At 63.7% G+C, this 56,082-nt stretch carries 51 protein-coding genes, 1 other RNA gene and 2 pseudogenes (1 of these 54 only partly in view); 18 read left to right on the top strand and 36 right to left on the bottom strand.

Annotated elements, in window-relative coordinates; genetic code table 11:
- A protein-coding gene (locus tag ACFSOZ_RS37490) for an AzlC family ABC transporter permease (RefSeq protein WP_379106744.1) crosses the window boundary here: on the bottom strand, window positions 1-275 show its 5' end (the start). The gene continues 454 nt to the left of window position 1, outside the view; the window shows 275 of its 729 coding nt (coding positions 1-275); it begins with the start codon at window positions 273-275; its stop codon lies off the left edge, out of view.
- A gap of 62 nt (window positions 276-337) precedes the next feature.
- Between ACFSOZ_RS37490 and ACFSOZ_RS37485 the strand changes: the two genes are divergently transcribed.
- Window positions 338-814, top strand: coding sequence for a hypothetical protein (locus ACFSOZ_RS37485; RefSeq protein ID WP_379106742.1), 477 nt, complete (start codon window positions 338-340; stop codon window positions 812-814).
- Between the two features lie 15 nt (window positions 815-829).
- On the opposite strand, the gene ACFSOZ_RS37480 is transcribed toward ACFSOZ_RS37485, so the two are convergent.
- The 21 genes from ACFSOZ_RS37480 to mraZ form a co-directional block, all read right to left on the bottom strand.
- On the bottom strand, window positions 830-1,522 hold the full coding sequence (locus ACFSOZ_RS37480) for a DUF2461 domain-containing protein (protein WP_379106866.1): 693 nt from the start codon (window positions 1,520-1,522) through the stop codon (window positions 830-832).
- Window positions 1,522-3,726 carry an NAD-dependent DNA ligase LigA gene (ligA, locus tag ACFSOZ_RS37475; RefSeq protein WP_379106740.1) on the bottom strand — a complete coding sequence of 735 codons (2,205 nt, stop codon included), beginning with the start codon at window positions 3,724-3,726 and terminating at the stop codon, window positions 1,522-1,524. Before ligA ends, ACFSOZ_RS37480 begins: the two co-directional genes overlap by 1 nt.
- 112 nt (window positions 3,727-3,838) lie before the next feature.
- Window positions 3,839-5,512 carry a DNA repair protein RecN gene (gene recN, locus ACFSOZ_RS37470; RefSeq protein WP_379106738.1) on the bottom strand — a complete coding sequence of 558 codons (1,674 nt, stop codon included), beginning with the start codon at window positions 5,510-5,512 and terminating at the stop codon, window positions 3,839-3,841.
- A gap of 202 nt (window positions 5,513-5,714) precedes the next feature.
- Complete coding sequence (locus tag ACFSOZ_RS37465; RefSeq protein ID WP_379106864.1) at window positions 5,715-6,587, bottom strand: outer membrane protein assembly factor BamD; 873 nt, start codon at window positions 6,585-6,587, stop codon at window positions 5,715-5,717.
- 266 nt (window positions 6,588-6,853) lie between these two features.
- The gene (gene lpxC / locus ACFSOZ_RS37460) at window positions 6,854-7,804 is read right to left on the bottom strand and encodes a UDP-3-O-acyl-N-acetylglucosamine deacetylase (RefSeq protein WP_379106736.1); all 951 of its coding nucleotides are present in this window, start codon (window positions 7,802-7,804) and stop codon (window positions 6,854-6,856) included.
- Between the two features lie 281 nt (window positions 7,805-8,085).
- Window positions 8,086-9,765 carry a cell division protein FtsZ gene (gene ftsZ, locus ACFSOZ_RS37455; RefSeq protein WP_379106734.1) on the bottom strand — a complete coding sequence of 560 codons (1,680 nt, stop codon included), beginning with the start codon at window positions 9,763-9,765 and terminating at the stop codon, window positions 8,086-8,088.
- 66 nt (window positions 9,766-9,831) lie between these two features.
- Window positions 9,832-11,139: a cell division protein FtsA gene (ftsA, locus tag ACFSOZ_RS37450; protein WP_023757015.1), complete on the bottom strand. Its 1,308-nt coding sequence runs from the start codon at window positions 11,137-11,139 to the stop codon at window positions 9,832-9,834.
- Complete coding sequence (locus tag ACFSOZ_RS37445; RefSeq protein ID WP_379106733.1) at window positions 11,136-12,077, bottom strand: cell division protein FtsQ/DivIB; 942 nt, start codon at window positions 12,075-12,077, stop codon at window positions 11,136-11,138. The genes ftsA and ACFSOZ_RS37445 overlap by 4 nt, the downstream gene beginning before the upstream one ends.
- Complete coding sequence (locus ACFSOZ_RS37440; RefSeq protein WP_379106731.1) at window positions 12,065-12,991, bottom strand: D-alanine--D-alanine ligase; 927 nt, start codon at window positions 12,989-12,991, stop codon at window positions 12,065-12,067. The genes ACFSOZ_RS37445 and ACFSOZ_RS37440 overlap by 13 nt, the downstream gene beginning before the upstream one ends.
- 421 nt (window positions 12,992-13,412) lie before the next feature.
- Window positions 13,413-14,378 (bottom strand): UDP-N-acetylmuramate dehydrogenase, encoded by a 966-nt coding sequence (murB, locus tag ACFSOZ_RS37435; RefSeq protein WP_379106729.1) that lies wholly within the window; start codon window positions 14,376-14,378, stop codon window positions 13,413-13,415.
- Window positions 14,375-15,781: a UDP-N-acetylmuramate--L-alanine ligase gene (gene murC / locus ACFSOZ_RS37430; protein WP_379106727.1), complete on the bottom strand. Its 1,407-nt coding sequence runs from the start codon at window positions 15,779-15,781 to the stop codon at window positions 14,375-14,377. The genes murB and murC overlap by 4 nt, the downstream gene beginning before the upstream one ends.
- Window positions 15,778-16,905 (bottom strand): undecaprenyldiphospho-muramoylpentapeptide beta-N-acetylglucosaminyltransferase, encoded by a 1,128-nt coding sequence (gene murG, locus ACFSOZ_RS37425; protein WP_379106725.1) that lies wholly within the window; start codon window positions 16,903-16,905, stop codon window positions 15,778-15,780. The genes murC and murG overlap by 4 nt, the downstream gene beginning before the upstream one ends.
- A 1-nt stretch (window position 16,906) precedes the next feature.
- Entirely contained in the window at window positions 16,907-18,058 is a 1,152-nt protein-coding gene (ftsW, locus tag ACFSOZ_RS37420) for a putative lipid II flippase FtsW (protein ID WP_379106723.1), read from the bottom strand.
- The gene (gene murD, locus ACFSOZ_RS37415; RefSeq protein ID WP_379106721.1) at window positions 18,058-19,458 is read right to left on the bottom strand and encodes a UDP-N-acetylmuramoyl-L-alanine--D-glutamate ligase; all 1,401 of its coding nucleotides are present in this window, start codon (window positions 19,456-19,458) and stop codon (window positions 18,058-18,060) included. Before murD ends, ftsW begins: the two co-directional genes overlap by 1 nt.
- 8 nt (window positions 19,459-19,466) lie before the next feature.
- On the bottom strand, window positions 19,467-20,549 hold the full coding sequence (gene mraY / locus ACFSOZ_RS37410; RefSeq protein WP_013894667.1) for a phospho-N-acetylmuramoyl-pentapeptide-transferase: 1,083 nt from the start codon (window positions 20,547-20,549) through the stop codon (window positions 19,467-19,469).
- 19 nt (window positions 20,550-20,568) lie between these two features.
- A complete protein-coding gene (locus ACFSOZ_RS37405) occupies window positions 20,569-21,999 on the bottom strand; it encodes a UDP-N-acetylmuramoylalanyl-D-glutamyl-2,6-diaminopimelate--D-alanyl-D-alanine ligase (RefSeq protein WP_379106719.1) in 1,431 nt (476 codons plus the stop codon).
- Complete coding sequence (locus ACFSOZ_RS37400; RefSeq protein WP_379106717.1) at window positions 21,996-23,444, bottom strand: UDP-N-acetylmuramoyl-L-alanyl-D-glutamate--2,6-diaminopimelate ligase; 1,449 nt, start codon at window positions 23,442-23,444, stop codon at window positions 21,996-21,998. Before ACFSOZ_RS37400 ends, ACFSOZ_RS37405 begins: the two co-directional genes overlap by 4 nt.
- Before the next feature lie 54 nt (window positions 23,445-23,498).
- Window positions 23,499-25,208 (bottom strand): peptidoglycan D,D-transpeptidase FtsI family protein, encoded by a 1,710-nt coding sequence (locus tag ACFSOZ_RS37395; RefSeq protein ID WP_379106715.1) that lies wholly within the window; start codon window positions 25,206-25,208, stop codon window positions 23,499-23,501.
- Entirely contained in the window at window positions 25,205-25,600 is a 396-nt protein-coding gene (gene ftsL, locus ACFSOZ_RS37390; protein WP_379106713.1) for a cell division protein FtsL, read from the bottom strand. Before ftsL ends, ACFSOZ_RS37395 begins: the two co-directional genes overlap by 4 nt.
- 4 nt (window positions 25,601-25,604) lie before the next feature.
- Window positions 25,605-26,621 (bottom strand): 16S rRNA (cytosine(1402)-N(4))-methyltransferase RsmH, encoded by a 1,017-nt coding sequence (gene rsmH, locus ACFSOZ_RS37385; protein WP_379106711.1) that lies wholly within the window; start codon window positions 26,619-26,621, stop codon window positions 25,605-25,607.
- The gene (gene mraZ, locus ACFSOZ_RS37380) at window positions 26,618-27,076 is read right to left on the bottom strand and encodes a division/cell wall cluster transcriptional repressor MraZ (protein WP_379106708.1); all 459 of its coding nucleotides are present in this window, start codon (window positions 27,074-27,076) and stop codon (window positions 26,618-26,620) included. The genes rsmH and mraZ overlap by 4 nt, the downstream gene beginning before the upstream one ends.
- Window positions 27,077-27,482: 406 nt before the next feature.
- On the opposite strand from mraZ, the gene ACFSOZ_RS37375 reads away from it, so the two are divergent.
- On the top strand, window positions 27,483-28,598 hold the full coding sequence (locus ACFSOZ_RS37375; protein ID WP_379106706.1) for a cystathionine gamma-lyase: 1,116 nt from the start codon (window positions 27,483-27,485) through the stop codon (window positions 28,596-28,598).
- A 117-nt stretch (window positions 28,599-28,715) separates the two neighbouring features.
- On the opposite strand, the gene rnpB is transcribed toward ACFSOZ_RS37375, so the two are convergent.
- The 5 genes from rnpB to ACFSOZ_RS37350 form a co-directional block, all read right to left on the bottom strand.
- Window positions 28,716-29,114: RNase P RNA component class A (rnpB, locus tag ACFSOZ_RS37370), an RNA gene on the bottom strand.
- Window positions 29,115-29,192: 78 nt separating this feature from the next.
- Window positions 29,193-29,894 (bottom strand): lytic transglycosylase domain-containing protein, encoded by a 702-nt coding sequence (locus tag ACFSOZ_RS37365; protein ID WP_379106704.1) that lies wholly within the window; start codon window positions 29,892-29,894, stop codon window positions 29,193-29,195.
- A gap of 208 nt (window positions 29,895-30,102) precedes the next feature.
- A complete protein-coding gene (locus ACFSOZ_RS37360; RefSeq protein WP_379106701.1) occupies window positions 30,103-30,858 on the bottom strand; it encodes an N-acetylmuramoyl-L-alanine amidase in 756 nt (251 codons plus the stop codon).
- Entirely contained in the window at window positions 30,855-31,574 is a 720-nt protein-coding gene (locus ACFSOZ_RS37355) for a TerB family tellurite resistance protein (protein ID WP_379106699.1), read from the bottom strand. Before ACFSOZ_RS37355 ends, ACFSOZ_RS37360 begins: the two co-directional genes overlap by 4 nt.
- A gap of 144 nt (window positions 31,575-31,718) precedes the next feature.
- Window positions 31,719-31,979, bottom strand: coding sequence for a hypothetical protein (locus ACFSOZ_RS37350; protein WP_111543647.1), 261 nt, complete (start codon window positions 31,977-31,979; stop codon window positions 31,719-31,721).
- Between the two features lie 192 nt (window positions 31,980-32,171).
- On the opposite strand from ACFSOZ_RS37350, the gene ACFSOZ_RS37345 reads away from it, so the two are divergent.
- The 3 genes from ACFSOZ_RS37345 (at window position 32,172) to ACFSOZ_RS37335 (ending at window position 37,820) form a co-directional block, all read left to right on the top strand.
- Window positions 32,172-35,819 (top strand): hydantoinase B/oxoprolinase family protein, encoded by a 3,648-nt coding sequence (locus tag ACFSOZ_RS37345; protein WP_379106697.1) that lies wholly within the window; start codon window positions 32,172-32,174, stop codon window positions 35,817-35,819.
- A gap of 91 nt (window positions 35,820-35,910) precedes the next feature.
- Window positions 35,911-37,158, top strand: a complete 1,248-nt coding sequence (locus ACFSOZ_RS37340) for a BtaA family protein (protein WP_379106695.1) — start codon at window positions 35,911-35,913, stop codon at window positions 37,156-37,158.
- Complete coding sequence (locus ACFSOZ_RS37335) at window positions 37,155-37,820, top strand: SAM-dependent methyltransferase (RefSeq protein WP_379106693.1); 666 nt, start codon at window positions 37,155-37,157, stop codon at window positions 37,818-37,820. The genes ACFSOZ_RS37340 and ACFSOZ_RS37335 overlap by 4 nt, the downstream gene beginning before the upstream one ends.
- A 2-nt stretch (window positions 37,821-37,822) precedes the next feature.
- Here ACFSOZ_RS37335 and ACFSOZ_RS37330 read toward each other — a convergent pair whose 3' ends face one another.
- Window positions 37,823-39,202, bottom strand: a complete 1,380-nt coding sequence (locus ACFSOZ_RS37330; RefSeq protein WP_379106691.1) for a serine hydrolase domain-containing protein — start codon at window positions 39,200-39,202, stop codon at window positions 37,823-37,825.
- A 222-nt stretch (window positions 39,203-39,424) separates the two neighbouring features.
- On the opposite strand from ACFSOZ_RS37330, the gene ACFSOZ_RS37325 reads away from it, so the two are divergent.
- Window positions 39,425-40,225, top strand: coding sequence for a glycoside hydrolase family 25 protein (locus tag ACFSOZ_RS37325; protein ID WP_379106689.1), 801 nt, complete (start codon window positions 39,425-39,427; stop codon window positions 40,223-40,225).
- A gap of 182 nt (window positions 40,226-40,407) precedes the next feature.
- Entirely contained in the window at window positions 40,408-41,586 is a 1,179-nt protein-coding gene (locus tag ACFSOZ_RS37320) for a lytic murein transglycosylase (protein ID WP_379106687.1), read from the top strand.
- A 98-nt stretch (window positions 41,587-41,684) separates the two neighbouring features.
- On the opposite strand, the gene ACFSOZ_RS37315 is transcribed toward ACFSOZ_RS37320, so the two are convergent.
- The gene (locus ACFSOZ_RS37315; protein WP_379106685.1) at window positions 41,685-42,905 is read right to left on the bottom strand and encodes an alanine racemase; all 1,221 of its coding nucleotides are present in this window, start codon (window positions 42,903-42,905) and stop codon (window positions 41,685-41,687) included.
- 207 nt (window positions 42,906-43,112) lie between these two features.
- Here ACFSOZ_RS37315 and ACFSOZ_RS37310 point away from each other — a divergent pair, with 207 nt between their 5' ends.
- Complete coding sequence (locus tag ACFSOZ_RS37310) at window positions 43,113-44,030, top strand: DMT family transporter (protein ID WP_379106683.1); 918 nt, start codon at window positions 43,113-43,115, stop codon at window positions 44,028-44,030.
- Window positions 44,031-44,434: 404 nt separating this feature from the next.
- On the opposite strand, the gene metF is transcribed toward ACFSOZ_RS37310, so the two are convergent.
- Together metF and ACFSOZ_RS37300 are read right to left on the bottom strand one after the other, a co-directional pair.
- Window positions 44,435-45,352, bottom strand: a complete 918-nt coding sequence (gene metF / locus ACFSOZ_RS37305; RefSeq protein ID WP_378915394.1) for a methylenetetrahydrofolate reductase [NAD(P)H] — start codon at window positions 45,350-45,352, stop codon at window positions 44,435-44,437.
- Entirely contained in the window at window positions 45,352-46,359 is a 1,008-nt protein-coding gene (locus ACFSOZ_RS37300; RefSeq protein WP_379106681.1) for an ArsR/SmtB family transcription factor, read from the bottom strand. Before ACFSOZ_RS37300 ends, metF begins: the two co-directional genes overlap by 1 nt.
- 125 nt (window positions 46,360-46,484) lie before the next feature.
- On the opposite strand from ACFSOZ_RS37300, the gene tsaA reads away from it, so the two are divergent.
- Together tsaA and ACFSOZ_RS37290 are read left to right on the top strand one after the other, a co-directional pair.
- A complete protein-coding gene (gene tsaA, locus ACFSOZ_RS37295; RefSeq protein ID WP_379106679.1) occupies window positions 46,485-47,024 on the top strand; it encodes a tRNA (N6-threonylcarbamoyladenosine(37)-N6)-methyltransferase TrmO in 540 nt (179 codons plus the stop codon).
- Window positions 47,021-47,335 (top strand): DUF2293 domain-containing protein, encoded by a 315-nt coding sequence (locus ACFSOZ_RS37290; RefSeq protein WP_379106677.1) that lies wholly within the window; start codon window positions 47,021-47,023, stop codon window positions 47,333-47,335. The genes tsaA and ACFSOZ_RS37290 overlap by 4 nt, the downstream gene beginning before the upstream one ends.
- Before the next feature lie 14 nt (window positions 47,336-47,349).
- Here the strand turns inward: ACFSOZ_RS37290 and ACFSOZ_RS37285 are convergent, their stop codons facing one another.
- Window positions 47,350-47,853, bottom strand: a complete 504-nt coding sequence (locus ACFSOZ_RS37285; RefSeq protein ID WP_379106676.1) for a hypothetical protein — start codon at window positions 47,851-47,853, stop codon at window positions 47,350-47,352.
- Between the two features lie 154 nt (window positions 47,854-48,007).
- Between ACFSOZ_RS37285 and ACFSOZ_RS37280 the strand changes: the two genes are divergently transcribed.
- Complete coding sequence (locus ACFSOZ_RS37280; RefSeq protein WP_379106674.1) at window positions 48,008-48,970, top strand: D-amino acid aminotransferase; 963 nt, start codon at window positions 48,008-48,010, stop codon at window positions 48,968-48,970.
- 150 nt (window positions 48,971-49,120) lie between these two features.
- Window positions 49,121-49,960, top strand: coding sequence for an SDR family oxidoreductase (locus ACFSOZ_RS37275; RefSeq protein WP_379106671.1), 840 nt, complete (start codon window positions 49,121-49,123; stop codon window positions 49,958-49,960).
- Window positions 49,961-50,038: 78 nt separating this feature from the next.
- Here the strand turns inward: ACFSOZ_RS37275 and ACFSOZ_RS37270 are convergent, their stop codons facing one another.
- Window positions 50,039-50,656: an MOSC domain-containing protein gene (locus ACFSOZ_RS37270; protein ID WP_379106669.1), complete on the bottom strand. Its 618-nt coding sequence runs from the start codon at window positions 50,654-50,656 to the stop codon at window positions 50,039-50,041.
- A gap of 5 nt (window positions 50,657-50,661) precedes the next feature.
- Complete coding sequence (locus tag ACFSOZ_RS37265) at window positions 50,662-51,231, bottom strand: TetR/AcrR family transcriptional regulator (protein WP_379106667.1); 570 nt, start codon at window positions 51,229-51,231, stop codon at window positions 50,662-50,664.
- A gap of 195 nt (window positions 51,232-51,426) precedes the next feature.
- Here ACFSOZ_RS37265 and ACFSOZ_RS37260 point away from each other — a divergent pair, with 195 nt between their 5' ends.
- From ACFSOZ_RS37260 to ACFSOZ_RS37250, 3 genes are all read left to right on the top strand, one after another.
- Entirely contained in the window at window positions 51,427-51,849 is a 423-nt protein-coding gene (locus ACFSOZ_RS37260; protein ID WP_379106664.1) for a tautomerase family protein, read from the top strand.
- A 31-nt stretch (window positions 51,850-51,880) separates the two neighbouring features.
- A complete protein-coding gene (locus ACFSOZ_RS37255; RefSeq protein WP_379106862.1) occupies window positions 51,881-52,279 on the top strand; it encodes a VOC family protein in 399 nt (132 codons plus the stop codon).
- 119 nt (window positions 52,280-52,398) lie between these two features.
- Entirely contained in the window at window positions 52,399-52,965 is a 567-nt protein-coding gene (locus ACFSOZ_RS37250) for a methyltransferase family protein (protein WP_379106661.1), read from the top strand.
- 28 nt (window positions 52,966-52,993) lie between these two features.
- On the opposite strand, the pseudogene ACFSOZ_RS37245 reads toward ACFSOZ_RS37250, so the two are convergent.
- Window positions 52,994-53,331, bottom strand: a pseudogene (locus ACFSOZ_RS37245) (ferritin family protein); the annotation flags it as partial.
- Between the two features lie 232 nt (window positions 53,332-53,563).
- On the opposite strand from ACFSOZ_RS37245, the pseudogene ACFSOZ_RS37240 reads away from it, so the two are divergent.
- The 3 genes and pseudogenes from ACFSOZ_RS37240 to ACFSOZ_RS37230 all read left to right on the top strand — a co-directional run.
- A pseudogene (locus ACFSOZ_RS37240) lies at window positions 53,564-53,830 on the top strand (hypothetical protein); the annotation flags it as partial.
- A 503-nt stretch (window positions 53,831-54,333) separates the two neighbouring features.
- Complete coding sequence (locus ACFSOZ_RS37235) at window positions 54,334-54,753, top strand: pyridoxal-phosphate dependent enzyme (protein WP_379106659.1); 420 nt, start codon at window positions 54,334-54,336, stop codon at window positions 54,751-54,753.
- A gap of 122 nt (window positions 54,754-54,875) precedes the next feature.
- Window positions 54,876-55,202: a PALP domain-containing protein gene (locus tag ACFSOZ_RS37230; protein WP_379106870.1), complete on the top strand. Its 327-nt coding sequence runs from the start codon at window positions 54,876-54,878 to the stop codon at window positions 55,200-55,202.
- Window positions 55,203-55,870: 668 nt separating this feature from the next.
- On the opposite strand, the gene ACFSOZ_RS37225 is transcribed toward ACFSOZ_RS37230, so the two are convergent.
- Window positions 55,871-56,082: hypothetical protein (locus tag ACFSOZ_RS37225; protein WP_379106657.1), on the bottom strand; the 212-nt coding region annotated here is incomplete at its 5' end.

Here is a 56,082-nt window from a genome sequence, read left to right as displayed (position 1 = left end):
AGAACGTGGCGGAAATTGACGGCGAAGATTGACAGCACGATCAGCCACGGCGCCACATGCTGGCCGAACAGCTGAATGCCGACCATCTGGCTGGCGCCGCCGAACACCAGCGCGCTCATCAGGAAGGCTTCGAACACCGAGAAGCCATTGTCGACGGCGAGCGCGCCGAACAGCACCGCAAACGGCGCCGATGCCACCACGACCGGCATCGACAGCCGCACGCCTTGCCAGAAATCGCTTTTCGCGCTGCTTTCGGAAATTGCGTCCGTCGCCATTAGCCACTCCCTCCGGAACGGCGGATGTAGGTGGCGTGGCCTGTCTTGTCACACGAATTCGCTTGAGCCAAACGATCAGCGAAAATGATCGACAGCCCTGTTCAGGCTCGCAATGTCATTGCGTTGGTTCGCCTTTGGCTGACGATGGCGTTGCCACCTTTCCTGCTTGCGGACGCAGGAAGCAACCGGAGGACCACAAACGCCCAATCGCCAGGAAAGCGAGGCCAACACCAACGATTTCAACCAACGGAAATATGAAACTATGCATAGATTCGAATGGGTCTTTTGACAATTGCAATACATACGCAGAAAATAGAAAAATCTCTATCGAGTATATTATAGATGATAGGAAAAAATTCCGTATAGATAATTTTACGATTGGAAAGACTGATATCTCCACCACAATGAATATAGACAAAGAAAGCACATCAAAAGGCGCGATAGAGAAAACCAAAAAATTCCAGAAGATGATTAGCAGCGATATGAGCAAAGGCATCAAACCGACCCTCTTCGCGCATGAGAACAGGTGTTCCATCTAATCATACGCCATGGACCTAACTGGCCTCAGTGTTGCCCTGGATCGCCCGGCCCCAGTCGAGCAGCGGCTTGGCGTGCAAGGTGAAATCGACGAGTTCGTCGACCAGCTCTGGACCATGGATCCCAGCCGGATCGATCGCATGCCGGACGGCGAAATGCCGGTTGCGGATGGCTGCGACGAGATCGGCATCGTCGACATGCTCGAAGCCGCGCGGTGTCCGCTTCATGCCGCCTTCGGCATCCAGTTCGAGGCCGTTTTTCGCCAGCGCTTTCACCATGGCGCGAAATCTGTCAGGCCATACTTCGATGGCTCGGCGCATCGCCAGCAGCAGGGCTGGCTCGGGTTGCCACCAGGCGACGCCGGCAAAGCAACCCTCGAGCCCGATATGGACGTAGAACACGCCATGCTCCATCTTGGTGCCGTCGGGCGACAGGATCGCCGACAAATGCCGGTTGTAAGGCCGCTTGTCCTTGGCGAAACGCACGTCGCGATTGATGCGGAACAGCGATTTCTTGCGATCGCCGCGCAGCCCGAGCCCTGCCTCCGCGAAACGCCGAGTGAGCGTTTCGACCAGATCGCCAAAGGGGTCGCGCAACTCCTTTTCGAACAGGTCGCGGTTTTCCAGGAACCACTCCCGGCTCTGATGGAAATCCAGCGCCTTCAGGAACGGAATGGCCTTCTGCCCGAAACCCTTGAATGCACCTTCCATCACGCCTTGCCGATCCGCACCAGCCAGGCGTCCTCGTCGATCACCTCGACGCCGAGCTCGCTGGCGAGCTTGAGCTTGGAGCCGGCACCGAGTCCTGCGACAACCAGATCGGTCTTCGCGGAAACCGAGCCCGCGACCTTGGCGCCGAGACGTTCCGCCATTGCCTTGGCCTCGGGGCGCGTCATCTTTTCCAGCGTGCCTGTGAACACGATGGTCTTGCCGGCAACCGCGCTGTCGGCCGAGATGGTCACGACATACGGCTTCGGCCTGACCTGCACGAGCAGCGCGTCAAGCACGTCGTCGTTGCGCTCATTGCCGAAGAAATCGCGAAGTGCATCGATCACAGTGTCGCCAATGCCGTTGACCGATGGGAAAACCGTGTGCGGATCGGCCGCCGCTGCCGTTTCCTTGCCGACGCGAATCAACTCCTCGATGGTCGAGAAGGTCCGGGCAAGCACCGCCGCTGTCGTCTCGCCGATGTGGCGGATGCCGAGCGCGAAGATGAAACGGTCCAGTTCCGGTTCGCGGCGCGAGTCGATGGCAGAAAACAGCTTGTCGAGGCCTTCGTAATTGCGGTCCTCGACGCTGCGCACATTCTTGCGCGTCTTGCCCGATGCGGCCTCGCGCTGCCTGGCCTGCTCCTCGCGCCGCTCGGCCAGCGCCCTGGTGACCGCAGGGCGGCGATCCCTGAGCGTGAAGATATCCGCGGCTGTCTTGATCAATCCCGCATTGAAGAAGGTGTCTATGTTCTCGGCGCCGAGCCCTTCGATGTCCAAGGCACCGCGAGACACGAAGTGGCGCAATCCTTCCACCGCCTGCGCGGGGCAGATCAGTTCGCCGGTGCAGCGGCGGCGGGAATCTTCCTTGCCGGTCTTCTCGTTGATCTCGCGCGTCGCCGGCGAGCCGCAGATCGGACAAATATGCGGGAACTCGTATGGCACGGCATCGGGCGGACGCTTGTCGATGACGACGCTGACGATCTGCGGAATGACATCCCCTGCCCGCTGGATCACCACGGTGTCGCCGATGCGCACGTCGATGCCGTCGCGGATCGGCTGGCCCGTGCTATCCAGACCCTTGATGTAGTCCTCATTGTGCAGCGTGACGTTTTCGACCACGACGCCGCCAACCGTGACGGGTGCCAGGCGCGCAACCGGCGCCAGCGTGCCGGTGCGGCCAACCTGGATGTCGATCTTCTGCACGGTCGTCATCGCTTGTTCGGCGGGGAATTTGTGCGCAACCGCCCAGCGCGGCTCGCCGGTGACGAAACCCCATCTGCGCTGCAGTTCCAGCTGGTCGACCTTGTAGACGACGCCGTCAATGTCATAGCCCAGCGAGGAGCGCTGTTCCTCGATCCGATGATAATGCGCGATCAGGTCCTCGGCCGACTTCGCCCGCACCATCAGCGGACTGATCGCAAAACCCCAATCCTTGAACTTCTGCACGGAATCGTACTGGGTCGGAGCGGGTTCCTCCGATGTATAGCCCCAGGCATAGGCGAAGAATTTGAGGTTGCGGCTGGCGGTGACGGATGCATCCTTCTGGCGCAGCGACCCGGCCGCCGTGTTGCGCGGATTGACGTAGTCCTGGCCGCCAACCGCAGCCGAGCGTTGCTTCAGCGCCTCGAATTCCGCGTAGGTCATGTAGACCTCGCCGCGTATTTCGATGATTTCAGGCCAGCCCGAGCCTTTCAGCTTTGCGGGGATGTCGGCGATTGTCCTGAGATTGGCGGTGATGTCCTCGCCGACGGTGCCATCACCGCGCGTTGCGCCTTGCACGAACACACCACCCTCATAACGCAGCGAAGCCGACAAACCGTCGATCTTCGGTTCGGCTGTAAAGGCGATGTCGAGATCCTTGTCGCGATCGAAGAACCGCCGGCCGCGTTCGATGAAATCCGTGACGTCCTCGTCGGTATAGGCCTTGGCGAGGCTGAGCATCGGCACCGCGTGACGCACCTTGGCGAAGCCTTCAGCCGGCGCAGCACCAACCCTGCGCGACGGCGAATCCTCGCGCACCAGCGCCGGGAAGCGCTGTTCGATGGCAAGGTTGCGCCGTGTCAGCGCATCATATTGCGCGTCGGTGATTATCGGCGCGTCCTCGGTATGGTAGCGCCGGTCGTGCTCGGCGATCTCTTCCGCCAGGCGCATCAGCTCGGCTTCGGCCTCGCTTTCGCTGAGCGAATCGACAGGTTTTTCGGCCATGCTTTTCTTCCCCGAACGGTGGCGCGTCACAATAGATCAGGATTTTGGGAAAATCATTCCTGAACAGCAGGATGGAGCCATATCCTGACTCGGCCCATGACGCCGGTTGTTCTTATGCCGCCGTGGTGTTTTCGCGCAACAATCGTTCGGCTGCCGCGCGCGCCTCGTCGGTGATGGTGGCGCCGGCCAGCATGCGCGCGATCTCTTCCTGCCGCGCCGGCCGATCCATCTCGGCAATGCCGGTCGCGACCCGGTCGGTGCTGCCCGATTTGGAGATCAGGAAATGCGTCGCCGCGCGCGCCGCCACTTGCGGCGCATGCGTGACCGACAGCACCTGCACGCGCTTCGACAGCCGCGCCAGCCTCTGGCCGATGGCATCCGCCACGGCGCCGCCCACGCCGGTGTCGATTTCATCGAAAACCAGCGTCGGCGCCGAGCCACGGTCGGCCAGCGCCACCTTCAGCGCCAGGAGGAAGCGCGACAGCTCGCCACCGGAAGCAACCTTCATCATCGGCCCGGGCCGCGTGCCGGGATTGGTGCGCACCCAGAACTCGATCTGGTCGATGCCCTCTTCCATGCGGCTCTCGGCCTCGCTCTTCATCTCGACGATGAAGGCGGCGCGTTCGAGCTTCAGCGCAGGCAATTCGGCCATCACCGCCTTGGTCAGGCCGACCGCCGCCGCATGACGAAGCGAAGACAGCTGAGCGGCGGCAATGTCATAGGTCTCACGCGCCGCGGCGGCCTGCTTTTCCATCCCGTGCAGGCGCTCCTCGCCGGCATCGAGATCGGCGAGATCGGCCGACATCGTGTCGCGCAGCTGCGCCAGGTCGTCGACAGCGACGCTGTGCTTGCGCGAGGCGGCGCGCAGAGAAAACAGCCGTTCCTCCGCCTTCTCAAGCCGCTGCGGATCATATTCGGTGGCGCGAAGTGCGGCCTCGACACCCGACTGTGCCGCGTCGAGCGACAGCATCGCCTCGTCAAGCGATTTGACCACGTCGTCGAGCAGGCCCGGCGCTTCCGTCACCTTGCGTTGCAACCGTCTGAGCAGGCTCGCCAGTTGCGGCAGGGGCGAGGACGGGCCGGACAGCACATCCTGCGCATCATGGATTTCGGAAGCGATCTTCTCCGCCCGCATCATCGATGCGCGCAGCTCGGCGAGATCGGTCTCCTCGCCCGGCTGCGGATCGAGCTTCGTCAGCTCCGCGACCGCCGCACGCAGATAATCGGCCTCGCGCGCGGCCGCCGCCACCTTGGCGCGGTGACGCGAAAGTTCCTGCTCGCAGGCGCGCCAGTGCCGCCATGCCTCGCCCGTCGAGCGAACGGCGCCGAGATGGCCGCCGAAAGCGTCGAGCACCTCGCGATGGGCGCCGGGGTCGACCAGAGCGCGTTCGTCATGCTGGCCGTGGATTTCGACCAGCGCGCGGCCGACATCGCGCATCAGCGTGACGCTGGAGGGCTGATCGTTGACGAAGACGCGGGTGCGGCCGTCCGCCGTCTGCAGGCGGCGCAGGATGATGTCGCCGTCATCGTCGATGGCATTTTCGGCAAGCAGCGTGCGGGCCGGATGGTTGCGTGGCACGTCGAAGACGGCGATGACTTGGCCCTGCGCCGCGCCATGGCGCACCAGCGACGCATCGCCGCGCGCACCAAGCGCCAGCGACAGAGCATCGAGCAGGATGGATTTGCCGGCACCGGTTTCGCCGGTCAGCACGGACAGGCCGGGCTGGAAGTCGATATCCAGCTTCTCGATCAGGACGATATCGCGGATCGACAGTCTGGAAAGCATCAGAACCCGGACCTATTGCATGTCGCCCAAAAGTGAACCCGGTTTTGGGACAACGACATGCACGAAAACAAAAGACTTAAAGCGCGACGCGCTTTAAGGCGGCACGCGACCATCTGGAGTCGCAGCGCCGCACTATCTTTTTGTTTGAGCGCCGGATCAATCCGAAAAAGCGTTGCGCACGCTTCGGTCCAATGCTCCGGGGTCAGGCGCCGCCGGTGATCATCTTCCCGGCCTTGGATATCCACGACCCGGCATTCTCGCGCGGCGCAAGCCCATTGCTCTGCAGCAGCTTGTAGGAATCCTTGTACCACGGGCTGTCGGGATAGTTGGTGCCGAGCACGGCGGCGGCGGTCTGCGCCTCCGAGGTCAGGCCCATCGCATAATAGCTTTCGGTCAGGCGGGCCAAGGCTTCCTCGACATGGCGCGTGTTGGAATAGTTCTCCACCACGGTGCGGAAGCGCTTGACGGCGGCGATGTATTCGCGGCGCTCGAGATAGTAGCGGCCGATCTGCATTTCCTTGCCGGCCAACTGATCGTTGGCGAAGCGCATCTTTTCCTTGGCGTCGTCGACATATTCCGATGTCGGCCAGCGCGTCACCAGGTCCTGCATCGTCTGAAGGGTCTGGCGCGCTTCCTTCTGGTCCTGCGTCACGTCCTTGATCTGGCGGTAGTAGCTCAAGCCGATGATGTACTGCGCGTAGGCGGCGTCATCGGTCGACGGATAGAGCGTGAGATAGCGCTTGGCCGAGCCGATCGCCTCATCGTAATTGCCCTGGCGATAGTCGGCGAAAGCACCCATCACCATCGATTTGCGGGCCCACTCCGAATAAGGGTGCTGACGATCGACCGCATCGAACTTCTTGCTCGCCTCTTCCAGGCGTCCGGCATTCAGGTTGGCAAGGCCCTGATTGTATAGAACATCGGCCGGCTCGGTCTGGTCGACATAGGTCGACAGGTCGATATCTTTCTCCGACGACATGCAGGCCGACAGGAAGAGCGATGGAACAACCACCGAAAGCGCCAGGAAAACAGCCCGCTGCGGCGCTTTCAATTGACCAACTCGCTTGAAGAACATGATTGGATTGCGCCCTTTCGGCGTTATTTCAATGCGCGTTTGCATGCCGTTGTCCCAAAACTGGTCCCCACTTCCAGGCGACATGCACTAATCGACGGCAGCAGCCATAAACCATAACCGCCTTGCCCGGCAACGCTATCGCCGGCCAATCGCACATTTTTGTGGCGGTCGGACACGGCTCGAACATCCGTGCAATTTCACCAACAGGGTGGTGCATTCGTGCAACACTCGCTGCCTGCCTTGGAATCCGAAAAAAGTCAGGAGAATCAGATCATCCAAGGCGCGTAGAGCGGCGCGTTGACGGCGTTCATCTCGGCGGAGCGGCCACGCTCGCGGCGCGTCGTCTCGACGATCTCGAACGCCGTACGATCCGAAAGCAGGCGGCGCAGTGCAGCCGCATTCATCCTGTGGCCGCCGCGATAGGAGCGGAAGCAGCCGATGAAACGGGCACCGGCCAGCGCCAAGTCGCCCATGGCGTCCAGTGTCTTGTGGCGCACGAATTCGTTGGGATAGCGCAGGCCGCCCATGTTGATGACGCGGTTGTCGTCACCGATCACCAGCGAGTTCTCCAGCGAGGATCCGAGCGCGTAGCCGGCGGCCCACAGCCGCTCGACGTCCTTCATGAAGCCGAAGGTGCGGGCGCGCGCGATGTCGCGGCGGAAAATATCGGCGTTGAGGTCGGACGCGAACAGCTGGCGGCCGATCGCCGGGCTTTCGAAGTCGATCTCGATCTCGAAACGGGTGCCGTCATAAGGCTTGAACTCCGCCCACGAGGCGCCGTTCTCGATGCGGACCGGCTTCATGACCCTGATATAGCGCCGCTTGACCGGGAGCGTCTCTATGCCCGCCTGGTCGATGGCTTCGACGAATGGCATGGCGCTGCCATCGAAGATGGGAACCTCGGAACCGTCGATCTCGATGGCGACATTGTCGATACCGAGCCCGAACAGCGCAGCCATGATGTGCTCGACCGTGGCGATGTGCTCGCCAGCGGGATCACCAAGCATGGTGCAAAGATCAGTGGCGCCGACTTCGGAAACCAGGGCGCGGAACTCGCGGCCCTGCTCTGCGCCTTTGAAAAGCTGGAACACGATGCCGGTATCGGCATCCGCCGGCATGAAGCTGATGGAAACTTCCTTGCCGCTATGGACGCCGGTGCCGGTAAGCGACGCGCGCGTCTTCACTGTCGTCTGATAGTCGTGCAAGACAATCCCCATAAGCCCGTAATGCCTAGGTCCGCTTCTCCAGCCCGAGGGCGCGGCTCTTTGTTGAAATCGGCAGGCGGGGCGACTTCCCCCGAAATCCCGGCAAACCGACTATGGTAGGCAGCGAAGATAAGGTCGCGGGAGGGAGACTCCAAATCACGGTTTCTTACTCTTTGTAACCGCGAACCGGATCCTGTCCGGCTTTGTAAGTACTTGAAATCACATCATTTAAAACGTTAACAGGCAAGCAATTCCTTGCCTGCCTGTTAACAATCGTTAAAGCCCGTTTACGATCAGTTGGCCTGGCGGCGCAGGAACGCCGGAATCTCCAGCTGATCGTCGTCCTGAGTCGCCCTTACCTGCGGTGTCAGGCGGCCCTGCTCGTCGAGTTGACCACGGCGCGGCGCGTAGAGCTGCGCATCCTGGCTGGCAAGACGGCGCACTTCAGGAGCGGCCTGGCGCAGCTTGGGTTCGCGCGGCTGCGCCGGCTGCAGCCGTGCAGGCTCTTCCTCGCGACGGGTCAGGCCGTTGGTCAGGCGCTTCAGCAGGCCCATCGGTCCGCTGTTGTTCTCGTGGTCGACCGGGCGGCTCTTGGCATCCACCTCGGCCTTGACGACCGGCGGAAAGTCCTCGACGCGCGGCATCCGCTGCGGCGCCATGGCCGGCTGCGGGGCTTCGCGCTGCAGCATTTCGCGCGGCTGCGGAGCCGGCTGCATCTGCTGGACCACGGGCTGCGGCATCGGCTGTGCTGGCGGCGCCTGAAAGATCTTGCTCTGCGGGCGGAAATCGTCCGCGTGGGCGACCGGAACCGGACGAGCCTGTGCCATCGCCGCTGCATTTGCTTCGGCCAGCTGGATGGCTTCGGCGACCGGGTCGATGGCGCGCGGTTCATAGGCGGTCTGCTGCACCGGCGCCGGGCGGCTTTCCACCGCGGCAACGGCCGGACGGCTGGCCGGCTTCGGTGGCGCCGTGCGGATCGAGATCGGCGCGGCGGCGATTTCAGCCGCCGACTTGTCGATGCCGGTGGCAACCACCGAGACGCGGATGACGCCTTCGAGTTCCTCGTCGAAAGTGGCGCCCAGGATGATGTTGGCGTCCTGGTCGACTTCCTCGCGGATGCGGGTCGCCGCTTCGTCGACCTCGAACAGGGTCAGGTCGCGGCCGCCGGTGATCGAGATCAGCAGGCCTTTGGCACCCTTCATCGAGGTCTCGTCGAGCAGCGGATTGGCAATGGCAGCCTCGGCGGCGGCCATCGCGCGGCCCTCACCGGAAGCCTCGCCGGTGCCCATCATCGCCTTGCCCATCTCGCGCATGACCGAACGGACGTCGGCGAAGTCGAGATTGATCAAGCCTTCCTTGACCATCAGGTCGGTGATGCAGGCAACACCGGAATAGAGCACCTGGTCGGCCATGGCGAAGGCGTCGGCGAAGGTGGTCTTGTCATTGGCCAGCCGGAACAGGTTCTGGTTGGGGATGACGATCAGCGTATCGACGCATTTCTGCAGTTCCTCGATACCAAAATCCGCCGTCTTCATCCGGCGCTGGCCTTCGAAATGGAATGGCTTGGTGACGACGCCGACGGTGAGGATGCCCTTTTCGCGGGCGGCACGCGCCACGACCGGAGCCGCACCGGTGCCGGTGCCGCCGCCCATGCCGGCGGTGACGAAGCACATATGGGTGTTGGACAGATGATCGATGATCTCGTCGATGCATTCTTCCGCCGCCGCACGGCCGACTTCCGGCTGCGATCCGGCGCCCAGCCCCTCGGTGACATGCGCGCCGAGCTGGATCAGCCGGTCGGCCTTCGACATGGTCAGCGCCTGGGCGTCGGTGTTGGCCACCACGAACTCGACACCGCGCAAACCGGCGGTGATCATGTTGTTGACGGCATTGCCGCCGCCGCCGCCAACACCGAACACGGTGATGCGCGGCTTAAGCTCGGTGATGTCCGGCTTCTGCAGATTGATGGTCATTGTCTCCGTCCTTTGCCTTTCACGCCGCTTCGCCGCCGCGGCCGCCTATGGGGCTGTCCCCGTCAATTAGAAACTGTCTCTCAACCACTGACTCATGCGATGCAGTTTTCCACCCGTCCCAGTCATTCTCAGACCGGAAATTCCTTTCGCCGGATGGCTCTCGAAGCTCGCCATCTGCGGATAGATCAGAAGCCCCACCGCGGCCGAGAAGGCCGGCCCTTTCGCCGCTTCCGGCAGGCCAGCCACGCCGAGCGGGCGGCCAATGCGTACATTGCGCCCCAGGATGCGGCGCGCCGCTTCCGGCAGGCCGGCAAGCTGGCTGGCGCCGCCGGTCAAGACAACGCGCTTGCCCACCGCATTGCCGTAGCCGGACTTGTTCAGCCGGTCGCGCAGCAGTTCGAGCGTCTCGTCGATGCGGGCGCGCACGATGCGCGTCATCACCGAACGCGGGATTTGCAGCGGCACGTCGCCATCGTCGCCGATCGGCTGGATCGAGACCAGGTCGCGATCGTCGGCACTGCCCGGCAGCGCCGAGCCATGCATCACCTTCAGCCGCTCGGCGGCGTCGAGCGAGGTCGACAGCCCCTTGGCCATGTCCAGCGTGACGTGGTTGCCGCCGATGGCGATGGCATCGCCATGAACGAACTTGCCTTCCGAAAACACCGAGATCGTCGTCGTGCCGCCGCCCATGTCGATGCAGGCCGCGCCCATTTCCAGTTCATCGTCGACCAAGGCAGCCAGTCCGCTTGCATAGGGTGTCGCCACCATGCGCTCGACCGACAGATGCGAGCGGTTGATGGAAAGCTCCAGGTTGCGCATCGGCGCGGCGTCGCCGGTCAAGACGTGCATGTCGACGCCGAGTGCGTCGCCGACCATGCCGCGCGGATCACGCACGCCGCGCTCGGCATCGAGCGAGAAGCCGACCGGGAGCGAATGGATGACCTCGCGTTCGGCTTTCAGGGCCTGCTTGGCGCCGGCGCCGAGCACGCGCTTGATATCGGCTTCGTCGGCCTCGTGGCCGCCAAGATTGATGGTGGCCGAGAAGGCTTCGCTCTTCAGCCGGCCGGCAGTCATGTTGACGATGAGCGAATCGACCGTCAGCCCAGCCATGCGCTCGGCGGCGTCGACGGACAGACGGATGGCATGCTCGGCGCGGTCGAGATCGACGACGACACCCGACTTCACGCCTTGCGACTTCTGATGGCCGATGCCGATCACCTGGATCCGGTGCGAACGGCCGCGCAACAGCTTGCCGTCATCGCTCGGCTTCAGCTTGGCCACCATGCAGCAGACCTTGCTCGAACCGACATCCAGCACCGTCAGGGTGCCGGACCGGCGCGACGAGGCATCGCCATGACCGCCAAGCCAGCTCATATCTTCGTCTCCGGCTTGCGCTTCAGGCTCTTTGGTTTTTCGTTGAGGGCGGCCTCGCGCTGCGTCGCCGCTTCCGGCGTCAGCTGCACGACCAGCCGGTCGGTCAGGCGCATGTCGACGGCAGCGATGTCGCGCGACAACAGCCCCTTTTCCTGGTCCATCTTGACGAGTTCGGCGATCGCCTGGTCCTCGCCATCCTCGGGAAGCTTGATGGTGACGCCGTTGTCCAGCTTGAGGTCCCAGCGCCGCTCGCCGACGCGGATGTAGCCTTTGATCCGGGTCGCGAGCTCGGGGTATTTTTCGAGCTTGGCCAGGAAGTCCGGCGCCTTGGCCGGCGCGCCGACGCCGATCAGCAGCGGCAACAGCACCTGCTTGCCGCCGGAGAACGGCGCAATCACGGCGCCATCCTTCTCGATGACAGAGAGCTGATCGCCTTGCTGCCAGAGCGCGAAGGCCTCGCGCTCCTCGACACGCACTTCCAGCGTGTGCGGATAGACCTTGCGCACCGCCGCGACCTCGATCCACGGCAGGCTGGAAATCCGTTCGCGCGCCGCCTCGGCGTCGAAACCGATCAGCGAGGTCCAGCCGTCGAGTTCGAGCCTGTCGAGGATGTCGATCTCGGAGGTCTGGCGATTGCCGACCACCTTGACCTGATCGACGGCAAAGCCGGTGCGGGCAGTGATGCTCTGTACGATGCCGTCGACATGGCCGCCGAGATAGGCGCCATAGGCACTGCTCGAGGCAACCAGCACGGCAGACATCATGGCCGCAGAGAAGCGCGGCGCCTGGAATTCACCCACGCCCAGGCGCGCCAGAATGCGCACCGGGCGGCGAAGCACACGCGGCAGCACGAAATGGTCGAACGACAACGGCAGGCCGAACAGCGCCGGCCCGGCCGCGCCCTTCCCCTTGCCTTGTCCCCATTTCAACGCAGACACGAAGCGTCCTCCACCATCCAACTCAACAAATCGCCAAACGAGTGCCCGGCCTGGGCGGCGATTTCAGGCACCAAGGACGTCGGCGTCATACCCGGCTGGGTGTTGACCTCGAGCCACACAACCTCGCCGTTTTCGGAATGCCGATCGTCATAACGGAAGTCCGACCGGGAAACGCCCCGACAGCCGATCGCTTGGTGAGCCTTAAGCGCCAGTGTTTGTATTTTTTGGTAAATATTCGGTGAAACTTTTGCGGGGCATTCGTGCTTTGATCCCCCGGCGACATATTTTGAATCATAGTCGTAGAAGGAATGGCCGGTCGGGATGATCTCGCAGACCCCCAGCGCCACATCGCCCATCACCGCGCAGGTCAGCTCCCGGCCGTGGATATAGCGCTCGACCATGACGGTATCGCCATATTTCCACTCCGACGAGCCGATGATCTGCGGCGGATGCGACTGCCCCTCATGCACGATGACGACGCCGAAGCTCGAGCCCTCATTGACCGGCTTGACCACATAGGGCGGCTTCATCGGGTGCTTGCTCTGGATGGCGAAGCGGCTAGCTACCTTCGATTCGGCGACAGGGACGCCGACCGACCTGGCAACCCGCTTGGCCTGCTCCTTGTTCATGGCCAGCGCCGAGGCGAGCACGCCTGAATGGGTGTAGGGCATGCCGAGATATTCGAGGATGCCCTGGATGGTGCCATCCTCGCCAAACGGGCCGTGCAGCGCGTTGAAGGCGACATCGGGCCGGAGCTCGGCAAGCACCGAGCCGACATCGCGCCCGACATCGACGCGCGTGACCTGGTAGCCTTCCTTCTCGAGCTCATCGGCACAGGCCTTTCCCGAGGACAGAGACACGGGCCGCTCGGATGAGAAACCACCCAGCAGGACGGCCACATGCTTGCTTTTCATTCCCCGTCATCCCCTCTCATGGCGGACCAAAACCCAATATTTTCCGCAACATTGAGTCAGAGTCTCCCGGCAGGTTGCCCCCCAGACGGAAAACGCTGAAAACGCGTCGAACGACTCAAATCAGGAAACGCTTTGGAGCAGAGAATCAGAGAGTTGATTCACTGGCAAGCGCTTACGATTCCGAGAGATTCACTTTCTGAGAAAATGGATGAGAAAAGTGTGCCGTTGAGTCTTTGGAGCAACGGTCGCGGGCTGTTTCGGCCTCGTTGAAGTTCATGCATCACGTGAACTTCAACGCGCGCCAAGCTGTATTGAGATTCAAGTCAGGCCAGGCCGGAGTCGAAGACGGGCGCGAAGCGACCAAACTAGATGGCTTTCGAGAACCGGAGCGGCCGGCATCACCCCTGAATATCAGCGCACCTTAGAGGAGTTGCCCGAGAAATTCCTGGACGGCATGCCCCGGCCGGAAATTGCCGATGCGCTTGATTTCCCATTGCAGCCGGATGCCCGAATTCTCCAGCACCCGCGTGCGCACCGTCTCGCCGAGATATTCAAGGTCGTAGCCGGTCGCGGTTCCGGTGTTGATCATGAAGTTGCAATGCATCGGCGACATCTGCGCGCCGCCGATCATCAGGCCGCGGCAGCCCGCCTTGTCGATCTCCTTCCAAGCCGACGTGCCGTCGGGGTTCTTGAAGGTCGAGCCGCCGGTCTTCTCGCGGATCGGCTGCACGGTCTCGCGGTGGTTCTGCACCGCATCCATCGCCGCCTTGATCGCTGTCTTGTCCTCGGCAAAGCCCTCGAACACGGCCGAGGTGAAGATCAGGCCGGCAGGTGCCGCCGAATGGCGATAGGCGTAGCCCATATCGGCATTGCTCAGCGTCTGGACATTGCCCTTGCGGTCGAGCGCGCGCACCTCGACGACGCGCTCGCGCGTCTCGACGCCATTGGCGCCGGCGTTCATCCGCAGCGCGCCGCCGATGGCGCCCGGAATGCCGTAATAGAAATGAAAGCCGCCAATGCCGGCTTCGAGCGCCACTGCGGCGACGCGTTTGTCGGGCGTGGCGCCGCCGGCCTTGATCCTTGTCGGCCCGATGACCTCGGCCTCGCCAAAGCCTTTCGCCGAAAGCCGGATAACAAAGCCCGAAATGCCGCCGTCCCGGACCAGAAGGTTCGAGCCGACGCCGACGATGGTCAGCGGTATGTCTTCGGGAACGGCTTTGAGGAACGCGGCAAGGTCGTCCTCATCGGCCGGCTGGAACAGCACCTCGGCCAGCCCTCCGGCGCGAAACCAGGTGATCTTGTCCATCTCCGCATTCGGCGTGAGGCGGCCACGCAGGCCGGCAAGCCGGTCGCCAAGTCTGTCGATCAGGTCCTGGCCGTGCATCATGAGTCCGTCCCGCCAAGCTCCTTGGGCAGCGCATAGGCCCATTGGGTGATGTTGCCGGCACCGAGGAAGACGACGAAGTCGCCGGGCTTGGCCAGATCGCGGATGATTGGCGCGATTGCTGCCGGACCCTCGATGTAGCGCGCGTCGCGATGGCCGCCGGCACGGATGCGCGACACCAGCGCATCGGATGTCACGCCTTCGATCGGTTCTTCGCCGGCCGCGTAGACCGGCGCCACCATCACCGTGTCGGCGTCGTTGAAGCAAGTGGAAAACTCGTTGAACAGATCGTGCAGCCGGGTGAAGCGGTGCGGCTGGGCGATGGCGATGACGCGGCCCTGGGTGGCGCTGCGCGCCGCCTTCAGCACCGCCGAGATCTCGACCGGGTGGTGGCCGTAATCGTCGAACACATCGACGCCGTTCCACGAACCGGTATGGGTGAAGCGGCGCTTGACGCCGGCGAAGGACGACAGGCCCTTCGTGATCGCTTCGGCGGACAGACCGAGTTCATGCGCCACCGCGATCGCCGCCGTCGCGTTGGAGACGTTGTGACGGCCGGGCATCGGCAGGCGCAGGCCGGCGATCGTCGTCTGGCCACCGCTCTTGCGGTTGCGGATCACCACGTCGAATTCCGAAATGGCACCGGCCATGCGGTGATTGGTGAAGCGCACATCGGCCTGCGCATTCTCGCCATAGGTGATGACGCGGCGATCCTCGATGCGGCTGACCAGCGCCTGCACTTCCGGGTGATCCGTGCACATGACGCCGAAACCGTAGAACGGCACGTTCTCGACGAACTGGCGGAACGCCTCGCGCACCTTGTCGAAGCTGCCATAGTGGTCGAGATGCTCGGGATCGATGTTGGTGACGACGGCGATCTCGGCCGGCAGTTTGAGGAAGGTGCCGTCGCTCTCGTCGGCCTCGACCACCATCCACTCGCCGTCGCCCATGCGCGCATTGGTGCCATAGGCATTGATGATGCCGCCATTGATGACGGTCGGATCGAGCCCGCCGGCTTCGAGCAGTGTCGCAACCATGGAAGTCGTCGTCGTCTTGCCATGCGTGCCGCCGATCGCCACCGCCTGGCGAAAACGCATCAGCTCGGCCAGCATCTCGGCACGGCGCACGATCGGCAGCAGCTTCTCGCGCGCGGCCTTCAGTTCGGGGTTGGTTTTCTTGATCGCCGTCGAGACGACGACAACCTCGGCATCGCCGAGATTTTCGGCCTTGTGGCCGACGAAGCATTCGATGCCCTTGTCGCGCAGCCGCTGCACATTGGCGCTGTCGGCCTGGTCGGACCCCTGCACCTTGTAGCCGAGATTGTGCAGCACCTCGGCAATGCCGCTCATGCCGATGCCGCCAATACCGATGAAATGCACAAGGCCGATGGTCTGCGGCATCTTCATGCGTGCGTCCCCTTCCTGAAGTCTGAAACGGTTTTTTGGGACGCAATAGCCTCTGTGAGATCGGCGAGCAACCGTGCCGCGTCGGGACGGCCGGCCGATTTCGCGCCCGCCGCCATGGCCCCCAGCCGCTCGGGGTTGTCCATCAGCGCGCCGAGGAGCGCCGCGATGCGCTCGGGCGAAAGCGAGGATTGCGGGTGCACTTCGCCACCGCCGGCGGCGGCAAGGGCTGCCGCGTTCGCCGCCTGGTCGTGGTCGAGCGCATAGGGATAAGGCACCAGCAGCGCCGGCCGGCCAATGACAGCGATCTCCGAAACGGTCGAGGCGCCGGAGCGCGAGATCACCAGATGCGCCGCCGCCATGCGCTGCGCCATGTCGGTGAAGAAGGGCGAGACTTCGGCGGCGACGCCAAGGGCGGCATAGGCCGCCTTCACGCGCGCCACATCATCGGCGCGCGCCTGCTGCGTGATCACCAGCCGCTTGCGTTGCGTTTCGGAGAGCATGGCGATGGCCGCCGGCACCGCGTCCGAGAAGAACTGGGCTCCCTGGCTGCCGCCGAACACCAGCAGGCGGAACGGCTCCTCCCCGGTCGATGCCGCATAGGGCGTCTTGGCCGCTTCCAGCACGGGAGGCCGGACCGGATTGCCTGTCGTCACCGTCTTGGCGCCGGCTGCACTGGTGTCCTGCGGCAGGAAGCCGCCGGCGATCGCATCGACACGGCCGGCCAGCGCCCGGTTGGCGCGCCCCATCACCGCGTTCTGCTCATGGATCAGCGTCGGCACCTTTCGCCGTGTCGCCGCGTAAAGCGGCGGCAGGGTCGGATAGCCGCCGAAGCCGACGACGGCATCCGGCTTGATCCTGGCGATGACCGCGGAAGCCTGGCGTACGCCGCGCCAGATTTTCCAGAAGGCGCCAAGCAGGGCGATGGGATTCTTCGAGCCCATCGTCGCCGACTGGATCGGATGGATGGCGGCAGCCGGGAAATGGCCGGCGAAGCGCTCGGCACGGTCGTCGGTGGCCAGATGCACCGTCCAGCCGCGCTCGTTCAGCTCATGCGCCAGCGCTTCGGCCGGGAACAGATGCCCCCCGGTTCCACCCGCGGCAAGAAGGATGACACCCCTCGCCATATCACTCCGCCGGCAGGGCGCGCTGCGACAGGGCAAAGCCCATCTGCTTGCGCTTTTCGGGCCGCTTGCGCGTCAGCGCCAGCACCATGCCCATCGAGATGGCGATAGCGATCTGCGAGGAGCCGCCATACGAGATGAAAGGCAGTGTCATGCCCTTGGCCGGCACCAGCTGCAGGTTGACGCACATGTTGATGACGGCCTGCAGGCCGAACACGGTGACCAGCCCGCCGACCGCATAGCGGGTGAAGTCGTCATGCTCCTTCAGCGCCGTGTTGAGGCCGCGCAGCACGATGAAGGCGAAGATCGACATGATGAAGAAGCACATGATCAGCCCGAACTCCTCGCCGGCGACCGAGAAGACGAAGTCGGCATGGCTGTCCGGGATAACCCGCTTGACGGTGCCCTCGCCTGGCCCGACGCCGAACCAGCCGCCATTGATCAGCGCCTCGCGGCCCATGTCGACCTGGAACGTGTCGCCTTCGCCGGTCAGGAACTTGTCGATGCGCAGGGCAACGTGCGGAAACACCGTGTAGGCGGCAAAGACGCCGCCAACGCCGGCAGCACCAAGCGCAATGATCCACAGCCACGGCAACCCGGCCATGAAGAACATCACACCCCAGGTGCCGGTGACCAGCATGGTCTGGCCGAGATCCGGCTGCGCAACCAGCAGCGAGACGACCAGGGCGAGCAGCAGCATGGCGAACAGATTGCCAGGAATGTCGGGCTGGCGCTTGTGTTCGGCGAACAGCCAGGCGCACATGATGACGAAGGCGGGTTTCAGGAATTCCGACGGCTGGATCGACAGGCCGGCAAGCGACACCCAGCGGCGCGCGCCCTTCACCTCGACGCCGATGTAGAGCACCGCCACCATCAGCACCAGCATCAGGCACAGCATGATCAGCGCCATGCGCCGGATCTGCCTGGATTCGAGGAAGGACACCGCCAGCATGACGCCGAGCGCCGGCACGGTGAAGATGATCTGCCTGGTGGCGAAGTGGAAACTGTCGAGGCCGATGCGCTCGGCCACCGCCGGGCTGGCGGCGAAGGACAGCACGATGCCGAGCCCCATCAGCGACAGGAACGCCGCCAGGAACCAGCGATCGATCGTCCACCACCACGTCGCAACCGGACTTTTGTCGAGACGGCTCTGCATTATCGTGCCCCTCCGATGGGTTTCACACCCTCGATAGCATTCGCAGCTTGCCTGAAGGCTTCGCCGCGGACTTCGAAATTCTTGAACTGGTCGAAACTAGCGCAGGCCGGCGACAGAAGCACCGCCACCTCGCTGGTATCGTCTTGAGCCGCGTCATGCGCGGCGTGCTCGACCGCGGCGGCCAGCGTCCCGGATATCTCGTACGGCACGGCCTCGCCCAGGGTCGCCGAGAAGGCGGGCGCCGCCTCACCGATCAGATAGGCCTTGGCGATGCGCGGGAAGAAGCCGCGCAACGGCTCGATGCCGCCCTCCTTGGGCAGGCCGCCAGCGATCCAGTAGATGCGCGGGAAGCTCGACAGCGCCGGTGCTGCCGCATCGGCGTTGGTCGCCTTGGAATCGTTGACGAACAGCACATGGCCCTTGCGGCCGACCTGCTCCATGCGGTGCGCGAGGCCGGGAAAGCTTTCCAGTCCCGACTGGATCTCGCCGAGGTCCAGCCCGACCTTGAGGCAAGCGGCGACCGCCGCCAGCGCGTTCTGTGCATTGTGCTGGCCGCGCAATGAGCCGATGCCTTCGAGGAAAGCAACGCGGCTGTAGCGGCCATGCACTGCTTCCATCAGATTGCCGCCCTCGGCGAAGTAGCCGTCGGTGAGTGGCAGCCGCTTGGAAATGCGAATGACATGCCGCCCCGCCCGCTCCAGCCGCTCGGCGATCTGCGCGCACCAGGAATCGTCGATGCCGATGATCGCCGTCTCGCTGCCGGCCACCAGCCGCTCCTTGATCGAGGCGTAGTGTTGCATGGTGCCGTGACGATCGAGATGGTCGGGCGTCAAATTGAGCAAGATGCCGGCCGTCGGGTTGATCGAAGGCGCGAGGTCGATCTGGTAGGAGGAGCATTCGACAACATAATGCCGATTGGGCTCAGGCGGATCGAGCGTCATCACCGCGCGGCCGATATTGCCGCCCATCTGCGTGTCTCGTCCCGCCGCTTTCAGGATATGCGCGGTCAGTGCGGTCGTCGTCGACTTGCCGTTGGTGCCGGTGATGGCGATGAACGGTGCTGCCGGCGCGTCGAGCATCCGCTCGCGGCAGAAAAGCTCGATGTCGCCGATGATCTCGACGCCGGAACCGCGCGCCAGCTCCACCGTCCAATGCGGCTTGGGATGCGTCAGTGGCACGCCCGGCGACAGCACGAAAGCCGAGAACTTGGCCCAGTCGGCGCCGCGCAGGTCTCCCGTTGCGATACCGCTGGCCGCCGCCTTGGCGACGCTGTCGGGATTGTCATCCCACGCCAGCACGTCTGCCCCGCCGGCGATCAGCGCGCGCGCCGTCGCGATCCCCGAGCCACCGAGCCCGAAGAGCGAAACGCGCTTGCCTGCGAAGGATGCGGCGGGGATCAATCGGCCTCCTATCTCAGCTTCAGCGTGGACAGGCCGACCAGCGCCAGGATGACGGCGATAATCCAGAAGCGGATCACCACCTGGCTTTCGGTCCAACCCAGCTTTTCGAAATGATGGTGGATCGGCGCCATCAGGAACACCCGCTTGCCGGTCATCTTGAAGTAGCCGACCTGGATGATGACCGACAGGATTTCCACGACAAACAATCCGCCGACAATGACCAGCACGATCTCGTGCTTGGTGGCGACGGCGACCGTACCGATCAGGCCGCCCATCGCCAGCGAGCCGGTGTCGCCCATGAAGATCGCCGCCGGCGGCGCGTTGAACCAGAGGAAGCCGAGGCCGGCGCCGATGACCGCGCCAAGCACGACCGCCAGTTCTCCGGTGCCGGGCACGAAATGGATCTGCAGATATTCGGCGAACACGGCGTTGCCGGAGAGATAGGCGATGACGCCGAAGGACGCCGCCGCGATCATGATCGGCACGATCGCCAATCCGTCGAGGCCGTCGGTCAGGTTCACCGCATTGCCGGCGCCGACGATGACGAAGCAGGAGAACGGAATGAAGAACCAGCCGAGATTGATGATGAATTCCTTGGCGAAGGGGAATGTCAGCGACGATGAGAACGGCGCCTGGCCGTTGTGCATGATCGCCCAGGCGGCGATGCCGGCGATGACGAATTCGAGCGCCAGCCGTGCCTTGCCGGAAAAGCCGAGATGCGACTGCTTGGTCACCTTCAGATAGTCGTCGTAGAAGCCGATCGAGCCGAAGCCCAGCGTCACCAGCAGCACCACCCAGACATAGATGCTCGACAGGTTCGCCCACAGCAGCGACGAACCGATGATGCCGGACAGGATCATCAGCCCGCCCATGGTCGGCGTGCCAGCCTTCTTGAAATGCGTCTGCGGCCCGTCGGCGCGGATCGGCTGGCCCTTGCCTTGCCGTAGCCGCAGCGAATTGATGATGGTTGGTCCGAAGATGAAGACGATCAGCGCCGATGTGATCAGCGCCCCGCCGGTGCGGAAGGTGATGTAGCGGAAGACATTGAAGACCGAGATCTTGTCCGCAAAATCGACGAGCAGTGTGAACATGCGCTTATCGTCCCCCGACCTAGGTCTGTTTGGTTGTCGTTTCAGCCGGGAACTTCCCCAGCAGCGCATCGACCAGTTTTGCAAAACCGATGCCCTTCGACGATTTGATCATCACCACGTCGCCTGGCTTGAGCGCGGCAAGCAGCACCGGCTTCAACTCCGCGGCGCCGGCGCGGTATTCCGTCTTGATCTCAGCCGGCAGCGTCTGCGCCAACGCCCGCATTTCCGGACCGCCCAGAAAAACGGTCTGCGTCCCGGTGCCGACGATGAGGTCGGCAAGGGCGGCATGCAGCTTGGCCGAATGGTCGCCGAGTTCCAGCATGTCGCCGAGCACGGCGATGCGGCGGCCCTCGCCTGTCACCGGCGTCGCGTTGAGCAGAGCCATGGCGGCACCCATCGACGCCGGATTGGCGTTGTAGCTCTCGTCGATCAGCGTGATCGGCCCGCCGGGGTGGCGCAGCACATGGCGCTTGCCGCGCCCGCGCTCGGCCGAAAGATCGGCCAGTGCCGATGCCACCCTGTCGAGGTCGGCGCCGACCAGATGCGCCGCACCCAGCACCGCCAGCACGTTCTGCACCATATGGCGGCCGGGCGCACCGATCCGCGCCGTCACCTCGTGGCCGCCGACCCTGGCGGTGATGTCGGAATGGTCGGCGTGGAGTTCGCACTTGACCAGCTTGAAGGTCGAGCGCGCATTCTCGCCGAAGCCGTACACGTGCTCGACGCCTGAGGCATGCGCCATCTTGTCCAGAAGCTTCCAGCGCGCATCGTCGCGGTTGAGGATGGCCGCACCCTCGGGCTCCAGGCCTTCGAAAATCTCGGCCTTGGCCCTGGCGATCTCGTCGAGATTGCGGAAGAAGCCGAGGTGGGCGGCCGCGATCATGGTGACGATGGCGACATGCGGCCTCACCATTTTCACCAGCGGCCGGATCTCGTCGGGGTGGTTCATGCCGATTTCGAACACCGCATAGTCGCAATCGACCGGCATGCGTGCCAGAGTCAGCGGCACGCCCCAGTGGTTGTTGAACGACTGCGCCGAGGCATGCACCTTGCCGACCGCCGACAGCACGTGGCGCAGCGCTTCCTTGGTGGTGGTCTTGCCGGCCGAACCGGTCACCGCGATGATCTTGGCCTCGGACCGGGCGCGCGCCGCGACACCGAGCTTTTCAAGTGCGGCCAGCACATCCTCGACGACGATGATCGGCGCCGTCAGCCGGCCGAGCGACGGCAGCTTGCCTTCCGCCACCACCAGCACGCCGGCGCCCGCCTTGATGGCGGCGGTGGCGAAGTCATGGCCGTCCATCGCCTCGCCCTTGATGGCGAAGAAGGCGTCGCCCGGCTGCAGGCTGCGGCTGTCGATCGAAATGCCGGATATGCCTTCCGGCATCGGCCCGAGCGGCCGCCCGTCCATGGCCGCAACCAGCGCCTCGGAGGTCCACAGCAAACTCATGCGGCACGCTCCACGAGTGCTGCGCGGACTTCCTCGTGGTCGGAGAAATGCAGGGTTTCGGAGCCGATCGTCTGGCCTTCCTCGTGGCCTTTTCCGGCCACGATCAGCGTGTCGCCGGCATGCAGCATGGCTACCGCGTCGTGGATCGCCTGGCGCCGGTCGCCGATCTCGATGGCTCCGGGTGCGGCGGCAAGGATGGCGGCGCGGATGGTTTCCGGCACTTCCGAGCGCGGATTGTCGTCGGTGACGATGACGACATCGGCAAGCCGTGTCGCGATCTCGCCCATGATCGGCCGTTTGCCACGGTCACGGTCACCGCCGCAGCCGAACACGACGATGACTCGGCCGGTGGTGAACGGGCGCACAGAGGCCAGCACATTTTCCAGTGCGTCGGGCTTGTGGGCGTAGTCGACATAGACCGGCGCACCCTGGGCAGTGGTGCCGACGAGGTCGAGACGGCCCGGCGCGCCCTTCAGTTTCTCCAACGCCATCAAGGCCTTGGCGACAGGTGTTCCGGTGGAAATGGCAAGTCCTGCCGAAACCAGCGCGTTCGATATCTGGAAATCGCCGGCCAGCGGCAGATCGACCTCGTAAAGCACGCCGTCGGCCTCGACCTCGGCGCGCTGGCGATGGCGCTCGTGCTCGACCCGCTTCAGCCTGAGGAAATCGCCATGGCGGCCAACGGTCAGCACGTCGAGCCCGGCGGCCTGCGCCGCGTGAATCGTCGGCGCCGACCACGGATCGTCGGCGAAGATGACGGCCGGCGCGCCTTTCGGCAACAGCGCGTCGAACAGGCGCATTTTGGCGCGGTGATAGTCCTCGACGGTCGGATGATAGTCCATATGGTCGCGGCCGAGATTGGTGAAGCCGCCGGCCGCCAGCTGGACGCCGTCAAGGCGGCGCTGGTCGAGCCCATGGCTGGAGGCTTCCATCGAGGCGTGGGTGACGCCGGCATCCGCCAATTCCTTGAGCAGCTGGTGCAAGGCGACCGGGTCGGGCGTCGTCAGCGAGCCATAGTCATTTCGCCCAGGCGCCACCACGCCGGTGGTGCCGATCGAAGCGGCGGCATAGCCGGTCTGCTCCCAGATCTGCCTGGTGAAGGCGGCGACCGACGTCTTGCCGCTGGTGCCGGTCACCGCGACCATGGTCTCAGGTTGCCTGCCGAAATAGCGGGCCGCACTCAGAGCCAGCGCCAGGCGCGGATCTTCGACCGCCAGCACCGGGACCGGCAACCCGGCAATGGCGTTGCCTGCCACGATCGCGGCAGCACCTCGGCCGGCCGCGTCTGCAGCATAGGTCGCGCCGTCCGCCTTGGTACCGGCGAGCGCGAAGAAGACGACACCCGGTTTTACCTGGCGGGAATCCGACGAAATGCCGGTAACCTCCAGATCGGCGGAAGCTGTTCCTTCGACTGGCAGGATACCGGCTAGATCTCTGAGCTTCATCGAGTCCCGTTCACCGCAACAAAATAGCGCGCAGTTGCCGGCGCGCCCCAAGAATCACTGATAGGACACCAGCGTTGCACCATTTTCATGGCTGAAATCTGGCTTCACGCCAAGCATGGCCGCAGAACGCCTGATAATATTGCCGGCCATGACCCCCGCATTCGAGGCCGCGACGTCTGTCATGCCAGGCTTTTCCGGGTGCGGGGCGTCCGCAATCGTAAACACGAGGTATTGCGGATCGTCCATCGGGAAGGCGGCGACGAAGGTATTGAAATTCAATTCCTTCGAGTAGCGGCCATTGATGACCTTCTCGGCTGTTCCGGTCTTGCCGCCAACGCGGTAGCCGGGGACTCTGGCGTTTCTGGCCGAGCCCTTCTCGGCGTTGAGCGAATAGAGGTAGCGCATGCCATCGACCGTCTTATCACCGACCACTTTCTTGGCCACCGCCATCGCTTCTTCCTGTGTGCGGACGAGGAAGGTAGGGTTCATCAGGAAGCCGCCATTCATCAGCGCCGCGCAGCCGACAGCCGCTTGCAGCGGCGTCGTCGACACGCCGTGGCCGAAGGCGATGGTGAACGAATTGACCTGTTTCCAGACCTTCGGTTCAGTCGGGCGGGCGACTTCCGGCAGTTCGGTCTGCATCTTGTCAAGAATTCCAAGGCGATGCAGGAATTCGCGGTGCCCCTCGATGCCGACCAGCTCGGCCTCCCTGGCCGACCCGATGTTGGACGAATAGAGGAACACCTCCGGCAACGACAGCACCCGGTTCTTGCCGTGGAAATCGTGAATGGCCTGATGGCCGACCCGGATTGGATGCGAAGCGTCGAAGCGGCTCGCCATCGTCGCCTTGCCGGAATCGAGCGCCATGGCTGAGGTGAAGCTCTTGAAGGTCGAGCCCATCTCGTAGAGCCCCGCCGACATCCGGTTCAGCCGGTCCTTTTCCTGTGCATTGTAAGGATTGTTCGGATCGAAATCCGGCACCGAGGCCATCGCCACCACTTCGCCGGTCTTGACGTTGAGCACAACGGCGCCAGTGCCGAGCGCGCGATAGCGCTCCAGGCCGGCGGCGATTTCGTCGCGCACCACATGCTGGACGCGCAGATCGATCGAAAGCTTCACCGGCTTCAGATCCTTGGCGACCGCTAGGCCCGATGCCTGCAGGTCGCTCAAGCCCTGCTCGTCGACATATTTCTCCATTCCGGAGATGCCCTGGTTGTCGATGTTGGTGAGCCCGACAATGTAAGACGAGGTTTCGCCGCTCGGATAGAAGCGGCGCTTCTCGGTGCGGAAGCCGAAGCCGGGAATGCCGAGTTGCATGATGTCGGACTGCTGCTTGGGCGTCAGCTGCCGCTGCAGCCAGACGAAGCCGGCGCCGCTCTTCAGCTTGTGATAGGTCTGCTCGTAGTCGATCTCGGGAAGCACCGTCGACAGCTTCTCGATCGCCTCGTCGGCGTCGACGATGCGGCGCGGCTCGGCGAACAGCGAGGCCGTCTTGATGTCCGTCGCCAGCACTTCGCCGTTGCGGTCGACAATGTCGGGCCGCGATGCCGTGACCCGGCTCTGCGGGCCGCCCGACATGTCGGGGGTCTGGAAGCCGAGATAGACCAGCCGCCCGGAAATGGTCGCGAAGATGCCGAAGAACACCGCCATCGTCATCACGATGCGCGTCCGGCCCTTGCCTCCGGTCGCCTTGCGGGCGCCCTCGACCACGATCGATCCGCCTTCACCGGTCCTGGCGCGGCGCTTCAGCAGTTTGCCGATCATTGGGCGATGCCTCCGGTCACCACGGGATCCTTATCGCCCGAAGGCGCCTTGTCGGAATTGTCGGCCATGCCGTCCAGGCGTCCTTTCAGGATGTCCTGAATGTCCAGGGCCTTGGCCGGCAGATCGCCGATACCGACGATCTGGCGGGCGCTGACCGGCTGGAGTTCGAGTTGCGACTTGTAAAGGTCGGCCAGCTTCTGCAACCGCGACGGCTGGGTGAGCAGGCTCCAGTCGGCCTTGAGCAGGTCGATCGTGTCCTCCTCATAGCGGATCTGCGCATGGATCTTCTGCACCGCCGCCAATTGTTCCTCGGCCTCGCGCTTGGTCTTGTAGGTAAGGGCCGCCGCCGAAACCATGACGGCGATCAGGACGATGTCGCTGGTACGAAACACGTGCTTACCTCTCCCCCGGCCGGTCGATGCCGGGAAGCTTTGGAAGGCCGAAAATCGAAAAGTCGCTGTTGCGCGCCGGTGCCTCGGTGCGGACAGCCGCACGCAGCCGGGCCGAACGGGCGCGCGGATTGGCAGCGACCTCGGCGTCGCCGGCAGTCACGCCGCCACCGGCCTTGCGGAAGGTGGCGATGCGCGCCTGTGCCTCGGGCATATGGCGCGAGCCGGTCACCGCATCGGCGCGATCGGCGATGAAGCGCTTGACGATGCGGTCTTCCAGCGAATGGAACGTCACCACGGCGAGCCGTCCACCCGGCTTCAGCGCGCGTTCGGCGGCGAGCAAGGCCTTGGCCAATTCGCCAAGCTCGTCATTGACGAAGATGCGCAGCGCCTGGAAGACGCGCGTCGCCGGATGGATCTTGTCCTTCGGCGCGCGGCCGACATGCGTCTCGATCGCGTCGGCCAGTTCCAGCGTGCGTTCGAACGGCCGCTTTTCGCGGCGAGCCTCGATCATGCGGGCAATGCGCCCGGCATGACGCTCCTCGCCCAGGAAGCCGAAGATGCGGGCGAGGTCGCCCGGCTTGAAGCTGTTGACGACGTCGGCGGCGCTGAGGCCCGCTTGCGCCATGCGCATGTCGAGTGGTCCGTCGGCGCGGAACGAGAACCCGCGCTCGGCCTGGTCGAGCTGCATCGAGGAGACGCCGATGTCGAGCACGACGCCGTCGGCGCTCTCGACATGCTCGTCCAGCGTCGAGAACGGCGCCTGCACCAGCCTCAGCCTGCCGCCCGACTGCGCCTCGAGATCGCGCCCGGCCGCGATCGCATCCGGATCACGATCGATCGCGACGACGGAAGCGCCTGTCGCCAGAATGGCCTTGGTGTAACCGCCGGCGCCGAACGTGCCGTCGATGATGATGTCGCCCTCCGCTGGCGCCAGCGCTTCGAGCACTTCGCCAAGGAGGACCGGAATGTGGCGGGCCGATCCGCCAACGGCGTGAAGGTCATCGCCGTGGCCCACCGTCATTCCAGTCGCTCCCCAGGCTTCGTCCCCTGCCGAAGCTGCAAAAGCCGGGCCCGCGCCTGCGCCCCATAGGCGGCCAGCCGTCCCGGCTCCCAGATCTGAAAGAAATTGCCGCGCCCGACAAAGGCCGCTTCCGCCGCAATGCCGGTGTGCTCGCGAATGAAATCGCTCATCGTGATGCGGCCGTCCTGGTCGAGCTTCAGGAACGCGCCATCGCCATGGCAGAAGAACGACATGTCGTCCGCCGTCTGCAGGAAGGGATCTTCGAGCGCGATGCGCTGCTCGTAGCGGTCGAGCAGGTCGAGCCCGCCGACATCCATCGCCGGCTGGTCGAGGCAACGCAGCGCATAGAGTTCCGAATAGCCGCGCTTCTGCACAACGGCACGAAAATGCGCCGGAACGGACACCCGTCCCTTCGCATCGATCCTGCTCACCGTGTTTGACAGAAACCGGTCCATTGAACGTCACAGCCGCTTGCGCCGCCGCACCCCTCTTCATCTTGTCGCACCCGCCGCGGCGCGTTCCCTGACCCGTACCAGCCTCGTCCACACGGGCAACAACCGGCAAACGCGCAGCCGCCGCGGCTGCCCGATTGGCGTACGCTTTACCCTGACACGGAACGAAGGCTTGAGTATCGTAATGGGATATCATGGGGCACTATGGGCGTCAACGGGAATGGCTTCACAAACACGCGCGCCGCGACCAATGAGAGCAGCCTTGACGGCACGTCTCGTCTTTATGGTCCATTAAGCCTAACGAAGCGTTTAGAGCCGCCTGGCACAACCGGACTCGCCTTGCCGCGAGCCACTGCCCGGCATAGCGTCTCGCCGCATCCGGTCGGTCACCAAGAGGGTCTGAGAATCGATGTCTGAAACAGCGAACGCACGCGCTGCGGCACTTCCCCATCTGCGCGACAGTGGGCTCGCCAAGGGCGACCCGATCCCCCTGCCGCTGACCATGGCCGCAATCTATCACACGCCTGGCGACGCCACCGGTTTCGATCAGTACGGTCGCTTCAGCAACCCGACCTGGGACGCGGTCGAGCATATGCTGTCCCATCTGGAAGGTGCGCCCTGCGTCGCCTTTCCGTCCGGGATGGCTGCGATATGTTCGGTGTTTTTCGCCCTGCTCAAGACCGGCGACCGTATCCTGCTGCCTTCGGATGGCTATCACACGACAAGGGCACTGGCCGATCGTTTCCTGAAGCCGTTTGGCGTCACCTATGATGTGAGGCCCACATCGACCTTTATCGACGGCGGCTTCGAAGGTTATCGCCTCGCCTTTGTCGAAACCCCCGCCAATCCGGGGCTGGATATCTGCGATATCGCGGCCGTCGCCGACGCTGTTCACAAAGCCGGCGCGCTCCTTGTCGTCGACAACACGACGATGACGCCCTTCGGCCAGCGCCCGCTCGACCATGGCGCCGACATCGTCGTTGCGGCCGACACCAAGGCGCCCAATGGCCATTCCGACGTGCTGTTCGGCCATGTCGCCAGCCGCAATGCCGATATCATCACCGCCGTGGCCGGCTGGCGCGAAATCTCCGGCAGCATTCCCGGGCCGTTCGAAGCATGGCTGGTGCATCGCGGTCTGGAAACGCTGGATGTGCGCTTTGACCGCATGTGCACTTCGGCGGAAGTGATCGCACGGCGGCTGAAAGGCCACAGGGCAATCAGCGGCCTGCGTTTTCCCGGGTTGGAAAGCGACCCGTCGCACAATCTTGCCCGCGCCCAGATGGAGCGCTTCGGCTTTCTCATCTCTTTCGAGCTCGCCTCGGAAGACAAGGCCGAGGACTTCATCAACAACTGTGCCTTGATGCAGGCCGCGACGTCCTTCGGCGGCGTTCACACGTCCGCCGAACGTCGGACAAAGAGAGGCGATGCGGTACCTCCCGGTTTCGTCCGTCTCTCGGTCGGCTGCGAACCGGTGGAAGAGCTCTGGAAGGCGATCGAGGCCTCGCTGGACAAGATCGGCGGCTGACAGATATCAGCCGGCTCCGCTGCGGGCGTAAATGGCTGAACAAGGTTGAATCAACAGGCGCGCCCGAAGGCGCAACCTGCTGATCTCAAAAGAATTCTCTTCGATATCTTGGAGAAAATTGCCAGCTGGCCTGTAAGCCGGGTTTTGTATGGCCCCCGCCCCTTGCGGTGCGAGAACGTGGCGACCATTCATCTTGGACGCATGTTGCCATGCGCCTCACGCAACCTACCCGGACGGTGAGCCGGAAACAGCCCTCGAGGGTTTCCCCTCGCACCGCCCCTATTCGGTCTTGCTCCCGGTGGGGTTTACCGTGCCGCTCCTGTTGCCAGTCGCGCGGTGGGCTCTTACCCCACCCTTTCACCCTTGCCACGGTAGACCGTGGCGGTTTGCTTTCTGTGGCACTTTCCCTGGGGTCGCCCCCGCCGGCCATTAACCGGCACCGTGTTTCCATGGAGCCCGGACTTTCCTCACCCGCAGCCTTTCGGCTGTTGCGGGTGCGGCCGCCCGGCCAGCTGGCAAGGCGTATAAAGGGGTTCACGCTCGAAAACGCAAACGAAAAAGCCGGCCGCTCCGGCCGGCTCCACAGACAGTCGGCTACAGCGCCGCCATCTGCACCTTGACCTTGCTGCAATAGGCGGCCGACACCGGGTTCATTCGCGTTGCGGCGTGGCCTGCATTGTATTTCAGGATCGTGCCGCAGGTGGTGCCGCCGCCGAGATCCTGCGCCATGGCGAGGTACTTCATGCCGTATTTGATGTTGGTGTCGGGATCGAAGAGTCCCTTGGCCGAACCGTTGTAGCCCATCATCCGCGCCGTCGCCGGCTTGATTTGCATCAGGCCGATTTCGCCGGCGCCGCCGACCATGTTCGGCCGGTAGTTGCTCTCGACCCGTATGACGGCGTGAGCGAGCGAAACCGGTACACCATAGCTCGCGGCATAGCGCGCGACGATCGCCGAATACTGACCGCCACCGGCCACCGCAGCCGCCGCAGCCGCCGGCAGCGCAACGCCCCTTGGGCCGATCGATGCCGTTGTCATCTTGTCGACGGCCTTGCGGCCGCGCTTCGTCTGCCTTTTGGCGGTGGACTTCTTCGCCTTGGTCAAACTTGCCTTTTCCATTTTCGCGGGAGCCCGCTTCGTCGCCTTGGCGTCGTGGCCTGCCTTGCCGCTTTTGGCGGATACCGCGATGACCCCTTGATCCGCCCGCGGGCTGAGTGGCGCGGCATTCGCGGCACTGAAGGCAAAAGTCATAACGCCGGCAGCAAGAGCTGCCGTTAAAACGGTCAATTTCTGCATGTGATCCTGTTCTGTCTGAACCGCGTGAAGATGTTCACGCAGCAACGCCTAATCAATATCGGAACATCCGGGGTCTTGGGGTCCGACAAACTTGCACGTCAGGCGTTTGACGCTCGAATTGGTGCCAAACAAGGCCAGGCAAGTCACTTTGAGTGACAGCTTGTAACTTAAACATTGGAAAGGACGACTTGGGAGAGGCTTCCCCGGGTCAAGACCTTGCGGAAGCGAGCAGCCTTTGCAGCGTCCGCACTGTCGAGCCATCGGCCACCCCATCGACCAGGCGCGGCCGGAAATGCCTCTGAAACGCCTCGACGACAATTCCCGTCTGCCGGTCGAAAATGCCTGATATCTCGACGCCATATCCATAGAGCGCCAGCATCGACTGCAACGCCTCGACATCGGCGCCGCTGTCGCCGGTCTTGAGCAAGGCCCCGCGCCTGACGGGTGCCGCCGCCACGAGATGGCCGACACCGGCCTCGAACAGCGTCCGCCACGGAAACTTCTCGCCCGGGTCGATCTTGCGTCCCGGCGCCACGTCGGAATGGGCCAGCACCCGCTCGGCAGCAATCGAATGTCGACCGGCGATCCCAGCGCACAGGCGGATCACCGCATCGATCTGCCGCCTGGGAAAACCGGGATAGCCCAGTGAGTGTCCCGGATTGACGATCTCGATGCCGATCGAGCAGGAATTGATGTCGGCGCGCCCGAACCACGAACTCTTGCCGGCATGCCAGGCGCGGTCGCTTTCCCTGACCATCTGCACGACGTGGCCATTCTCGTGGACCAGATAGTGCGACGAGACCTCGCTGGCCGGGTCGCACAACCATGCCTCGGCGCCCGCGCCGGTCGGCATGCCGGTATAATGCAGCACGATCATGTCGGGTCTGAGCGTGTCGCGCCGCGGACCGAAATTCGGCGATACCCTGACCTCGGCGCGAGGCTCGTCGGGCAGGAAGCCGCTCATGCGTGCCGCAGGCCCCGCTCGATCATCTCATAGGCGGCGTTGATCGCCGCCACCCTGGTCGTTGCGATCTTGATGAATTCCTGCGGCAGGCCACGCGCGATCAGCCGATCCGGATGATTATCGGAGACCAGCTTGCGATAGCGCTTCCTGACCTCTTCGAACGGCTTGCCGCGTTCGATGCCGAGCACGACATACGGGTCACCGGCGCCAAGATTGACATGCCGCGCCATGATGCTTTCGTAATGCGCCTCGTCGATGCGGAAAATCTCAGCGATACGGTGCAGGAAGAGGCCTTCGTGCTCATGCACCAGGCCATCGGCCTTGGCGATGTGGAACAGACCGTCGAGTATGTCTTCCAGCATCACGCAGTTGGAATGCCCCGAGCCGCACAGTTGCGCCATCCGCTCGGCATAGGTCTCGAAACCGGCCACGTCGCGCTGGGCGAGATCGAACAGCCGCGCCACATTGCGCGTCTCTTTCGGCGGCACCTCGAATATCTCCTGGAAGGCACGCACCTCATCCTGGGTCACGATGCCATCGGCTTTGGCCATCTTGGCCGACAGCGCAATCATCGCCACCGAGAAGGCGACCCGCCGGCGCAGATCGGGGTCGCCGGAGAAAACCGTGCGCACGGCCTCGACGACGTCGGCGACACCCGACGAGGCTGAGGATGAAACGCGTGTGATGAACTCGCCAAGGCGATCCCAAATCGACATGGCCTGCTTCTTAGTGCCACCGCCCCCCGCTATCAAGCCGGGACAGTGCCGCAGGCCCGGCACAACCTACGGTGCGAGACAATATGAGAAAGGCCAGCGCGCAGCCGGCCTTCCTCATTCATCACACGAGTACTGCTTTGCTGACTACTGCGCGGGCGCAGGAGCGGGTGTTGCCGGAGCCGGTTCGACAGGCTTCTCGGGTGTGATGCTCTTCGTGGTCGAGTTATCGGTTGCCGGAGGCGTTGCGGCCGGCGGCGTGGCTTCCGGCGTCGCCGGCTTCATCGGCTCTTCGGCAGCCGGTGGATTGGTGCTCTGGGTGGTGGTGTTGTCCTTGCCGCTATCGCTGCAGGCTGCAACGCCCAGCAAGGCCAAAGCGGAAACGGACGCGAGAATGAGCTTTTTCATAAGATCTCTCCTTCAATACACGTTCACGTTACGGTGAACGGTCGAAGAGGAAATGCATCAGACAGCCATGAGTTTCGTAACGTTGCGTTTCCGCATGTAACATCGTCTGGCCCGTTTGCGATTGCCGGCCAGACAATGGCGAACTAACAGGATGCGTTGAACCGATCGAACTGAGACGTGCCGGGAGCTGCCATGACCGCGAAGTGGGATTTCTGGATCGATCGCGGCGGCACCTTCACCGATGTCATCGGCCGCGACCCGCAAGGCGGGCTGCATCCCCGCAAACTTCTCTCCGAAAATCCGGAAGCCTACGCCGATGCCGCCATCCAGGGCATCCGCGATCTTCTCGGCCTGTCCTCCGGCGGCGCGATCCCGCCCGGGCTGATCGGCGACATCAAGATGGGCACCACGGTCGCCACCAATGCATTGCTGGAGCGCAAGGGCGACCGGGTCCTGCTGCTCATCACCAAGGGCTTTCGCGATGCGCTGAAGATCGCCTACCAGGCGCGCCCGGACATCTTCGCCAAGGAAATCATCCTTCCCGAACAGCTCTATGAGCGCGTCATCGAGATCGACGAGCGCGTGCGGGCCGATGGCCGCGTCGAGCAGTTGCTCGACATCGCCGCTTGCCGGCCGGCGATCGAGCAGGCGAAAGCGGATGGCATCGATGCCGTCGCCATCGTCTTCATGCACGCCTGGAAATATCCCGATCACGAGAAGGCGGTGGCAAGAGTCTGCCGGAAACTCGGTTTCAGCCAGGTTTCCGTCAGCCACGAGGTCTCGCCGCTGATCAAGCTGGTCGGCCGCGGCGACACAGCCGTGGTCGACGCTTATCTGTCGCCGATCCTGTCTAGATATGTGCAACGCGTGGCGGGGGAAATCGGCACCGCGCCAATCCCCCCCACAAGGGGGGAGATCGGCCAGTCCCCTCATCTCATGTTCATGATGTCCTCTGGCGGCCTTACCGCCGCCGATATGTTCCAGGGCAAGGACGCACTGTTGTCAGGACCGGCCGGAGGCGTTGTCGGCATGGTCGAGACGGCGAAGCTCGCCGGCTTCGACAAGGTCATCGGCTTCGACATGGGCGGCACCTCCACCGATGTCGCCCACTATGACGGCGAGTATGAGCGCGCCTTCGACACAGAGGTCGCCGGCGTGCGCATCCGCGCACCGATGATGCGCATCCACACCGTCGCCGCCGGCGGCGGTTCGATCCTGCATTACGAGGCCGGCCGCTTCCGGGCCGGACCTGACTCGGCCGGAGCCAATCCCGGCCCGACAGCTTATCGCCGCGGCGGCCCTTTGGCCGTCACTGATGCCAATGTCATGCTGGGCAAGCTGCAGCCCGATTTCTTCCCGGCTATTTTCGGGCCCAGCCAAGACAAAACGCTCGATGTCGAGGCCGTGCGCACAAAATTCACCGCACTGGCTGCCGAAATCGGCGACGGCCGCACGCCCGAGACTGTCGCCGAGGGCTTCGTCACCATCGCCGTGGAAAACATGGCCAACGCCATCAAGAAGATTTCCGTCCAGCGCGGCTATGATGTCACCGAATATCTGCTCAATTGCTTCGGCGGCGCCGGCGGACAGCATGCGTGCCTGGTCGCCGACGCGCTCGGCATGGAGGCGGTGCTGATCCATCCCTTTTCCGGCCTGCTGTCGGCCTACGGCATCGGCCTGTCCTCGGTCTTTGCCTCGCGCCAGCAGGCGCTGCTGAAGCCTCTTGCCGAAGAGTCCAGAACCGAGATCGGCAACCTCATCGCCAGCTTGAGAAAGGCCGTCATCACCGAGTTCGCAGCGCAAGGCATTGCCGAGGATGCGGTTGCCGCGAAACCGGTGCTGCACATTCGCTATGACGGCACCGACACGACTTTGCCGGTGAACTTTGAGGAAGACTCGATTTTCCAGGCCAGGCGCGATTTCGAAATAGCCCACAAGGCGCAATTCGGTTTCGTCTATGACAACAAGCCGATGATCGTCGAGACCGTCGGCGTCGAGGGCACCGACACCGGCGGCTCCGGACGCGACGAGAGTGATTCAGCGCTCGAAGACGTCGCCGCAAAGCCTTCGGAGATGCGAAAAATCTTTTCCGACGGCATCTGGTGCGACGCCGGCATCGTCCGCCGTGAAAGGCTCAAGCCCGGGCACAAAGTCGCCGGCCCGGCGCTGATCATAGAGCCGAACCAGACCATCGTCGTCGAGCCGGGCTGGCAGGCCGAGATCACCGCCAAGAACCACGTGCTCTTGCGCCGCACCGAGGAGAAGCAGCGGCAGGCGGCGCTCGGCACCAAGGCCGATCCCGTGATGCTGGAAGTCTTCAACAACCTGTTCATGTCGATCGCCGAGCAGATGGGCGTGACGCTGCAGAACACCGCCTATTCCGTCAACATCAAGGAAAGGCTGGATTTTTCCTGCGCCGTGTTCGACCGCAACGGCGCGCTGGTCGCCAACGCGCCGCACATGCCGGTGCATCTGGGCTCCATGGACCGTTCGGTCGAAACCATCATCCGGCTGAATTCCGGTGATATCCATCCCGGCGACGTCTTTGCCCTCAACGCGCCGTACAATGGCGGCACGCATCTGCCCGATATCACGGTGGTGACGCCGGTTTTCGACGATACCAAGCAGAAGATCCTCTTCTGGGCAGCCTCACGTGGCCATCATGCCGATATCGGCGGCACCGCGCCCGGCTCGATGACACCGCTTGCCACCACGGTCGACGAGGAAGGCGTTCTGTTCGACAATTTCCGCATCGTCGACCGTGGCCGCTTCCGCGAGAAAGAGCTGGAAACGCTGCTCACCGACCACCGCTGGCCGGCCCGCAATCCGCACCAGAACATTGCCGACCTCAAGGCGCAGATCGCCGCCAACGAAAAGGGTGTGGCGGAACTCCGCAAGATGGTCGCGCATTTCGGCCTCGATGTCGTCGAAGCCTATATGGGCCACGTCCAGGACAACGCCGCCGAAAGCGTGCGCCGCGTGCTGGAGCGGCTGCCGGACGCTTCCGAATATGAATATCCGACCGACACCGGCCAGGTCATCAAGGTGAAGATCACTGTCGACCGGCAAAAGCGCGAGGCGACGGTCGACTTCACCGGCACCTCGCCTGTCATGAAGAACAATTTCAATGCGCCCGAGCCGGTCGCCCGCGCGGCTGTGCTCTACGCTTTCCGTGTCATGGTCGAGGACATGATCCCGATGAACGCCGGCTGCCTGCGGCCAATCAACATCATCATTCCCGACGGCTGCATGCTCAAACCCGTCTACCCCGCCGCTGTCGTCGCCGGCAATGTCGAGACCTCGCAGCACGTCACCAATGCGCTGTTCGGCGCCATGGGCGCCATGGCCAACGCGCAAGGCACCATGAACAACCTGACCTTCGGCAACAAGACATACCAGTATTACGAGACGATCTGTTCCGGCTCGCCCGCCGGCCAGATGAACTCCGGCCGCGGCTTTGCCGGCACATCTGGCGTCCACACCCACATGACCAATTCGCGCCTCACCGACCCGGAAGTGCTGGAACTGCGCTTTCCCGTTCTGCTCGAGGACTTCCACATTAGGGAAGGTTCCGGCGGCAAGGGCAGATGGAGCGCTGGCGACGGCACCAAACGCACCATCCGTTTCCTCGAGAAGATGGAATGCGCGATCCTGTCCTCGCATCGCAACCGCCCGCCGCAAGGACTGGACGGCGGCGGCGACGGCGAGGTCGGCTCGACCAAGGTCCGCCGCAGGGACGGCACGATCGAAATGCTGAAAGCCTGCGACCAGACCGTGCTTCAGGCCGGCGATGCCGTCATCCTGACGACGCCGACGCCGGGGGGATTCGGACGGCAATAAGCCTCCCGGGCTGCAAGCCGGCTGCTGTCATCCATCTGTCATCGCCGAGCGCTACCCGCTTGCGGCAGAGCAAATGGGGAATCACCTTGCCATGACGGACGTTTCCGCAGATCTGGTTTTTCGCCGCGGCAAGGAAGTTGGAAAAGCCGTCTACCAGAACCGCCCGCTGTCGAAGGCCGGCATTTCGGAGCGGTTGTTCGCCTTCCTGTTTTCCGGCCTCGTCTATCCGCAGATCTGGGAAGACCCCGATGTCGACATGGAGGCTATGCAGCTTGGCCAGGGCCACCGCGTCGTCACCATCGCTTCGGGCGGCTGCAACATCCTCGCCTACCTGACCCGTTCGCCGGCGCGGGTCGACGCCGTCGACCTCAACGCCGCGCACATCGCGCTGAACCGCATGAAGCTGGAGGCCGTGCGCCACCTGCCTTCGCAGGGCGACCTGTTCCGCTTCTTCGGCGCCGCCGACACCAGCCACAATTCGCAAGCCTACGACCGTTTCATCGCGCCGCATCTCGATCCGGTCAGCCGTCACTACTGGGAGCGCCGCAACTGGCGCGGCCGCCGGCGCATCTCTGTCTTCGACCGCAATTTCTACCAGACCGGGCTGCTTGGCCTGTTCATCGCCATGGGCCATCGCACGGCGAAATTCTTCGGCGTCAATCCAGCCCGCATGATGGAAGCCAGGAACATCGGCGAACAGCGCCGCTTCTTCAATGAGCAATTGGCGCCCGTCTTCGACAAGAAGCTTTTGAAATGGGCGACCTCGCGCAAGGCCTCTTTGTTCGGCCTCGGCATTCCGCCGGCGCAGTATGATTCGCTGATCACCTCCGGTGACGGCACCATGGCCAGTGTGCTCAAGGCCCGGCTGGAAAAGCTGGCTTGCGATTTTCCGCTGGAAAACAACTACTTCGCCTGGCAGGCCTTCGCCCGGCGGTATCCGGACCCCGGCGAAGCCGCCCTGCCCGCCTATCTCGAAAAGCAGAACTACGAGACCATCCGCGGCAATGTCGACCGCGTCGCCATCCATCATGCCAATCTGATCGAATTCCTCGCCGGCAAGGACGCCGGCGCGGTCGACCGCTTCATCCTGCTCGATGCGCAGGACTGGATGACCGATGACCAGCTCAACGCGCTGTGGGCGGAAATAACCCGCACGGCATCCGCCGGCGCCCGCGTCATCTTCCGCACCGCCGCCGAGCCCAGCCTGTTGCCCGGCCGGGTTTCCAGCTCGCTGCTCGACCAGTGGAATTATCAGGACGAGGCTTCGCGCGAATTCTCGGCCCGCGACCGCTCCGCCATCTATGGCGGCTTCCACCTCTATGTGAAGCGCGCGGCATGAGCACGACCGAGCTGCCGGCCAGCCATGCCGAACTGATGGACGGCGTCTACCGCTGGCAGCGCCACATCTACAACCTGACCCGCAAATATTACCTGCTCGGCCGCGACCGGCTGATCGCCGGGCTCGACTTACCGCCCGGTGGCACCGTGCTCGAACTCGGCTGCGGCACCGGCCGCAACATCATCCTGGCCGCCCGTCGCTATCCCGATGCACGCTTCTTCGGCCTCGACATTTCGGCCGAAATGCTGGGGACGGCCGGCGCCGCGATTGCCCACGAAGGCCTGTCCGGCCGCGTCATGCTGGCAAGGGGTGACGCCACCGATTTCGATGCGGGCGCGCTTTACGGTGTCGAACGGTTCGACCGCATCTTCGTGTCGTACTCGCTGTCGATGATCCCCGGCTGGGAGAAGACGGTTTTGGCGGCACTTGCGGCGCTGGCCCCCAGCGGTTCGCTGCATGTCGTCGATTTCGGCCAGCAGGAAGGCCTGCCGGACTGGTTCCGGGCGATGCTGCGCGGCTGGCTCAAAAAGTTCCACGTCGCCCCGCGTGAATCGCTGCGCGAGGTTCTGGAATCGGAATCTCGGCGAACCGGCGCAACCTTCCATTTCCGCACGCTTTATCGCGGCTACGCCTGGCTGGCAGTGGTCGGGCCGCGTCAATAGAGCTAATGTAGCGCCGTCACCAGTGCCCCCACCATCGTCTGCGGCCGGTAGCCGAGCTTGGCCGGCGTCAAGCCGAGCCGCACCACCACCAGCTGCTCCGAAGGAATGATGGTGACCGTCTGCCCGTCATGACCTTCCATCCAATAGGTGTCCTTGGGCAGGCCTGCCGCGACGCCGGCGCCGGGGCTGTCCTCGTCGCCCGGTGCCTCGATCCACAACTGGCCCTTGCCGTAGACTTTCGAGGCCGGTGCCGGCTCACGCATCCAGTCGACGAAGCCAGCCGGCAGGACCTGGTTGCCGTTCCACACCCCGCCTTGCAGCAGGAACTGGCCGAAGCGCGCCCAGTCATGCGCCGTCGCATAGAGATAGGACGAGCCGACGAAAGTGCCCTGCTCGTCGGTTTCCAGCACGGCGCTGTGCATGCCGAGCGGCTCGAACAATGCGGTGCGCGGCCACGTCAGCGCCTTGCCCTTGTCGCCGATCGCCTCCTGCCAGAGGCGCGATAGCATCACCGCCGAGCCGCTCGAATAGGAAAACACCTTGCCGACCTCGCCGGTCAGCGGCTTGGCTTCAGCGAAGCCCGCCATGTCGGGTTCGAGATAGAGCATGCGCGTGACGTCGGCGACGTCGCCATAGTCCTCGTTGAACTCCAGCCCGCTCGACATCGCCATCATGTCGGCAAGGCTGATCGCGGCGCGTCCATCCGCCTTCCAGAGCGCGAATAGGCCTTTGTTGTCGACCGCCATCTTGCCGTCCTTGACCAGCGTGCCGATGATGGCGGCGTTCACTGTCTTGGTCATCGACCAGCCGAGCAGCGGCGTCTTTGCCGAGAATCCCGCGCCATAGCGCTCGGCAACGACGCGGCCGTTCTTGACCACCACCACCGCGCGCATGCCGGCGCCGGTCAGCGCCGCATCGTCGAGCAGCTTGGCAATCACCGGATCCTGTGATGCCTCGACCCGTTCGCCCTCCGGCCACAGCGCGTCCGCGTTGACCGCCGACGGCTCGGCATAGATTGCCGTCCGCCGTACCTTGCCGACATCACCGTCCGGAACCGACGCGCAGCCCAGCCCGTCACGCGCGACGGCAAGGCTCTTGCCGAGGAAGCCAAGCAGGCCCGCCGAGACCGTTCCCCTGTTCTTGTCCACGGAGACCCGCATCAAACGCAGTAGCGGGTGCCCGGGCGCCTGGACGTCGACCGCGAGCACCTCATTGGGATCACGCCCGGCGATGAAGACGTTCGAGCAGACGATCTTGGCCGAAAAGCCCGAGCCGACGCGGATCAATTCCGGCGGCGCGACGTAAAGCCAGGCAAACAGCGCGGCGATCGCCAGCACGGCCAGGCCAAGCAGCCATTTGACGATCCTGACGACGATCCGCATTTGTTTCCTCCCAGGCCCCCGCCGACGCTTATGTCATCGATTTGCCGCCATTGCTTCCGCAAATCGCTAGGCTTGTCGAGCGCCGTCAACCTGATATCAACCATGTTCGGCGATCACAGGGGAACGAGCGATGCTGTGGGGCGATCGCTCGTAGGGGGCCAACGGCCAGCCATCAGTGCACAGACCCATCAGCGACCGGCTGAATCCGGCTCGGGAGTTGCGATGCGCCGTCTTGCGGCCCTTTTCATGCTGACGCTGCTTGGCGCCTGCTCGACCGTGGACGATCTTTCGCCGCTGTCGCCGTCCGCGTCGAGCAGCCCGACTGTTGCCGTGCGCGCGCCGCGCTTTGCCGATTCCAAGCCGCATGAATGGGACAGCGGCGCGCCGTGGAACTATGCCGTTCACGGCACCGACGTGTCGAAATACCAGACCTCGGTCGACTGGCCGGCGGCCAAGGCCAGCGGCATCTCCTTCGCCTTCATCAAGGCGACCGAGGGCGGCGATCGCTTCGATGAATATTTCAACGAGCATTGGGCCCGCACGAAAGCCGCCGGCCTTCCGCGCGCGGCCTATCATTTCTTCTATTTCTGCACGCCCGCCGCTCAGCAGGCGCGCTGGTTCATCCGGAATGTTCCGGTCGACCGCTCGGCGATGCCGCCGGTCCTCGACATGGAGTGGAACCCGAAATCGCCGACCTGCAGGCTGCGTCCCGATGCGGCCACGGTGCGCGCGGAGATGGCCACCTTCCTCGAAATCGTCGAACGGCACTATGGCAAGAAGCCGATCATCTACACCTCGGTCGACTTCTTCGACGACAACGAGCTGTCGACTTTCCGTGGCTACCCCTACTGGCTGCGCTCCGTCGCCGGCCATCCGCGCGAAAAATACGGCAGCCACCCCTTCACCTTCTGGCAGTACACCGGAACCGGCATCGTTCCCGGCATGACCGGCAAGTCCGACATCAACGTCTTCAACGGCAGTGAAGCCGCATGGAACAAGTGGTTGCGGCAGAACACCCGTTGACACCGGTTCAACGGCAGCGAAGCCGCCTGAACAAGTGGCTACGGCAGAACACCCGTTGACACCGGGCCTGCCGCCTGCTTTTCGACACAGCCAGCGGCAAACAGTGCAGCCGCCGGCAATTCAGGGCGTTGGGCTTCCGAGGGGGCGCGACAAAGGCCCTCATTCGTTTCGAAAGGAAGCCGATGCGACTGCGTTCCCCAGCCCTCGCGGCGCTGTTCTTGTGCGCCACGGCCTTGCCGGCGATGGCGCAGGAATGCGGCGGCGACTTCGAAGCCTGGAAGCAGGGCGTGGCGGCGGAAGCCAAGGCGGCCGGTGTCGGCGTCGCGGGTCTCGACGCGCTGGAGGATGCCACCCTTGACGACAAGGTGCTGGCGCGTGACCGCGCCCAGGGCGTCTTCACCCAAACCTTCATCGAATTCTCCACCCGCATGATCTCGGCCTACCGGCTGAAGCAGGGCGCGGCAAACCTGAAGAAATACGCAGATGTCTTCGCCCGTGCCGACCAGCAGTTCGGCGTCCAGGCACCGATCATCGCCGCCTTCTGGGCGCTGGAGACCGATTTCGGCGCCGTGCAGGGCGATTTCCACACGCTGAGCGCCCTGGTGACGCTGTCTCATGATTGCCGCCGCCCGCAACTGTTCCGACCCCAACTGGTGCCACTTCTGGAATTGATCGATCGCGGCGTGGTGCCGGCCGATGTCAGGGGTGCCTGGGCCGGCGAGATCGGCCAGACGCAGATCCTGCCGTCCGACTATCTGGCGCGCGGCGTCGACGGCGACGGCGACGGCAAGGTCGACCTGCGCGGCAGCGTGCCGGATGTGATCATGACCACCGCCAACAAGGTGCTGTCGCGTGGCTGGAAGCGCGACGAGCCCTGGATCGAGGAAGTCCGCGTCCCCGACGACATGCCATGGGACCAGACGGGCCGCACCAACAAGCTGCCGCTGACGCAATGGGCGCAATGGGGCGTCACCTACCCCAGCGGCGCACCGTTGGTCGGCAACGGCCTGAAAGCGGGCCTCGCGCTGCCGATGGGACGCAAGGGACCAGCCTTCCTCACCTACGACAATTTCGACGTCTATCTCGAATGGAACCAGTCCTTCACCTACGCGCTGACCGCAGCCAACCTCGCCGCCAGGCTGGCGGGCGCGCCACAATTCGATCCGCGCAATCCCGAGACCGGTCTAAACAATGACCAGTTGAAGGCGCTGCAGACGAAGCTGGAAGCCAGGGGCTATGATGTCGGCACGGTCGACGGCATCCTCGGCACCAACACCCGCGAAGCGATCCGCAAGGAGCAGATGCGCCTTGGCTTGCCGGTGGATGGCTGGCCGACGCCGGAGCTTTTGGCGAAGCTGTGAGAGCGAGTAGCGAATAGTAAGTAGCTGGTAGCAGGTAACCCTTCGTTCCTGCGGACTCAGCAAATCTTCCCTCTTCCCTCTTCCCTATTCGCTACTCCCTAGTCCGCCATCGTCTCCAGGCTGGCAAAGCCCTGCGGCGCGTCGCCTTCGTCGAAGGGCGTCGTCACCTCGGCGAAGGTGTCGGGGTAAAAGCCGTTGAAGCGGGTCCGGAGCGACAGCGAATAGGCGCCGATATGGCCGATCTCGATCCAGTCGCCGGTGTCGACCGTTTCAGGCAGCCAGAACGGCCGCGACAGGATGTCGACGGAATCGCAGGTCGCGCCGCAGACCTTGAACGGCACGATGTTCTTTTCCTCGCCATTGCGCGAGCGGATCGCCGGATCGGGGATAAAACGCGCCGGCAGCGTGATCTTGCCGGTCCATGAATCCGACAGCGATGCCCAGATGCCGTCATTGATGTAGAGCCGCTTGCCCTTGCGCAGCAGCACGCGCACGATCAGCGACAGGCAGCGCGCCACGATCACCCTGCCGGGCTCTGCCACCAGCGGTATCTGGTCGAACTGGTATTCCTTGAGGTCGCCCGACAGCCGCGACATGATCTGGCCGAGCGACGGCATCTCGACCTGCTTGCGGTTGGGGTCATGGCCGTATTCGGCTGGAAAACCGCCGCCGACGTCGAGCCCGGCAATGTCGAAGGTCAGCCGGTTGCGCACCCAGTCGGCCGAAGCGAGCGCCCGCTCGTAGGTGTCGGGATCCTCGATCTGGCTGCCGACATGGAAACACAGGCCGACCTTGTAGCCGGTGCGGTTCAGTCGCTCGGCCAGTTCCACGGCATAGGCAGGCCCGGCCCCGAACTTCTTCGATAGTTCGTAGGCGGCCGATCCTTTCGTCTGGATGCGCACGAACACGCTGATCGCGCCCGGATCGATGTCGAGCGCCCGCACCACCCGCGTCAGCTTGGTGATCTCGTCCTCGTGGTCGAGCGAAATAACGCGGATCGCGTACTTCTCCAGCGCCAGCTTGATGTCCGACTGCGCCTTGACCGGATGCATGTAGAGCATCTCGGCATCGGCAGAGACGGCGCGCACGGCAGCAAACTCGCCGGGCGAAGCGACGTCGAAAGCGGTGACGCCGGCATCGACCAACGCCTTGAGCACGATCGGCTCGCCATTGGTCTTGACCGCATAGGCCGTCTTGCCGGGAAACATGCCCATGAACTGCCTGGCATCCGCCATCAGCACCTGCGGGCGGAAGCAATAGACCGGATCGTCCGGGCGAAGCGCCAGTGCCGCCTCGCGGGCATTCTCGAATCGCTGCATGGACGAATCCTCACCTCGGCTGCGCACAATTAATCCAAGCTAGCGGCTAATGAAAACAATTCTGTGTCTCGCGGCGCTGGCGCAGCGGCGCTAGGTCCTGGCAGCACGTTTGACATCAATCAGGTTTCGGGTGGCCCTTGTCGGTGGACCCGATATGGCTTCTGCCTGACCGGCTGGCATTGAGGCCGTCTGGGGAGGACGATTCACATGGCAATGACCGCGACATCGGCACAACGCGGGCCGATGGTGCTCAAGGACTGGGGGCAGCTCCTGCTGCTCGGTGCGATCTGGGGCGGCTCGTTCTTCTTTGCCCGCATCGCGGTGGCGGAACTTCATCCGCTGGTGCTGGTGCTGTTTCGCGTCGCCATCGCGGCGATCGCGCTGCAGCTGTATCTCGCCATCCGCGGACCGTCCTTCCGCCTCGCGTTTCCCCACGCCGGCCTGTTCTTCCTGCTGGCGTTCACCAACAATGTCGTCCCTTTCTCGCTGATCTTCGCCGGCCAGACCCAGCTTGGCGCCGGCGTTGCCTCGGTGCTCAACGCGACGACGCCGTTCTGGACGCTGATCCTGGCCAACGCCCTGACCAGCGATGAAAAACTCTCCTGGAACAAGCTCGCCGGCATTGCGCTCGGCATCGCCGGCACGGCGGTGATGATCGGCCCCGGCCTGCTTGCCGGGCTCGGTGGCCCGGTCTGGGCCAAATTCGCGCTGATCGGCGCTTCGCTGTCCTATGGCGTGGCGCTGATGGTCGCCCGCCGCTTCAAGGGTGTGCCCTCGCCGGTCATCGCCACCGGACAATTGACCGCCTCGACCGTCATCATGATCCCGATCGTGCTCTTCACCTATGGTCCGGCGGGCCTGTTCTCGGCCTCGCCGTCGGTCTGGGCGGCGGTGCTGGCACTGGCGCTTTTGTCCACCGCCTTCGCCTATATACTCTATTTCAACCTCGTCGCATCGGCCGGCGCCACCAACGCCTCGCTGGTCACGCTCATTGTGCCGGCCAGCGCCATGCTGCTCGGCTTCCTGTTCCTCGGCGAACGGCTCGAACTGTTCGAAATCGGCGGCGTGGTGCTGATCGCACTTGGCCTCGTCACCATCGACGGGCGACTGTTCGGAAGGCGGTAGGACCGACACGGTAGCGCTGCCATGACACAGCAATGACACACCGCCGCCATAATTTATTCACAGGTCTGAAGCGGGTTTTTGCCGAAGAGTTTCAATGCCTAACGGCAAAAGGCGGGTCGCAAATCCCACAATCACGTCGCAATGCAGCACATTTTCCGCTTGCCTGTGGCACAAATGAACCTAGACTCTCGGGCATAGCTCTTTAAGAGGAGGCTATGTCATGGGACTTACAAGGCCAATCAACGCATTGATGATCTGTGCTGCGTTCGCCTTCATCGGAGCCCTCATTATGGGCTTTCTTCCCTGACCCGCCAAGACGGGGAAGACCAGCACCCAATAGTATAACCAATTAAAAAAGGCCGGGCTTTTGCCCGGCCTTTTTGCATTTCAGACGCTCTTAGGACCTACGCCGCGGCTGACCCGGCTGCTTCCGCTTCGTGCGAGCGGATGCCGATCATGTGGCAGATCGCGAAGACCAGGTCGGCTCTGTTCATCGTGTAGAAATGGAAATCGCCGACCCCGCGCTCGACCAGATCCATGACCTGTTCGGCCGCCACCGCCGACGCCACCAGCGCATGCGTCTGCGGATCCCGGTCAAGGCCCTCGAACCGCTCCGCCAGCCAACCGGGCACATGCGCGCCCGCTCTCGCGGAAAAGTTCGCGACCTGTTTGAAACTGTGAACCGGCTGGATGCCCGGCACGATGGGGATGTAGATGCCGGCGCGGCGGACGCGTTCGACATAGCGTTCGTAGAGATCATTGTCGAAGAAGAACTGGGTGATGGCGCGCGTCGCGCCATTATCGACCTTGCGCTTCAGCATCTCGATGTCGGTGGCGAAATCCGGGCTTTGCGGATGCTTTTCCGGGTAAGCCGCGACGGAGATGTCGAAATCCGAGATTTTCTTAAGCCCGGCGACCAGTTCCGCGCCATTCTCGTAGCCGCCTGGATGCGGGCGATAGGGTTCGCCGACACCGGAAGCCGGATCGCCGCGCAGCGCCACGAATCGGTTGATGCCGATCGACTTGTAATCCTGGATGACCGCGTCGACCTCTTCGCGCGTTGCACCGACGCAGGTGAGATGCGCCGCAGCCGGAATACCGGTTTCCGTCAGGATGCGCTTTACGGTGCGCGCGGTGCGCTCACGCGTCGAGCCGCCGGCGCCATAGGTCACCGAGACGAATTTCGGCTTGAGCGGCTCCAGCCTGGTGACCGTGTCCCACAGCCTTGCCTCCATCTCGTCGGTCTTCGGCGGGAAGAATTCGAAGGAAACCCGGACCTTGTCACCGATGTCGGGGCGGCGGGAAAAGCGGAACTGGTTCATCAGGCAACTTCCCTTATCTGCCTTGTGTCGTTGGAAGGATCGGCGATCAGCAGGCGCCGGTCGCGGCCGAGCCAGAGTTTTACGGTGAGCCGGGCCTCGTTGCCGCCGCGCGGCTCGAACTCCTGGCTGTCCTCGAGATCGAGACCGGCTTCCGAAAACCAGTCGGCGATCTGCCGGTCGGAAAAGCCGAGCCGCATATGCGCGTGCTCGTCGCGCAGGAATTCCAGCGTGTGCGGTGCGAAGTCGACGATGACCAGTCGCCCGGCCGGGCGCAAAAGCCGCGCCGCCTCGTGGATGGCGCGGGAGGGATCATCGAGATAGTGCAGCACCTGGTGGATGGTGACGAGATCGAAGGCGTCGCGCTCGACCGGCGGCGCGAAGATATCGCCCTGCCGCACCTGCGCATTCGAAACCCCCGCCTTGTCGAGATTGGCGCGCGCCACGGTCAGCATCTCGCGCGACATGTCGATGCCGACACCGCGCCGGTAGAGCGGCGAGAAGATTTCGAGCAGCCGACCGGTGCCGGTGCCCAGGTCGAGCATCGACTGGAACGGCCGTTTGCCGACCAGCTTGAGCATCGCGGCCTCCACGGCGCGGTCCGGCACGTGCAGCGAGCGGATATGGTCCCAGCTTGCCGCATTCACGGAAAAATACTCGGTCGCGCGGTCCTGCCGCTTGCGTTTGACCGAGGCCAGGCGCTCGAGATCGCGCTCGACCTGCGGATCGGCGCCGCGAATGCCGGAAACCAGCCCCATGACGAAGTCACGCGCGGAATCCGCGTCCGACAGGCGGAAGAAGGCCCACGACCCTTCCTGGTAGCGGCCAATCAGCCCGGCCTCCAGCAGGAGCTTCAGGTGCCGTGAAACGCGCGGCTGCGACTGGCCGAGAATTTCGGTAAGATCGGAAACGGTGAGGTCGCCGCGCGACAACAGTGCCAATATGCGCAGGCGGCTGGATTCGGCCGCCGCCTTCAATGTGTCCACCATGGTGTCGAGAGAGACGTGCATCAGTGTATTCTCTTTGAAAAAGATATAAACATATGTTTATGTCGATTTTCGACACCTTGCAAGCACTATGTCGCTTCCGGACAAGAAAATGCCGCTTGCGTAGCGTTCGGAGAAACCTGGGCCAAATGACCGGACCGCTTGAAATGTTCGAAACGCGTGCAGGCGAGCAGAGGCTGGAGAACGATCCGGCGCTGATGCCACCGGATGGCGGGATCGTCTTCATCGGCCGCATCGCCTCGCCATGGACGACACGAGAGACCTGTCCGAAGAACATGCGCACCGCGCGCGAGACCGGGCAGCCGGCGGTGCTGACCATCGACGCGCCCTATCGCAGCGGCCTGCAAGGGCTGGAGCGGGCCAGCCACATCATCATCCTGTCATGGCTGCATCACGCGCCGCGGAGCCTGATTGTGCAGAAACCGCGCCATGCCGCTGAAGCCAAAGGCGTATTCGGCCTGCGCTCCCCGGCCCGGCCGAACCCGGTCGGCCTGCATGTGGCCAGACTCGTCGGGCTCGACATCGGCACCGGTCGTATCGATCTCGACGCCATCGACGTGCTCGACGGCACGCCGGTCATCGACATCAAGCCCTACTTCGCCTCGACCGATGCCTTCGCCGAGGCGACCATCGAAGGGCGCGACGAGCCCAATCGGATTCGGCGATGAAAGCGCCCACCGGACGCCGCCGTGCCATCGCCAAGGCGCTGACAGCACTTCTGACGCTGGCGCCCTATGCCGACATGGAGAAGATCCGTGCGGATGCCGGCTCGGTTCACATGAAAACCCTGCCGCCGACGATTGCCGTGTGGCTGGCGACCATTGCCCATATCCGCCACGTGCACACCGATTACGAAAAGCTGCTGAGCGAAGGCTATGACCGCGACTCGGCGCGGTTCTTCGTCATCGAGCAGACCAACATCGTGCTCACCCGCTGGCGCGCCACGCGACTGCTCGACGCCGATGACGAAGAGGAATGAGGCCGTAAGTCCGCTTATTGCCGTGTCAGCACGGCGACTGCATTGTAGGGCTGGCCGTCCGCCTGGCCGGTCCACGTCCAGGACAGATTTCCCTTGAAAAACCTGACGGTGATGTTGCCGCCGTCGATGCACTTGTCCTGACCGTAGGTGATGCTCTCATGGTATTCCGCCGAGGTATCGTCCCTGGACGTCTGCGACAGAGATCCACCACAGCCGAGCGACGGGTAATCGATCGACGCGCCGCCATCATTGATCGTCATGGTGATCGACCAGTCGGCGCCGGTGGCGCCCGCCGGGCTTTGATGGCCGCTGCCGACCCAGGTGCCGCTCAGCGTCGGCACATTCACCGCGCAAGGCACGTTCTGGAAGATCGGCGTCAATTCGCTGCCGGTTTTCTCGCAGCGATAGGTCTGGCCGCTCTGGCACAGTTCCTCTCCTTCGCGCGCGCACTGGGCACTGGCTTGGCCGGCGGCGGCAAGAATCATCATGGCTGCGATGACAGTCCCAAACCTGCCCATGTCCCCTCCCGGTCAGAGCCCACAACATACGGCGATTCCGCTCCAATGTATCGGCCAGATCGTCATCGAGGACGAACAGCGCCGGTCGGCTGGCCCTATGCCTTCCGCGTGACGCCGATAGCCTGCTGATCCCGCCCTGCGAGAGGACGCCCCGATGAGCCAGACGATGGCAAGACAGGATGCAAAGCCACTGCCGACGGTCAGCGACCGCCATATCGACCCGCATTCCTATCCCGACGGCATCGCCTTCCTCGACGGCCAATACCTGCCGATGTCGCAAGCGAAGGTCTCGGTGCTGGACTGGGGGTTCCTGCATTCCGACGCCACCTACGACACTGTGCATGTCTGGAACGGTCGCTTCTTCCGGCTCGACCTGCATCTCGACCGCTTCTTCGGCGGGCTGGAAAAGCTGCGCATGACGATCCCGTTCGATCGCCAAGGCGTGACCGAAATCCTGCACAATTGCGTGGCGCTGTCGGGCCATCGCGCCGCCTATGTCGAAATGCTGTGCACGCGTGGTGCCTCGCCGACCTTCAGCCGCGACCCGCGCCAGGCGGTCAACCGCTTCATGGCATTCGCCGTGCCGTTCGGCTCGGTTGCCAATGCCGAGCAGCTGCAGCGCGGCCTGCGCGTCGCCATCAGCGACAAGGTGCGCATTCCGCCGGCCTCGATCGACCCGGCGATCAAGAACTACCACTGGCTCGATCTGGTGCGCGGTCTCTACGATGCCTATGACCGCGGCGCCGAAACCGCGCTGGTTCTCGACTTCAACGGCAATGTCGCCGAAGGTCCGGGCTTCAACGTGTTCTGCGTCAAGGATGGCGAACTGTCGACGCCGGCCATTGGCGTGCTGCCCGGCATCACCCGGCGCACCGTCTTCGACCTCTGCGCCGAAGAGGGCCTCGCCGCCGCCCCGGCCGATGTCAGCGTCGCCGCGCTGCGCGAGGCGGACGAGGTGTTCATCACCTCGACCGCCGGCGGCATCATGCCGGTGACGGAGATCGACGGCGCCCGGATCGCCAACGGCGAGGTCGGTCCGGTCACCAGCCGCCTGATGGCGCTCTATTGGCGAAAGCACGACGACCCGGCATGGTCGAGCCCGGTGCAATATCCCTGATCAGCCCAATTTCTTTTTCTACGGGCGCGGCTTGTTCAAAAAGATGTTCCCCGCCTCTGGAAAAGCGCAGGATCGTCCGTATATGCCCGAAAGCGGAGAAGCCTCCGCTTTCACCCGAAATCACGCCCGCAGGGGCAAGGACTCCACATCATGACAAACAAGGTTTGGTTCATTACCGGATCGTCGAAGGGCTTTGGCCGCGTCTGGGCCGAGGCCGCACTCGCCCGTGGCGACCACGTTGCGGCGACCGCCCGCGATGCCGGCACGCTCGCCGATCTCGTCGAGAAGTACGGCGACAACATTGCCGCGATTAAGCTCGACGTCACCGACATGAGAGCCGTCGATGCCGCTGTCGCCGAGGCGCACAAGCGCTTTGGCCGGCTCGACGTCGTCATCAACAATGCCGGCTATGGCCATTTCGGCGCCATCGAGGAAGTCAGCGAACAGGAAGCCCGCGACCAGATCGAAACCAACGTGTTCGGCGCTCTCTGGGTCACCCAGGCCGCGCTGCCGATCATGCGGGCGCAACGCTCCGGCCACATCATCCAGATCTCGTCGATCGGCGGCGTCAATGCCTTTGCCTCGCTTGGCCTCTACCATGCCTCGAAATGGGCGCTGGAAGCCTTCAGCCAGTCGCTCAACATCGAGGTCGCGGAATTCGGCATCCATGTAACGCTGGTCGAGCCCGGCGGCTTCTCCACCGACTGGGCCGGTCCGTCGGCCAAGGTTTCCAAGCCGATCGAGGCTTACGCGCCCGCCCGCGCCAAGATGGCCGAGCGCCGCGCCAATTCGGTCGCCGGCGATCCCGAGGCCACCGGGCCCGCGATGCTGGCCATTGTCGATGCCGCCGAGCCGCCGCTGCGCGTGTTCTTCGGCGATGGCGGCCTGCCAATGATCAAGCAGGAATACGCCAATCGCATCGCCACCTGGGAAAAGTGGGACGACGTTTCCATCATGGCGCAAGGCGCGAAGAAGAACCGCAAGGCTTGAGGCCAGTTCGGAAATATCGCTACGCCGCCTTGGCGGCGTAGCCCCTGCCCTATGCGGCATTCCGATGCGGGCGAGAGTCTAGCTCTGATAGATCCACTGCTCCGGCAGGCGCACCGATATCTCTTCGCCGGCCTTGATCGTTCCCGGCTTCTCGACCCAGGCGACAACGCCGCGCAGCCGCTTCGCGGCTTTCGGAAACAGCTGCGCACCGGCCTCAATGTCGGCCATCCCTGCATGTTCGGCGATCGATCGGCCGGCGATGCGGCAAGGTCCGTTCTGTGCATCGACCTTGATGGTCACACCGTCCTTGAAGAACAGCAGCGTGCCGGCCGGCAGCATGGACAAATGCGACACCCCTTCGATCACAAGATTGGCGCCGATCCATTCCGGCTTGATCTCGGCCAGGCCCATGCGTTCGGCGACGATGGCCAGTTCATCCGCCGCCACCACGGACAATTGCCGCTCGTTGCGCATTTCGGTGCCACGCGGATACCAGGGCTCGCGCCCGCCCGAACGCCGCGTCGCGCCGGCGTGGAAATCACCTGATATACCGTCGAAGCCCAGCCGCAACGCGTCGACCGGGCGCGTCTCGAAATGATCCGATGGCGCGACGTAAAGCGCCGCCACCTTGGCGACCAGCTTTCGCGCCGGGACGATTTCGATCGGCTTTTCAGCCTCTGGGAAGAGATCCAACATCGGCTTCATTCCTTGGATGATGCGCCCTGTTTTTGCCCTTCGACCACGAACGCCGCAAGAGCGGTTTGGGCCAAAGTGCGCAACTCTTCGACCGAAGCGCCGTCCCGCGCCTGGATCGACATGCCGTTCATGACCCCAGCCAAATATTTGGCGAAGCCCTCGACGGAGAGACCTTCCGGGAGATCGCCCATTGCCCGGCCTTTGCCCAGCCGCTCGGCTATCGCCGCTTCACTTGCCTTGCGATAGGCCTTGAGTTCATCGGCGATGGCTTGCGCCTGCGGCGAGGCTGCCAGCGCACCGCTGACGAACAGGCAGCCACCCGGCTTGCCGGGCCTGGAATAGGCCTCCGCCGCTCCGAGCAGCAACCGCCGAACCGCTTCCCCCGTCGGCACCGGCGCGCTCAGCGCTTCCAGCGCAAAACCGATCTCGGTCTCGTGATAATGCGTCAGCGCCTTGCGGAACAAAGTCTCCTTGTCGGTGAAGGCGTTGTAGATCTGCGGCGGCGTCAGCCCCATCGCTTCGCGCAGCATGGCCAGCGACGTTGCCTCATAGCCATGCTCCCAGAACAGATGCATCGCCGCATCCAGTGCACGATCGGGATCGAATGCGCGCGGCCGGCCACCCCTGGGCTTTTCCAAATTATCCATAGTGATCGATACGAAACCTGTTGACTCACCTTCTCGGCATAACGTACCAATCGATACGAAACATGGCAAGCCGGAAGACATAGCCGCCGGAACACCATGGAAACCGGCGAAAAGGAGAGCCAAATGCCAATCACCGTGACAGCACCCGAAGGCGTACTGACCCCGGCGGGAGAGCGCGAGATCTTGCCGCGTCTCAGCGCCGCCCTCATCGATGCCTCCGGCGCCACCGGCAATGCGTTCTTCACCGCGATTGTCGGCGGCACGGTCCATATCCTGCCGCTGCATCGCATCTATGCAGGCGGCGCCAATCGGCCGGTCGTCATGGTCGAGCTGAAGCTGCCGAACATCGGTCTTGGTTCGATCGAAGCACGAAATGCGTTCATCACCGCGGCCGCCGGGATTGTCGCCGAGCTCTGCGTGCCCGGCCACCGGCCCGAAAACACCTGGATCAACATCGTCAATGCGCCCGACGGCGGCTGGGGTATCGGTAAGTGGCAATATTCCGGCGAGGCACTTGTCGCTGCCGCAACCGCCGCAGCGCACTAATGTGGCGGCTGCGATGAACAGGAGCGAACCGATGCGGCTCTCCGCTTCGCTGTTCTTCACCACCAATTGCGAGCCGGCACTGGCGTTCTACGAACAATGCGGTCTTGGCCGGGCAAAGATCCTGCTGCGCTGGGGTGACAACACCATGCCGGTGCGTACCGAAGCCATGCGCGGAAAGGTGTTGCATGCGCGGTTCGAAGGCCCGGGCGTGCTGTTTCATGCCTCGGACAATGATGACGCGGAGCCGATGAAAGGCTCCGCCCTTTGCCTGGAATTCGAAAGCCTGCCGGCGATGCGGAAGCTTTTCACCCGCATGGCCGCAGGCGGCCGGATCACCGTGCCCCTGGCGCGGCAATATTGGGGAACCAGCTTTGGCATGCTGGTCGACGCGTTTGGCGTGCAATGGATGTTCAGCTGTCCTCATGAATGAGGTGCAGCGCGGATCACGATCTTCTTACCTGAAACGGAGCCCGTCCCACGCGTCACCGGATTGCTGACGCGCCGCGCCGGCGTCATGGTGCCATCGGGACCAAGTCTGCGGAGGTTCTCATGCATCCCGGGACGGCAATCGTGGTGCTTTGGTTGATCTGGCTGGTGTCATGGCTTGCTGCCGCCTTCTGGGCGGACCCAGCCCAGAAACGCGCCGGGTTCAGGGTGGAGGCTCGCTATCGGGTTCTCTGGCTGGCCGGCGCGGTGTTGCTGTTCATTCCCGCGCACGGCTACGAAGGCCGGCTCAGGTTATGGATGCCGAACTTCGCCGAGGCATGGATCTGTGTCGCCCTGATCGCCATCGGCATCGCCTTTGCCTGGTGGGCGCGTCTGCATCTCGGCAGGCTGTGGTCGGGCACCATCACCGCCAAGGCCGGGCACCACGTCGTTGACACCGGCCCGTATGAGCTGGTCCGGCATCCGATCTACACCGGACTGCTGCTGGCGATCCTGGCCACCATGGCGGCCAAGGGCACGGTCTGGGGCATTGCCGGAACCGCGTTGCTCATCATCGGCATCGTGACGAAGGCAAGACTGGAAGAAAGCTTCCTGCGCGGCGAACTGGGCAGCGCCTATGACGACTATGCCAGGCGGGTGCCGATGCTGTTGCCGTTCGCGCCAGCCTGACACAGGTAGGCGCGCCGCTCCATCGCCTCGCCTGGTTGCGCGCATGCTCGATGCCAAGCGGCCTCACCAGCCAGTCGGGCTTGCGCTCGAAGTAGCCTTTCACATGTTCGCGCCGGATCAGCGGAATGCGCTCGCCGAAAACGCTTGCGGAAAAGTTCGATCAGCGCGTCGCGATGGCCATCCTCTTCCTCGGCCATCTCCTCGAACACTTTTGCCGATTGCGGAAAGTTTTCCGCCAGCCGTCGGCGTAGGCCCGGTAGATGCGCCCGTCGTCTTCCTCGGATGAAATGGCCAGTGCCAGGATCTCCTGTTCGGAGAGCGATTCGAAGGGGCGGCGGCGCGAAGCCGAAAAACACGGGAAAGCATGAGGAATTTCACCCTAGTTTAGAATTATTCTAAAACTAGGGTTTGACATGCCCAACGTCAATTGACGCGCTTGGGTCGCGGTCAAGAATTGGTTGAACCCCGTGCGCGAGGCACGCTCTTCATTATCAGGTAATGTTCGCCTATATGTGGGACCAAGCTAAAAAGGGAATCCGCAGATGACGGCAACAACAGCCTCCGCCACCTACTATGACCCAAACCCGTTCTCGATCTCATCGCCAGCATCGAGGCTGACCTGCAGCGCCTGAAAGGCCTGGTCGAGCAGCAGGTCGAGAAATTCGATCCCGCCCATTCCGCACAACAAGGCCCCGGACGGCAAGCTGACCGAAGAGGGCGTCGAATGCTGCTACGCATGTTCGACGACGGCAAGTCGCGCTACTCGGTCGCCCAGCAGATGAAGATCTCCTTCGCCGCCGCCACGCATCGCTTCAACACCTGGCGCAAACTGGGTGGGACAACGCGGCAGCGGGCGTTGTGTGGGGTGAGAGCACGGTTCGCCGTAGGCGAATTGAAAGGTCCGGTGGACCTTTCAAAGGGCGCGAACCGGGGAGCTGCCGCAGGCAGCGGCCCCCGGCTGAGGCGCTCGGCAGTAGCGGAGGCGAGATGTCGGCGGGACAGCGCCCCCCTCTGTTCTGCCGGACATACTCCCCACGAGGGGGGAGATTGGCAGCTTCGCCAGCAGCGCCCTTCTTCGACGTAGGAAATTGGCCAAAGCGTGCCGCGGCATCCGATCCTCCCCCGTGTGGGGGAGATGTCGCGGCAGGACAGAGGGCGGCGTGACGGCCGGGACGGTGGTGATCTCGCAATCACGCATGACTTCCCAAACTTTGTAACGGTCACATTTTTTCGTTGGTGTCGCGCGACCCTTTCCGTGCACCATGGCCGGACCACAGCTTCGCAGGATCCGCCATGACCAACCCCTCCCGGCATAGAAGACATCCACCGCGCCGCGGCCCGGCTTTCCGGCCTGATTGTCGAAACCCGTTGATCGAATCGCAGGAGCTGAACAAGCGTTTCGGCGCCCGCATCCTGTTCAAGCCGGAGACGCTGCAGCGCACCGGCTCGTTCAAGTTCCGCGGCGCCTACAGTGACAAGCGGTCGTCGCTGAGCGAGGAAGAGCGCAGCCGAGGCGTGGTCGCCTTCTCGTCGGGCAACCATGCGCAAGGCGTCCGCGGCGTCGGCGGCGATGTTCGGCGTCAAGGCGGTCATCGCCATGCCGTCCGACGCGCCGGCGATGAAGATCGGCAATGTCGCAAGATGGGGGCGGAGGTTGGTGCCGTTCGACCGTTTTCGCGACGACCGCATGAGGTGGTGCGCCCCTACATCGAGAAAGGCCTGGTGCTGGTGCCGCCCTTCGACGACCCGCATCATCGCCGGCCAGGGCACGATCGGCCTACGAATTGATGGCCCAGGCGAAAGCGCTGGCGTCAGCCTCGACGCGGTGGTGATCCCTTGCGGCGCGGTGGCCTGTCGAGCGGAATCTCGGTTGCCGTCAAGGACGCCTCGCCGGACACCGCGGTCTGGGCGTGGAGCCCGATCATTTCCGACGACACCCGCCGTTCGCTGGCCGCCGGCGCCAGGTTGTCGAACGAGCCGGGCCACACAGTTCGATCTGCGATGCGATCCTGACCGCCGAACCCGGCGTTATCACTTCGAGATCAACCGCAGGAAACCTCGCCGGCGGCATCGCCGTCTCCGACAAGGCGAACGGCGCAGGCGATGCGCGACGCGCATGGCCTCTCATCAAGCTGTGGTCGGTCGAGCCCGGCGGCTGCGTGGCGCTGGCGGCGCTGTGTCATCGGGACGAGATCGAGCTGACGGGCAAATGCGTTGCCGTGGCTGTCGGCGGCTAATGTCGGTTTCGTGCTACCAGATGTCATGTATATGAGATCATGGCGGCGGCATAGAAATCGCGATCGGTGCCACGCCACACGAGCACATCACTCGAAGCGGACGAGATTGAGACCCACCGGCAACGGACCGCCGGGAACTGGGCGAGAGACGCGCGCCGATCGCCAGAGGGACCGAGATCGATGCGTGGAAGCGCAAGCTGTCGATCAGTGCGCGACCTCGGCCGTGCCTGCACGTCGTCACCCGAATAGTAACAGCACGCGCTTGCGCCCTCCGCCGCCGGGTCGCTCGCCAGCAGGGGCGCGCGCAGATGGTTGAACTGCCTATTCACCACCCTCTGTACGCCGTTTGTACGAGACCTGCACACCTCGCTTGAGACACGGCACCCCGAGTATCTGACTGGCTTGAACACAGCGGCGCCTCAATCGAATGTTGTGCTGTCTGACAAAGATCGCCCATTCCACAACGTCGGAAGGCCGGTTTCGCCGGCAGTCTGGTGAGGCGCGTATGTTGCTGGATTGCCTTAGTCAAGCGTCCGCCTGAACCGAACCAGCGCGGTACGCCGGCACAGCGCCACGAATACACCAGCAGCCGATCTCCGGTCGCCACCGCGCGTCAGTACGGCGCCTGTGTCGAGCATCACGCGCGTATGATGCGCGATGGAAGTGGGTCAGCGGCAGGATTCGCCGACACCTGCGCCCAGGCCGGCATTGCCGCGATAGCGTGAACATGTAAACACGGACAGCATGATCGACGCAGGAAGAAGAAGAAAGTGAGCTGCAGCGCCTGCATCTGCGTGCGGCGATGTACGAGATCGTATAGCCGAGCAGCACAGCGCCAGCACGAAGATCAGCACGAGCGGTCGGTCAACAGCAGCGACAT

Origin of the sequence: Mesorhizobium newzealandense (assembly GCF_042682145.1) — a bacterium.
Classification (GTDB): domain Bacteria; phylum Pseudomonadota; class Alphaproteobacteria; order Rhizobiales; family Rhizobiaceae; genus Mesorhizobium; species Mesorhizobium newzealandense.
This window is presented reverse-complemented; position numbering and strand designations above follow the sequence as displayed.

What these genes read in the sequence shown, in the direction of transcription:
- ACFSOZ_RS37480 (WP_379106866.1), bottom strand. Translation starts at nt 1,522, where the DNA reads ATGGAAGGTGCATTCAAGGGTTTCGGGCAGAAGGCCATTCCGTTCCTG.
- ligA (WP_379106740.1), bottom strand. Translation starts at nt 3,726, where the DNA reads ATGGCCGAAAAACCTGTCGATTCGCTCAGCGAAAGCGAGGCCGAAGCC.
- recN (WP_379106738.1), bottom strand. Translation starts at nt 5,512, where the DNA reads ATGCTTTCCAGACTGTCGATCCGCGATATCGTCCTGATCGAGAAGCTG.
- ACFSOZ_RS37465 (WP_379106864.1), bottom strand. Translation starts at nt 6,587, where the DNA reads ATGTTCTTCAAGCGAGTTGGTCAATTGAAAGCGCCGCAGCGGGCTGTT.
- lpxC (WP_379106736.1), bottom strand. Translation starts at nt 7,804, where the DNA reads ATGGGGATTGTCTTGCACGACTATCAGACGACAGTGAAGACGCGCGCG.
- ftsZ (WP_379106734.1), bottom strand. Translation starts at nt 9,765, where the DNA reads ATGACCATCAATCTGCAGAAGCCGGACATCACCGAGCTTAAGCCGCGC.
- ftsA (WP_023757015.1), bottom strand. Translation starts at nt 11,139, where the DNA reads ATGAGCTGGCTTGGCGGTCATGGCGATGCCTCGTCGCGCCGGTCCGGC.
- ACFSOZ_RS37440 (WP_379106731.1), bottom strand. Translation starts at nt 12,991, where the DNA reads ATGAAAAGCAAGCATGTGGCCGTCCTGCTGGGTGGTTTCTCATCCGAG.
- murB (WP_379106729.1), bottom strand. Translation starts at nt 14,378, where the DNA reads ATGATGCACGGCCAGGACCTGATCGACAGACTTGGCGACCGGCTTGCC.
- murC (WP_379106727.1), bottom strand. Translation starts at nt 15,781, where the DNA reads ATGAAGATGCCGCAGACCATCGGCCTTGTGCATTTCATCGGTATTGGC.
- murG (WP_379106725.1), bottom strand. Translation starts at nt 16,905, where the DNA reads ATGGCGAGGGGTGTCATCCTTCTTGCCGCGGGTGGAACCGGGGGGCAT.
- ftsW (WP_379106723.1), bottom strand. Translation starts at nt 18,058, where the DNA reads ATGCAGAGCCGTCTCGACAAAAGTCCGGTTGCGACGTGGTGGTGGACG.
- mraY (WP_013894667.1), bottom strand. Translation starts at nt 20,549, where the DNA reads ATGTTCACACTGCTCGTCGATTTTGCGGACAAGATCTCGGTCTTCAAT.
- ACFSOZ_RS37405 (WP_379106719.1), bottom strand. Translation starts at nt 21,999, where the DNA reads ATGAGTTTGCTGTGGACCTCCGAGGCGCTGGTTGCGGCCATGGACGGG.
- ACFSOZ_RS37400 (WP_379106717.1), bottom strand. Translation starts at nt 23,444, where the DNA reads ATGAAGCTCAGAGATCTAGCCGGTATCCTGCCAGTCGAAGGAACAGCT.
- ACFSOZ_RS37395 (WP_379106715.1), bottom strand. Translation starts at nt 25,208, where the DNA reads ATGATCGGCAAACTGCTGAAGCGCCGCGCCAGGACCGGTGAAGGCGGA.
- rsmH (WP_379106711.1), bottom strand. Translation starts at nt 26,621, where the DNA reads ATGACGGTGGGCCACGGCGATGACCTTCACGCCGTTGGCGGATCGGCC.
- mraZ (WP_379106708.1), bottom strand. Translation starts at nt 27,076, where the DNA reads ATGGACCGGTTTCTGTCAAACACGGTGAGCAGGATCGATGCGAAGGGA.
- ACFSOZ_RS37375 (WP_379106706.1), top strand. Translation starts at nt 27,483, where the DNA reads ATGTCTGAAACAGCGAACGCACGCGCTGCGGCACTTCCCCATCTGCGC.
- ACFSOZ_RS37365 (WP_379106704.1), bottom strand. Translation starts at nt 29,894, where the DNA reads ATGCAGAAATTGACCGTTTTAACGGCAGCTCTTGCTGCCGGCGTTATG.
- ACFSOZ_RS37360 (WP_379106701.1), bottom strand. Translation starts at nt 30,858, where the DNA reads ATGAGCGGCTTCCTGCCCGACGAGCCTCGCGCCGAGGTCAGGGTATCG.
- ACFSOZ_RS37355 (WP_379106699.1), bottom strand. Translation starts at nt 31,574, where the DNA reads ATGTCGATTTGGGATCGCCTTGGCGAGTTCATCACACGCGTTTCATCC.
- ACFSOZ_RS37350 (WP_111543647.1), bottom strand. Translation starts at nt 31,979, where the DNA reads ATGAAAAAGCTCATTCTCGCGTCCGTTTCCGCTTTGGCCTTGCTGGGC.
- ACFSOZ_RS37345 (WP_379106697.1), top strand. Translation starts at nt 32,172, where the DNA reads ATGACCGCGAAGTGGGATTTCTGGATCGATCGCGGCGGCACCTTCACC.
- ACFSOZ_RS37340 (WP_379106695.1), top strand. Translation starts at nt 35,911, where the DNA reads ATGACGGACGTTTCCGCAGATCTGGTTTTTCGCCGCGGCAAGGAAGTT.
- ACFSOZ_RS37335 (WP_379106693.1), top strand. Translation starts at nt 37,155, where the DNA reads ATGAGCACGACCGAGCTGCCGGCCAGCCATGCCGAACTGATGGACGGC.
- ACFSOZ_RS37330 (WP_379106691.1), bottom strand. Translation starts at nt 39,202, where the DNA reads ATGCGGATCGTCGTCAGGATCGTCAAATGGCTGCTTGGCCTGGCCGTG.
- ACFSOZ_RS37325 (WP_379106689.1), top strand. Translation starts at nt 39,425, where the DNA reads ATGCGCCGTCTTGCGGCCCTTTTCATGCTGACGCTGCTTGGCGCCTGC.
- ACFSOZ_RS37320 (WP_379106687.1), top strand. Translation starts at nt 40,408, where the DNA reads ATGCGACTGCGTTCCCCAGCCCTCGCGGCGCTGTTCTTGTGCGCCACG.
- ACFSOZ_RS37315 (WP_379106685.1), bottom strand. Translation starts at nt 42,905, where the DNA reads ATGCAGCGATTCGAGAATGCCCGCGAGGCGGCACTGGCGCTTCGCCCG.
- ACFSOZ_RS37310 (WP_379106683.1), top strand. Translation starts at nt 43,113, where the DNA reads ATGGCAATGACCGCGACATCGGCACAACGCGGGCCGATGGTGCTCAAG.
- metF (WP_378915394.1), bottom strand. Translation starts at nt 45,352, where the DNA reads ATGAACCAGTTCCGCTTTTCCCGCCGCCCCGACATCGGTGACAAGGTC.
- ACFSOZ_RS37300 (WP_379106681.1), bottom strand. Translation starts at nt 46,359, where the DNA reads ATGCACGTCTCTCTCGACACCATGGTGGACACATTGAAGGCGGCGGCC.
- tsaA (WP_379106679.1), top strand. Translation starts at nt 46,485, where the DNA reads ATGACCGGACCGCTTGAAATGTTCGAAACGCGTGCAGGCGAGCAGAGG.
- ACFSOZ_RS37290 (WP_379106677.1), top strand. Translation starts at nt 47,021, where the DNA reads ATGAAAGCGCCCACCGGACGCCGCCGTGCCATCGCCAAGGCGCTGACA.
- ACFSOZ_RS37285 (WP_379106676.1), bottom strand. Translation starts at nt 47,853, where the DNA reads ATGGGCAGGTTTGGGACTGTCATCGCAGCCATGATGATTCTTGCCGCC.
- ACFSOZ_RS37280 (WP_379106674.1), top strand. Translation starts at nt 48,008, where the DNA reads ATGAGCCAGACGATGGCAAGACAGGATGCAAAGCCACTGCCGACGGTC.
- ACFSOZ_RS37275 (WP_379106671.1), top strand. Translation starts at nt 49,121, where the DNA reads ATGACAAACAAGGTTTGGTTCATTACCGGATCGTCGAAGGGCTTTGGC.
- ACFSOZ_RS37270 (WP_379106669.1), bottom strand. Translation starts at nt 50,656, where the DNA reads ATGTTGGATCTCTTCCCAGAGGCTGAAAAGCCGATCGAAATCGTCCCG.
- ACFSOZ_RS37265 (WP_379106667.1), bottom strand. Translation starts at nt 51,231, where the DNA reads ATGCATCTGTTCTGGGAGCATGGCTATGAGGCAACGTCGCTGGCCATG.
- ACFSOZ_RS37260 (WP_379106664.1), top strand. Translation starts at nt 51,427, where the DNA reads ATGCCAATCACCGTGACAGCACCCGAAGGCGTACTGACCCCGGCGGGA.
- ACFSOZ_RS37255 (WP_379106862.1), top strand. Translation starts at nt 51,881, where the DNA reads ATGCGGCTCTCCGCTTCGCTGTTCTTCACCACCAATTGCGAGCCGGCA.
- ACFSOZ_RS37250 (WP_379106661.1), top strand. Translation starts at nt 52,399, where the DNA reads ATGCATCCCGGGACGGCAATCGTGGTGCTTTGGTTGATCTGGCTGGTG.